Annotated in this window: 52 protein-coding genes (2 of these 52 running past the window's edge); 27 read left to right on the top strand and 25 right to left on the bottom strand. The window is 61.6% G+C overall.

The window, feature by feature from the left end; genetic code table 11:
- Both eat and exaC read right to left on the bottom strand, forming a co-directional pair.
- Positions 1-277: the 5' portion of an ethanolamine permease gene (eat, locus tag L6D74_RS19745; RefSeq protein ID WP_039771884.1), read on the bottom strand. Its footprint begins 1,094 nt before the window's first position; only the first 277 of its 1,371 coding nucleotides appear in the window; the start codon lies at positions 275-277; the stop codon falls past the left edge of the window.
- 311 nt (positions 278-588) lie between these two features.
- Positions 589-2,109, bottom strand: coding sequence for an acetaldehyde dehydrogenase ExaC (gene exaC / locus L6D74_RS19740; RefSeq protein ID WP_039771883.1), 1,521 nt, complete (start codon positions 2,107-2,109; stop codon positions 589-591).
- Between the two features lie 299 nt (positions 2,110-2,408).
- Here exaC and L6D74_RS19735 point away from each other — a divergent pair, with 299 nt between their 5' ends.
- The 4 genes from L6D74_RS19735 (at position 2,409) to L6D74_RS19720 (ending at position 6,876) form a co-directional block, all read left to right on the top strand.
- A complete protein-coding gene (locus tag L6D74_RS19735; protein WP_236190114.1) occupies positions 2,409-4,328 on the top strand; it encodes a sigma-54-dependent Fis family transcriptional regulator in 1,920 nt (639 codons plus the stop codon).
- Between the two features lie 265 nt (positions 4,329-4,593).
- The gene (mpl, locus tag L6D74_RS19730; RefSeq protein WP_007958628.1) at positions 4,594-5,943 is read left to right on the top strand and encodes a UDP-N-acetylmuramate:L-alanyl-gamma-D-glutamyl-meso-diaminopimelate ligase; all 1,350 of its coding nucleotides are present in this window, start codon (positions 4,594-4,596) and stop codon (positions 5,941-5,943) included.
- Positions 5,940-6,587 carry a flavin prenyltransferase UbiX gene (gene ubiX / locus L6D74_RS19725; protein WP_236190113.1) on the top strand — a complete coding sequence of 216 codons (648 nt, stop codon included), beginning with the start codon at positions 5,940-5,942 and terminating at the stop codon, positions 6,585-6,587. The genes mpl and ubiX overlap by 4 nt, the downstream gene beginning before the upstream one ends.
- Positions 6,580-6,876, top strand: coding sequence for a YceK/YidQ family lipoprotein (locus L6D74_RS19720; RefSeq protein ID WP_236190111.1), 297 nt, complete (start codon positions 6,580-6,582; stop codon positions 6,874-6,876). The genes ubiX and L6D74_RS19720 overlap by 8 nt, the downstream gene beginning before the upstream one ends.
- A gap of 34 nt (positions 6,877-6,910) precedes the next feature.
- Here L6D74_RS19720 and L6D74_RS19715 read toward each other — a convergent pair whose 3' ends face one another.
- From L6D74_RS19715 to L6D74_RS19705, 3 genes are all read right to left on the bottom strand, one after another.
- Positions 6,911-7,552, bottom strand: coding sequence for an oxidoreductase (locus L6D74_RS19715; protein WP_011336110.1), 642 nt, complete (start codon positions 7,550-7,552; stop codon positions 6,911-6,913).
- Positions 7,553-7,579: 27 nt separating this feature from the next.
- Positions 7,580-9,307: a C13 family peptidase gene (locus tag L6D74_RS19710; RefSeq protein WP_236190109.1), complete on the bottom strand. Its 1,728-nt coding sequence runs from the start codon at positions 9,305-9,307 to the stop codon at positions 7,580-7,582.
- Positions 9,308-9,417: 110 nt separating this feature from the next.
- Positions 9,418-9,873 carry a MaoC family dehydratase gene (locus L6D74_RS19705; protein WP_236190108.1) on the bottom strand — a complete coding sequence of 152 codons (456 nt, stop codon included), beginning with the start codon at positions 9,871-9,873 and terminating at the stop codon, positions 9,418-9,420.
- A 193-nt stretch (positions 9,874-10,066) separates the two neighbouring features.
- Between L6D74_RS19705 and L6D74_RS19700 the strand changes: the two genes are divergently transcribed.
- Genes L6D74_RS19700 through L6D74_RS19690 form a run of 3 tightly spaced genes read left to right on the top strand, consistent with a single transcriptional unit; the run spans position 10,067 to position 11,746 of the window.
- Positions 10,067-10,429: a CidA/LrgA family protein gene (locus L6D74_RS19700; RefSeq protein ID WP_007958636.1), complete on the top strand. Its 363-nt coding sequence runs from the start codon at positions 10,067-10,069 to the stop codon at positions 10,427-10,429.
- A complete protein-coding gene (locus tag L6D74_RS19695) occupies positions 10,429-11,145 on the top strand; it encodes an LrgB family protein (protein ID WP_064599683.1) in 717 nt (238 codons plus the stop codon). The genes L6D74_RS19700 and L6D74_RS19695 overlap by 1 nt, the downstream gene beginning before the upstream one ends.
- 10 nt (positions 11,146-11,155) lie before the next feature.
- A complete protein-coding gene (locus L6D74_RS19690; RefSeq protein ID WP_236190106.1) occupies positions 11,156-11,746 on the top strand; it encodes an LON peptidase substrate-binding domain-containing protein in 591 nt (196 codons plus the stop codon).
- 11 nt (positions 11,747-11,757) lie between these two features.
- Here the strand turns inward: L6D74_RS19690 and L6D74_RS19685 are convergent, their stop codons facing one another.
- The 4 genes from L6D74_RS19685 to L6D74_RS19670 all read right to left on the bottom strand — a co-directional run bounded on the left by L6D74_RS19685 (position 11,758) and on the right by L6D74_RS19670 (position 19,716).
- Complete coding sequence (locus L6D74_RS19685; protein WP_236190105.1) at positions 11,758-13,776, bottom strand: hypothetical protein; 2,019 nt, start codon at positions 13,774-13,776, stop codon at positions 11,758-11,760.
- A 46-nt stretch (positions 13,777-13,822) separates the two neighbouring features.
- Positions 13,823-17,281 carry a calcium-binding protein gene (locus L6D74_RS19680; RefSeq protein ID WP_236190104.1) on the bottom strand — a complete coding sequence of 1,153 codons (3,459 nt, stop codon included), beginning with the start codon at positions 17,279-17,281 and terminating at the stop codon, positions 13,823-13,825.
- Positions 17,282-17,649: 368 nt separating this feature from the next.
- The gene (locus tag L6D74_RS19675) at positions 17,650-18,966 is read right to left on the bottom strand and encodes a bifunctional DedA family/phosphatase PAP2 family protein (protein ID WP_064599676.1); all 1,317 of its coding nucleotides are present in this window, start codon (positions 18,964-18,966) and stop codon (positions 17,650-17,652) included.
- Between the two features lie 54 nt (positions 18,967-19,020).
- Complete coding sequence (locus tag L6D74_RS19670; RefSeq protein WP_236190103.1) at positions 19,021-19,716, bottom strand: DNA-3-methyladenine glycosylase; 696 nt, start codon at positions 19,714-19,716, stop codon at positions 19,021-19,023.
- Between the two features lie 177 nt (positions 19,717-19,893).
- Here L6D74_RS19670 and L6D74_RS19665 point away from each other — a divergent pair, with 177 nt between their 5' ends.
- From L6D74_RS19665 to L6D74_RS19605, 13 genes are all read left to right on the top strand, one after another.
- A complete protein-coding gene (locus L6D74_RS19665) occupies positions 19,894-21,165 on the top strand; it encodes a glutamate-5-semialdehyde dehydrogenase (protein WP_085648684.1) in 1,272 nt (423 codons plus the stop codon).
- Positions 21,134-21,856: a nicotinate-nucleotide adenylyltransferase gene (nadD, locus tag L6D74_RS19660; protein ID WP_064599670.1), complete on the top strand. Its 723-nt coding sequence runs from the start codon at positions 21,134-21,136 to the stop codon at positions 21,854-21,856. The genes L6D74_RS19665 and nadD overlap by 32 nt, the downstream gene beginning before the upstream one ends.
- A gap of 72 nt (positions 21,857-21,928) precedes the next feature.
- On the top strand, positions 21,929-22,423 hold the full coding sequence (gene rsfS / locus L6D74_RS19655) for a ribosome silencing factor (protein WP_064382180.1): 495 nt from the start codon (positions 21,929-21,931) through the stop codon (positions 22,421-22,423).
- A 9-nt stretch (positions 22,424-22,432) separates the two neighbouring features.
- Complete coding sequence (rlmH, locus tag L6D74_RS19650; RefSeq protein WP_009051038.1) at positions 22,433-22,900, top strand: 23S rRNA (pseudouridine(1915)-N(3))-methyltransferase RlmH; 468 nt, start codon at positions 22,433-22,435, stop codon at positions 22,898-22,900.
- Between the two features lie 9 nt (positions 22,901-22,909).
- On the top strand, positions 22,910-24,805 hold the full coding sequence (gene mrdA / locus L6D74_RS19645) for a penicillin-binding protein 2 (protein ID WP_039771860.1): 1,896 nt from the start codon (positions 22,910-22,912) through the stop codon (positions 24,803-24,805).
- A 31-nt stretch (positions 24,806-24,836) separates the two neighbouring features.
- Positions 24,837-25,940 (top strand): rod shape-determining protein RodA, encoded by a 1,104-nt coding sequence (rodA, locus tag L6D74_RS19640; protein ID WP_050761190.1) that lies wholly within the window; start codon positions 24,837-24,839, stop codon positions 25,938-25,940.
- A gap of 17 nt (positions 25,941-25,957) precedes the next feature.
- The gene (gene mltB, locus L6D74_RS19635) at positions 25,958-26,968 is read left to right on the top strand and encodes a lytic murein transglycosylase B (protein WP_085648685.1); all 1,011 of its coding nucleotides are present in this window, start codon (positions 25,958-25,960) and stop codon (positions 26,966-26,968) included.
- Positions 26,968-27,975 carry a septal ring lytic transglycosylase RlpA family protein gene (locus L6D74_RS19630; protein WP_011336096.1) on the top strand — a complete coding sequence of 336 codons (1,008 nt, stop codon included), beginning with the start codon at positions 26,968-26,970 and terminating at the stop codon, positions 27,973-27,975. The genes mltB and L6D74_RS19630 overlap by 1 nt, the downstream gene beginning before the upstream one ends.
- Positions 27,976-28,300: 325 nt before the next feature.
- On the top strand, positions 28,301-29,458 hold the full coding sequence (locus tag L6D74_RS19625) for a D-alanyl-D-alanine carboxypeptidase family protein (protein ID WP_011336095.1): 1,158 nt from the start codon (positions 28,301-28,303) through the stop codon (positions 29,456-29,458).
- Between the two features lie 84 nt (positions 29,459-29,542).
- Entirely contained in the window at positions 29,543-29,818 is a 276-nt protein-coding gene (locus L6D74_RS19620) for a DUF493 domain-containing protein (RefSeq protein WP_011336094.1), read from the top strand.
- Complete coding sequence (lipB, locus tag L6D74_RS19615) at positions 29,818-30,465, top strand: lipoyl(octanoyl) transferase LipB (protein ID WP_039771855.1); 648 nt, start codon at positions 29,818-29,820, stop codon at positions 30,463-30,465. The genes L6D74_RS19620 and lipB overlap by 1 nt, the downstream gene beginning before the upstream one ends.
- A gap of 25 nt (positions 30,466-30,490) precedes the next feature.
- Entirely contained in the window at positions 30,491-31,489 is a 999-nt protein-coding gene (gene lipA, locus L6D74_RS19610; protein ID WP_162130488.1) for a lipoyl synthase, read from the top strand.
- Positions 31,490-31,663: 174 nt separating this feature from the next.
- Positions 31,664-32,611: a S66 peptidase family protein gene (locus L6D74_RS19605; protein WP_085648686.1), complete on the top strand. Its 948-nt coding sequence runs from the start codon at positions 31,664-31,666 to the stop codon at positions 32,609-32,611.
- A 51-nt stretch (positions 32,612-32,662) separates the two neighbouring features.
- On the opposite strand, the gene L6D74_RS19600 is transcribed toward L6D74_RS19605, so the two are convergent.
- From L6D74_RS19600 to leuS, 5 genes are all read right to left on the bottom strand, one after another.
- Positions 32,663-33,985, bottom strand: coding sequence for a lytic murein transglycosylase (locus tag L6D74_RS19600; protein WP_236190102.1), 1,323 nt, complete (start codon positions 33,983-33,985; stop codon positions 32,663-32,665).
- A gap of 61 nt (positions 33,986-34,046) precedes the next feature.
- A complete protein-coding gene (gene arfA, locus L6D74_RS19595) occupies positions 34,047-34,211 on the bottom strand; it encodes an alternative ribosome rescue factor ArfA (RefSeq protein WP_007958672.1) in 165 nt (54 codons plus the stop codon).
- 140 nt (positions 34,212-34,351) lie between these two features.
- Positions 34,352-35,389, bottom strand: coding sequence for a DNA polymerase III subunit delta (gene holA / locus L6D74_RS19590; protein ID WP_039771848.1), 1,038 nt, complete (start codon positions 35,387-35,389; stop codon positions 34,352-34,354).
- 39 nt (positions 35,390-35,428) lie between these two features.
- Positions 35,429-36,034: an LPS-assembly lipoprotein LptE gene (locus L6D74_RS19585; protein WP_064599662.1), complete on the bottom strand. Its 606-nt coding sequence runs from the start codon at positions 36,032-36,034 to the stop codon at positions 35,429-35,431.
- Positions 36,035-36,121: 87 nt separating this feature from the next.
- Positions 36,122-38,728, bottom strand: coding sequence for a leucine--tRNA ligase (leuS, locus tag L6D74_RS19580; protein WP_064599659.1), 2,607 nt, complete (start codon positions 38,726-38,728; stop codon positions 36,122-36,124).
- A gap of 254 nt (positions 38,729-38,982) precedes the next feature.
- On the opposite strand from leuS, the gene L6D74_RS19575 reads away from it, so the two are divergent.
- Together L6D74_RS19575 and L6D74_RS19570 are read left to right on the top strand one after the other, a co-directional pair.
- Entirely contained in the window at positions 38,983-39,306 is a 324-nt protein-coding gene (locus tag L6D74_RS19575; RefSeq protein ID WP_039771843.1) for a hypothetical protein, read from the top strand.
- 105 nt (positions 39,307-39,411) lie between these two features.
- Positions 39,412-40,191, top strand: coding sequence for a YdcF family protein (locus L6D74_RS19570; protein WP_236190101.1), 780 nt, complete (start codon positions 39,412-39,414; stop codon positions 40,189-40,191).
- A gap of 73 nt (positions 40,192-40,264) precedes the next feature.
- Here L6D74_RS19570 and lnt read toward each other — a convergent pair whose 3' ends face one another.
- From lnt to miaB, 5 genes are all read right to left on the bottom strand, one after another.
- Positions 40,265-41,788: an apolipoprotein N-acyltransferase gene (gene lnt, locus L6D74_RS19565; protein ID WP_039771840.1), complete on the bottom strand. Its 1,524-nt coding sequence runs from the start codon at positions 41,786-41,788 to the stop codon at positions 40,265-40,267.
- Between the two features lie 14 nt (positions 41,789-41,802).
- Entirely contained in the window at positions 41,803-42,642 is an 840-nt protein-coding gene (locus L6D74_RS19560) for an HlyC/CorC family transporter (RefSeq protein ID WP_007909641.1), read from the bottom strand.
- Positions 42,643-42,647: 5 nt separating this feature from the next.
- Positions 42,648-43,142, bottom strand: coding sequence for an rRNA maturation RNase YbeY (gene ybeY, locus L6D74_RS19555; protein WP_007958682.1), 495 nt, complete (start codon positions 43,140-43,142; stop codon positions 42,648-42,650).
- Entirely contained in the window at positions 43,135-44,139 is a 1,005-nt protein-coding gene (locus L6D74_RS19550; RefSeq protein WP_064382170.1) for a PhoH family protein, read from the bottom strand. The genes ybeY and L6D74_RS19550 overlap by 8 nt, the downstream gene beginning before the upstream one ends.
- Before the next feature lie 217 nt (positions 44,140-44,356).
- Positions 44,357-45,685 (bottom strand): tRNA (N6-isopentenyl adenosine(37)-C2)-methylthiotransferase MiaB, encoded by a 1,329-nt coding sequence (gene miaB, locus L6D74_RS19545; RefSeq protein WP_236190100.1) that lies wholly within the window; start codon positions 45,683-45,685, stop codon positions 44,357-44,359.
- Between the two features lie 133 nt (positions 45,686-45,818).
- Between miaB and L6D74_RS19540 the strand changes: the two genes are divergently transcribed.
- Entirely contained in the window at positions 45,819-46,148 is a 330-nt protein-coding gene (locus tag L6D74_RS19540; protein ID WP_027617776.1) for a DUF1820 family protein, read from the top strand.
- Between the two features lie 111 nt (positions 46,149-46,259).
- On the opposite strand, the gene L6D74_RS19535 is transcribed toward L6D74_RS19540, so the two are convergent.
- The 4 genes from L6D74_RS19535 to L6D74_RS19520 form a co-directional block, all read right to left on the bottom strand.
- Positions 46,260-46,814, bottom strand: a complete 555-nt coding sequence (locus tag L6D74_RS19535; RefSeq protein ID WP_003228518.1) for a tetratricopeptide repeat protein — start codon at positions 46,812-46,814, stop codon at positions 46,260-46,262.
- Positions 46,815-47,040: 226 nt separating this feature from the next.
- Positions 47,041-48,324 (bottom strand): glutamate-1-semialdehyde 2,1-aminomutase, encoded by a 1,284-nt coding sequence (hemL, locus tag L6D74_RS19530; protein ID WP_236190099.1) that lies wholly within the window; start codon positions 48,322-48,324, stop codon positions 47,041-47,043.
- A gap of 10 nt (positions 48,325-48,334) precedes the next feature.
- Entirely contained in the window at positions 48,335-48,958 is a 624-nt protein-coding gene (gene thiE / locus L6D74_RS19525) for a thiamine phosphate synthase (RefSeq protein ID WP_236190098.1), read from the bottom strand.
- A gap of 24 nt (positions 48,959-48,982) precedes the next feature.
- A complete protein-coding gene (locus tag L6D74_RS19520) occupies positions 48,983-49,780 on the bottom strand; it encodes a hydroxymethylpyrimidine/phosphomethylpyrimidine kinase (RefSeq protein ID WP_039771996.1) in 798 nt (265 codons plus the stop codon).
- A 304-nt stretch (positions 49,781-50,084) separates the two neighbouring features.
- On the opposite strand from L6D74_RS19520, the gene L6D74_RS19515 reads away from it, so the two are divergent.
- The 4 genes from L6D74_RS19515 (at position 50,085) to L6D74_RS19500 (ending at position 56,578) form a co-directional block, all read left to right on the top strand.
- Positions 50,085-52,433, top strand: a complete 2,349-nt coding sequence (locus L6D74_RS19515; protein WP_236190096.1) for a hybrid sensor histidine kinase/response regulator — start codon at positions 50,085-50,087, stop codon at positions 52,431-52,433.
- 95 nt (positions 52,434-52,528) lie between these two features.
- Positions 52,529-54,178 (top strand): acyl-CoA dehydrogenase family protein, encoded by a 1,650-nt coding sequence (locus L6D74_RS19510; RefSeq protein ID WP_236190095.1) that lies wholly within the window; start codon positions 52,529-52,531, stop codon positions 54,176-54,178.
- A 192-nt stretch (positions 54,179-54,370) separates the two neighbouring features.
- Entirely contained in the window at positions 54,371-55,870 is a 1,500-nt protein-coding gene (gene amn, locus L6D74_RS19505) for an AMP nucleosidase (RefSeq protein WP_011336076.1), read from the top strand.
- Positions 55,871-55,942: 72 nt separating this feature from the next.
- Positions 55,943-56,578, top strand: a complete 636-nt coding sequence (locus L6D74_RS19500; RefSeq protein ID WP_085612563.1) for a pseudouridine synthase — start codon at positions 55,943-55,945, stop codon at positions 56,576-56,578.
- On the opposite strand, the gene L6D74_RS19495 is transcribed toward L6D74_RS19500, so the two are convergent.
- Positions 56,573-56,782: a DUF2788 domain-containing protein gene (locus tag L6D74_RS19495; protein ID WP_003228500.1), complete on the bottom strand. Its 210-nt coding sequence runs from the start codon at positions 56,780-56,782 to the stop codon at positions 56,573-56,575. The genes L6D74_RS19500 and L6D74_RS19495 overlap by 6 nt on opposite strands.
- A gap of 294 nt (positions 56,783-57,076) precedes the next feature.
- Positions 57,077-57,261, bottom strand: partial view of an Lrp/AsnC family transcriptional regulator gene (locus L6D74_RS19490; RefSeq protein ID WP_007909658.1) — the final stretch only. It continues 295 nt past the right edge of the window; 185 of the gene's 480 nt are visible here — the last part of the coding sequence; the start codon falls outside the window, past its right edge — the gene reads right to left on this strand; it ends in the stop codon at positions 57,077-57,079.

Here is a 57,261-nt window from a genome sequence, read left to right as displayed (position 1 = left end):
TGCCGGCGATCAATCCACCTTTTTCGCCGAACGCCCGACGGCTGTAGGCAAACGGCCCGCCCGCGTGAGGAATCGCGGTGGTCAGTTCGGTGAAACTGAAGATGAAGCAGGTGTACATGGTCGCGACCATCAGGGCCGTGACCAGGAAACCCAGGGTTCCCGCGGTGCCCCAGCCGTAACTCCAGCCGAAGTATTCGCCGGAAATCACCAGGCCGACGGCAATGCCCCAGAGGTGCAGGGTGCCGAGTGTGGGTTTGAGCTGTGTGGTGGAAGTCATAAGTCCTCTCTGTCTTTTTTATTGTTCGATCTGTTGGACTTTCAGGAGTAGCGGTTGGGTGGGTGGAGGCTGTTCACGCAGCGGCAGTGTTCACACAAATCCTGAATGACGGGTACGCAAGGCCCGTGCCAGAGCGGCCAGGCTTTGTGTTGTGTCACTTAGGACGCCTTCGCGAGCAAGTCCGCTCCCACATTGGATTTGTGCAGAATCCAATAATGTGGGCCGACGCAAGTCCCCTGTGGGAGCGGGCTTGCTCGCGAAGGCGATTGAACAGGCAACACAGAATCAAATTATCTGTGTTGCCCCGAGGTTTAGAAGAAGCCCAACGGATTGATGTCGTAGCTCACCAACAGGTTTTTGGTCTGCTGGTAGTGGTCGAGCATCATCTTGTGGGTTTCACGGCCGACGCCGGACTTCTTGTACCCGCCGAACGCGGCGTGCGCCGGGTACAGGTGGTAGCAGTTGGTCCACACACGACCGGCCTTGATGGCGCGGCCCATGCGATAGGCGCGGTTGATGTCGCGGGTCCAGAGGCCGGCGCCGAGGCCGAACTCGGTGTCGTTGGCAATCGCCAGGGCTTCGGCTTCGTCCTTGAAGGTGGTGATGCTCACCACCGGGCCGAAGATTTCTTCCTGGAACACACGCATCTTGTTGGTGCCCTTGAGCAGCGTCGGCTGGATGTAATACCCGGTCGCCAGGCTGCCCTCGAGTTTTTCCACTTTGCCGCCGGTCAGCAGTTCGGCACCTTCGCCCTTGGCGATTTCCAGGTACGACAGGATCTTGTCGAATTGCTGCTCGGACGCCTGGGCGCCGACCATGGTGTCGGTATCGAGTGGGTCGCCACGTTTGATCTGGCTGACTTTCTTCATCACCGCTTCCATGAACTGCGGATAGATCGACTCCTGAACCAGTGCGCGGGAAGGGCAGGTGCAGACTTCGCCCTGATTGAAAAACGCCAGCACCAGGCCTTCGGCGGCTTTTTCAATGAAGCTTGGCTCGGCCTGCATGATGTCTTCGAAGAAGATGTTCGGCGACTTGCCGCCCAGCTCTACGGTGGACGGAATGATGTTTTCGGCAGCGCATTTCATGATGTGCGAGCCGACCGGGGTCGAGCCGGTGAAGGCGATCTTGGCGATGCGTTTGCTGGTGGCCAGGGCTTCGCCGGCTTCTTTGCCGAACCCTTGCACCACGTTGAGCACGCCCGGCGGCAGCAGGTCGCCGATCAGTTCCAGCAGCACGCTGATGCCCAGCGGGGTTTGCTCGGCAGGTTTGAGCACCACGCAGTTGCCGGCGGCCAGGGCCGGGGCGAGTTTCCATGCGGCCATCAGGATCGGGAAGTTCCACGGGATGATCTGGCCGACCACACCCAGTGGTTCATGGATGTGATAGGCCACGGTGTTGCCATCGATCTCGGCGGCGCTGCCTTCCTGGGCGCGCAGGCACCCGGCGAAGTAGCGGAAATGGTCGGCAGCCAGCGGGATGTCGGCGTTGAGGGTTTCGCGAATGGCTTTGCCGTTGTCCCAGGTTTCGGTGATCGCCAGGGTTTCGAGGTTCTGTTCGATGCGGTCGGCGATTTTCAGCAGGATCAGCGAGCGGGCCTGGGCGGAAGTGGAACCCCAGGCATCGGCAGCGGCGTGGGCGGCGTCCAGTGCCTTGTCGATGTCTTCGGCCGTGGAGCGCGGGAATTCGGCAATCGGCTGGCCATTAACCGGCGAGGTATTGGTGAAGTACTGACCTTTGACAGGCGCGACGAACTCGCCGCCGATGTAGTTACCGTACTTGCTCTTGAACGAGACTTTGGCGCCTTCAGTACCGGGGTGAGCGTAACGCATGATGTTCTCCTTGGCTGTTGTACTTATCAGAGAGACGCGCATGAGCGCTTGCTATAAGCGTAGAGCAAAGGCCGGGCCACTGCCGTGCAGGTCAGGCAAATCAAGGCCTTGCGTGATTTCTGTCGGACAAGTGGCAAGCGCCTGTGACGGTATCGGTACAGCTTGGGTGACAGTTTGTACCGCTTCTGGCACAGCCCGTGACCGGGCGGTCTTGCCAGCATTGCAAAGACCGGTGGGCTGGAGGATGCTGGGCACCACTTCACGCATGGGCCGATGAGCCTCGGGGAGAATAATAAGAAATGCACGACAACCATTTGAGTCGCCATGCCCAACAGGTTCTCACCGTCACCCAGGGCAAGCCGCACCTGCATGGCCCCGGTGCCGACCCCTCGATTGCCCGCTCGTGGCTGCGTTGTCTTGAGGACTATCACCTCGACCCGGCCCTGACCATGGCGCCGACCGTGCTCGAACATGGTCGCGTTCTCGAAAGCCGCGAACGGCTGCAACAGGTGTTGCAGATTGCCGGCAATGAAATGAGCAGTCTGCATCAACAACTCTCCGGCGCCGGCCACGCGGTGCTGCTGACCGACGCGCGCGGGGTGATCCTGAACTGCGTCACCGCTCCCGCTGAACGCAAGATTTTCGAACGCGCCGGTCTGTGGCTGGGTTCCGACTGGAGCGAAGCCTGCGAAGGCACCAACGGTATCGGCACTTGCCTCGTTGAACGTCAGGCCCTGACGATTCATCAGGACGAACACTTTCGCGGCCGTCACACCGGCCTGACCTGCTCGGCGAGCCCGGTGTTTGACCCGCACGGCGAACTGCTGGCGGTGCTCGACGTTTCCTCGGCGCGGCATGACGTATCGCGCCAGAGCCAGTTCCACACCATGACGCTGGTCAATCTGTCGGCGAAGATGATCGAGAGCTGCTATTTCCTGCGCTGTTTCGATAATCAATGGTTGTTGCGCTTCCATCTCCAGGCCGAGTCCGTCGGGCTGTTCAGCGAAGGGCTGCTGGCGTTTGACGGGGAAGGGCGGATCAGCGCGGTCAATCAGAGCGCATTGAATTTGCTCGGGCACATTCGTGGCGGCTTGCTCAGTAAACCGGTTGAGGCGTTTTTCGATTGTTCGCTGGATGAGTTGCTCGGGCGCGCCAGCGCCAATGCCAGCGCCAGTTGGCCGCTGCGCACTCGTGACGGGCGGCATCTGTTTGCGGTGCTGCGCGGCGAAACCCGTCGGCCGCTGCCGGTAGCGCCGGTTCTCGCGCCGGTTGATGCGCCGCGTCTTGCCGGGATTTGCCTGGGGGATGCGGCGTTGCAGGCGGATTTTCGCAAGTCGCTGCGGGTATTCGAGCGTGACGTGCCGCTGCTGATCAACGGCGAAACCGGCTCCGGCAAGGAGGCATTCGCCAAGGCTGTGCATAACGCCAGCCAGCGCGCCGGCAAAGCGTTCGTCGCTCTCAACTGCGCGGCGATTCCCGAAAGCCTGATCGAGAGCGAACTGTTCGGCTATCGCGGCGGCAGTTTCACCGGTGCGCGCAAGGACGGCATGCGCGGCAAGTTGCAGCAGGCCGATGGCGGCACGCTGTTCCTCGATGAAATCGGCGACATGCCGTTGGCCTTGCAGACCCGTTTGCTGCGGGTGTTGGAGGACCGGCAAGTGGTGCCTATTGGCGGCGAGCCGGAAGCGGTCAACGTGCGGATCATCAGCGCCACTCACCGCAATCTGCTGGAGCGGGTCGACGACGGCAGTTTCCGTGAAGACCTGTATTACCGGCTCAACGGACTGGAAGTCGCGTTGCCGCCGTTGCGCGAGCGCAGTGACAAATCGCAGCTGCTGGATTTCCTGCTGGCCGAAGAGGCGGGCGGGGAAAAGATCCTGATCGAAGAACCGGCGCGCCAGGCGTTGCTGGGCTTCAACTGGCCGGGCAATGTGCGGCAGATGCGCAATGTGCTGCGCACGCTGGCGGCATTGTGCGATGAAGGGCGGATCGGGTTGGAGGATCTGCCGGCGATGTTTCGGCAGGTGCAGCCGCTGTTGGTCAAAGTCGATGAATCGTCGTCCGAACATCCATTGGAAGATGCCGAGCGGCTGGCGTTGCTCAATGCGCTGGAACACACACGCTGGCACATGACCCACACGGCGCAGCAGCTCGGCGTGAGCCGCAATACGCTTTATAGAAAGCTGCGCAAGCACGGGATCGAGCGGCGTATCAGTTAGAGCCCCCTCACCCTAACCCTCTCCCAAGGGAGAGGGAACCGACCGGTGTTTTCTCTCAAGTTGCGTCGACATAGATATCCGGTCGAACTCAGATTCTGAAAGCCATACAAATCAGCCCCCTCTCCCTCCGGGAGAGGGCTGGGGTGAGGGCAACAGTCTCCAGTCGGACCGAGATGTCGTGATCCACTCGCCCGGCTCCATCAGCTAAAGGATGCGATTTCCCCCTCCCTGCGCTAACCTGCGGCCATGTTTTACGAGGTCGACTATGCACATTCATATTCTGGGTATCTGCGGGACTTTCATGGGCTCGATGGCGGTTCTGGCCAAAGAGCTGGGCCATCATGTGACCGGCTCCGATGCCAACGTCTATCCGCCGATGAGCACCCAGCTCGAAGCTCAGGGTATTCAGCTGACCCAGGGTTACGACCCGGCGCAGCTTGATCCGGCGCCGGATCTGGTGGTGATCGGCAACGCCATGTCCCGCGGCAACCCGGCGGTGGAATATGTGCTGAACAAAGGCCTGCCGTACGTTTCCGGCCCGCAGTGGCTGGCCGACCATGTACTGCAAGGTCGCTGGGTGCTGGCGGTTGCAGGTACGCACGGCAAGACCACCACCAGCAGCATGCTCGCCTGGGTGCTGGAACATGCCGGCATGAGCCCGGGTTTCCTGATCGGCGGCGTGCCGCAGAATTTCTCGGTGTCGGCGCGTCTGGGCGGCACGCCGTTCTTCGTGATCGAAGCCGACGAGTACGACAGCGCGTTCTTCGACAAGCGCTCGAAGTTCGTCCACTACCGTCCGCGCACCGCGATCCTCAATAACCTTGAGTTCGACCACGCTGACATCTTCCCTGATCTACCGGCTATCGAACGGCAATTCCACCACTTGGTGCGCACCATCCCGAGCGAAGGGCTGGTGATTCACCCGACCACCGAACCGGCCTTGCAGCGCGTGATCGAAATGGGCTGCTGGACTCCGGTGCAAACCACCGGTGCTGGCGGTCAGTGGCAGGTCAAGTTGCTGAAAGACGACGGCTCGGCGTTCGAAGTGATGTTCGAAGGCGTATCCCAAGGCGTGGTCGAGTGGGAATTGACCGGTCAGCACAACGTTGCCAACGCCTTGGCCACTCTGGCTGCCGCGCGTCACGTCGGCGTTGTACCGTCGATGGGCATCGCCGGGTTGAGCGCGTTCAAGAGCGTGAAACGCCGGATGGAGAAAGTCGCGGAAGTGCGCGGCATCACCATCTACGATGACTTCGCCCACCACCCGACCGCGATTGCCACTACCCTTGATGGTCTGCGCAAACGTATTGGCGATGCGCCGCTGATCGCGATCATCGAGCCGCGCTCCAACTCGATGAAGCTCGGCGCCCACCGTGACGGTCTGCCGGACAGCGTGGTCGATGCCGATCAGGTGATCTGGTACGCCCCAGCCAACCTCGGCTGGGATCTGGCCGGTACCGCCGCGTTGTGCACCGTGCCGTCGATCGTCAGCGATTCGCTGGAAGGCATCATTGAGCGCGTGAAGAGCCAGGCTCAGCCCGGCACTCACGTGGTGATCATGAGCAACGGCGGCTTCGGTGGCCTGCACGGCAAACTCGCCGAGGCGCTGAAATGAACAGTCGTTTCGAGAGCAACGGCCCCGAACGCATCACGCTGGCGATGACCGGCGCGTCCGGCGCCCAGTACGGTTTGCGCCTGCTGGATTGTCTGGTGCGCGAGGATCGCGAGGTGCACTTTCTGATCTCCAAGGCCGCGCAACTGGTGATGGCCACCGAGACCGACGTGTCGTTGCCGGCCAAGCCGCAAATGATGCAGGCGTTCCTCACCGAATACACCGGCGCGGCCGCCGGGCAGATCCGCGTGTACGGCAAGGAAGACTGGATGTCGCCGGTGGCCTCGGGCTCCGGCGCTCCGGCGGCCATGGTGGTGGTGCCGTGCTCGACCGGCACCTTGTCGGCCATTGCCACCGGCGCCTGCAACAACCTGATCGAACGGGCGGCGGACGTGACGTTGAAGGAACGGCGCCAGTTGATTCTGGTGCCGCGCGAAGCGCCGTATTCGAGCATTCACCTGGAACACATGCTCAAGTTGTCGAACATGGGCGTGACCATCCTGCCAGCCTCGCCGGGCTTCTATCACCAGCCGCAGACCATCGATGACCTGATCGATTTCGTGGTGGCGCGGATTCTCAACCTGCTGGGCATCCCTCAAGACATGCTGCCGCGCTGGGGCGAACACCATCTGAGCAGCGATGAATAAGTTGCTGGCTGCTGTGCTGCTGATGGCGCTGGTGCTGCAACTGACCGGCTGCGCCACGGCGCGCACGCTCGATGCCGCCAAGCCCGGCGCGCCGGTGGTGTATTCCGGCACCCGGCTGGATCTGTATGCGATGAATGGCGGATGTTGCGCGATGGATCGATTCGGCGCCGAGGCGCCGAGTTACCCCGGTGTGGATCTGCCGGCCAGCGCACTGCTCGACACGCTGCTGTTGCCGTTGTCGTTGCTGACGGTGATCGGCGTGGGGTTCCAGGCGACTGGCGGACTCTAAAAAGATCGCAGCCAATGGCTGCGATCTTTTGTTTTTACTTGCCGAGTTTTCTCAACTCATCCGATTCGACGATCCGTACCCCGTCCTGCTCCTCCAACGCCAGCCGCCACATGGCCCGGGCCAGTTGGCAGGCTTCGATGCCGCGGTATTTGCCAGGAATCAATTTGGAGAATGGCGCGGCAAGCTGCTCGCCCAGGCGGGGCTCGCTGCGTTCGCCGAGCAACAGCGATGGCCGACAAATGGTCAGTTGCGGCCAGTCCTGCGCGCGCAACGCGTATTCCATCTCGCCTTTGACCCGGTTGTAGAAAATCGAGGATCGGCGATCGGCGCCCAGGGCACTGATCACAATCAGGTGCCGTGCGCCCATTTCCCGGGCGCGCTTGGCGAAGGCTACGACCATGTCCAGATCCACGGCGCGGAACGCTTCTTCGGAGCCGGCCTGCTTGATGGTGGTGCCGAGGCAGCAATAGGCGATGTCGACGCGACCCGCCAACTGCGGCAGGAAGGTCTGTGGGTCGCCGACCGGGTTTTCCAGATGCGGATGTTCGGCCAGTGGCCGGCGTGAGGGGGCCAGAACACGGCTGATCGTCGGCTCGTTGAGCAGACGGTCGAGCAGATGTTCACCGGTCAGACCGGTGGCTCCGGCAAGCAAGACATGCTGAGGCGTCAAGTACATAGTGTCTCTCCCTTGATACTGTTCAGCTTAGTTGCTCTTTGTCGCTCCGTCGTTCAACGCAGCACTTTGCAATGCTTTTCTCGCTTGTTGTTTACGCAGCAGTTGCCAGTGCGCCAGCACGGTTTTCGGCGCCCAGATCTGCGGTTCGGAGGCTTCGAAATTGTCCGCCAGTTCGCGCTCGGCAACGGTGGCCTTGGCCAGTTTGAAGGCTTGCTCCAGGTCGTCGGTCTGGTTCAATGCCTGGGCAAACAGGGCGTCGCCGAAGTAGGTGAAGTTGGCCTCCTCGGAGCAACCGAACGACACGCGGTCGGCGCGTGAGGCGGTCATGATCAGCGTGCGTTCGTCCTTCAGCGCCGGTATGAAACCGCCGGAATAGCACGAGGAGATGACGATGATCTTGTCGCGGTTCTTCAGCGGTGCGAGCACGGCGGCGAGTTCGTCGGCGGGCAGGTCGGCCAGTTCCATTCGCGGCTGATCGAGCACCAGCTCGTGCTCGGCGGTGCCGTGGCTGGTCAGGTAGATGAAGACCAGATCTTCCGGGCCGCTGCGTTCGGCCAGGGTTTGAGCGGCGCGCCGCAGATTTTCGCGGGTGGCCATCGGCCGGTCGCCGAGGTGGTCGCGGTGGTTGACCAGGCGAATCTGGCCAAAGGCACCGAAACGGCTGGTGAGCATGTTCGCGACGTAGTCGGATTCACGCAGGAACACGCTCTGCTTGCCATCGCCGCCGAGGGTCAGGGTGTACAGCTCAACGGCCGTGGTTGAGGCCGGTACGTTGGCCAGCGCCTCGTCAAGCAGGCGACCCTGGGCCAGCAGGCCGAGTTCGAGGGTGTCCGGCAGCAATTTGCCGTCGGCATCGCGTACCCGCTGGCCGTTGATCCAGGTGCCGCTGAGCACGCTGCCATCGGTGAGCACCAGGGTGCCGCGTCCGGAATAACTGTCGCTGTCGAATCCGCCGACGTAGAAACTGCCATCGGACAGGTTCAGGCGGCCCTGACCGCTGAAGCGCCAATCATTGAAGTAACCGATGTAGTGGCTGCCGTCGGCGCCGATCAATTCACCCTTCCCGGTCAGCGCGCCTTCCTTGAACTGCCCGAGCCAGACGTCGCCGTCGGCGTTTTCGTAGCGGCCCTTACCGTGCAGTTGATTGTTCTTGAAACCGCCGACGTAAATGTCGCCGTCGGCGCTGTTGAAGGTGCCGTTGCCTTTGAGCTGGCCATTGACGAAGTGGCCGGTGAACTGATTGCCGCTGGCATCGCCGCGCTGGCCTTCGCCATTGGGTTTGCCGTGGGCGAACTGGCCCTGATAGGAGCTGCCGTCGTCCAGCTCCAGGCGACCGAGCCCGGAGTACTGGTCGGCCTTGAATTCGCCGCGATAGGTCATCGCGTTTTCCTTGAGGGTGCCTTCGCCGTCGCGTCGGCCCAGCTTGAAACCGCCTGTGTAGCTGCCGGCGGTGGTGGTCAACGTGCCCTGGCCGTCGAACAGCCCTTGCTGGAAGTTGCCGCGATAGACCTCGCCATTGCTGCCGTGCCATTCGCCCTGGCCATGCCATTGCCCCTTGTCGAACGCCCCGGCGTACCAGCTGCCGTTGGGGTAGTCGACCCGGCCCTGGCCTTGCAGCAAGCCATCGACCAGTTCACCACGATAGCGGCCGCCGTCGGGCAGGCGCGCATCCGGCGGCAACAGCGATTCGCCGTCGCCACACGCGGCCAGCAAAAGGGTCAAGGCAAGGGGAGCAAGAGGGGCGAATGAGCGCATAGCGGGATCCGGGCAATTAGGCGACCGAGTATGCCGCAGCTATGTGACCTTATACAGCCGGCGGGGAGGAGCGGATGCGAAACAGCGTGAGCCGCTTCGCATCCACGCGCTTAAACGAAGCAGAGCGACAGCGGTTCGGCGATGTAGGCCGGTTTGTCCGAGCCTTCGATCTCCAGGATGGCGGTGGCCTTGAGCAGCCACTGGCCAGGTTTTTTCTCGGTCACTTCACCCAGATCGACCTTGAGCCGGACTTTGGAGTCGACCTTGACCGGCTGGATGAAGCGCACGCTGTCCAGGCCGTAGTTGACCACCATCTTCACGCCTTGCGGCAGAACCAGAATGTCTTCCATCAGTTTGGGGATCAGCGACAGCGACAGGAATCCGTGGGCGATGGTGCTGCCAAATGGCGTTTGCGCGGCTTTGACCGGATCGACGTGGATGAACTGATAATCCCCGGTGGCTTCGGCGAACAGGTTGATGCGCTCCTGATCGATGGTGAGCCATTCGGAACGTCCGAGTTCCTTGCCGACATAATCTTTGAGCTCTGCAACTGGAACATAGGGCATTGAGACTCTCCTTGGGTTCATCGGTTTTATAGTTTTTCAGGTGGGGGATTTGACCGCCCTGCGAACCACTGTAGATCATCATGGCGATTTGCTCAGGTCAACCGACCATGCTTTTGGCGAATGCCGATCCATAGCGCAGGCGTGCTTATAATGCCGACGACTTGCGGGTTGGAAAGTAAGACGGAGATGTCCGATGTTGCTACGTGGCCTGACCATGCTGGTGCTGTTTCAATTGCTCGGCACGGCCCTCAATCATTTGCTGTTGCCGGTGCTGCCGGGGCCGATCATCGGCCTTTTGCTGTTGCTGGTGTTCCTGATCGTGCGTGGTGAAGTCGGGGAGCCGCTGAACCTCGCAGCCGGCAGCCTGTTGCGCTATCTGCCGTTGCTGCTGGTGCCGCCGGCGGTGGGCGTGATGGTGTATGCCACAGCGATTGCCGCGGATTTCTGGGCCATCGTCGGTGCGCTGGTGGTGTCGCTGATTCTGTCGATGGCTTTCGCCGGGGTGCTGATGCAGCGTCTGGTCAAGCGTCACGCGCCGCATTCGGAGGAGTCCTGATGCTGTTCGACTGGCAAGGCGCCTGGGCCTCGGTGATTCACCATCCCCTGTTCGGCATCGGCATTACCTTGGGGGCCTATCAACTGGTGCTGGCGGCGTTCGAGAAAACCCGCTGGATCTTCCTGCAACCGGTGCTGGTCTCGATGCTGCTGGTGATCGGCGTGCTGGTCGGCTGCGGCGTGACCTACGCCGAGTACCGCAAGAGCACGGAAATCCTCAGCATTCTGCTGGGGCCGGCAACCGTGGCGCTGGCCGTGCCGCTGTATTTGAATCTGCGGCGCATCCGCCAATTGTTCTGGCCGATTTTTACTACGCTGGTGATAGGCGGCGTGGTCGCCACGGGGATGGGCGTGGCACTGGGCTGGTGGTTCGGGGCCGATCACATGATTCTGATGACCATGGCGCCCAAGTCGGTGACCTCGCCGATTGCCATGCTGGTGGCCGAGCAGATCGGCGGTGTCGCGGCGCTGGCGGCGGTGTTCGTGCTGATTACCGGGGTGATCGGTGCGATCTTCGGCCCGGCGCTGCTGACTCGCCTGGGCGTACACAGCCCCGAGGCGCGCGGCATGGCGCTGGGCATGACAGCGCACGCGGTCGGTACGTCGGTGGCGTTGCAGGAAAGCGATGAATGCGGCGCCTTCGCGGCGCTGGCGATGAGTCTGATGGGCGTGGCCACGGCGGTGTTCCTGCCGTTGGCGGTGTCGATGGTGGTGTAAGGAAATGTCTATGAGTCTGCCGCTTTTTCCGCTGAACACGGTGCTGTTTCCCGGCTGCAATCTGGATCTGCAGATCTTCGAGGCGCGCTATCTGGACATGATCGGCCGCTGCATGAAACAGGGCGGCGGGTTTGGTGTGGTATGCATCCTCGAAGGCCACGAAGTCGGAGTGGCGCCCGAAGGATTTGCGATGGTCGGGTGCGAAGCGCGGATCACCGATTTCCAGCAGCAGGACAACGGCCTGCTGGGGATTCGTGTGCAGGGCGGGCGGCGCTTTCATGTTCTGCGCACCGAGGTGCAGCGCGATCAGCTGATCGTCGCGGAGGTCGAGTGGCTGGATGAAGAGCCCGAGCAGCCTCTGCAGGACGAAGACGCTGATCTGGTGGCGCTGCTCAGGGCCCTGGCCGAGCATCCGATGGTCGAAGCGCTGAACATGGGCATCGAAGCGGCGGGGCAGCAGGCGCTGGCGAACCAGTTGGCCTACCTGCTGCCGTTTGCCGAGGAAGACAAGATCGACCTGTTGCAACTCGACGATCCGCAGCAACGCCTGGATGCGATCCAGGCGTTGCTCGACGAGTTGCAGGGTGAACTGTTCGCCTAGGACCGCCTCGGTCACTCAGGCCAGACGATATCGTTGGCGAACCACTCCTTGCCCTCGTCCAGATACAGCACGGGTTTGCCTGCCTCGGTCGCTGCGTCGATGAGCGCGTCATATTCATGCTGGTTGGCGCTGCCGGAGTGTGTGTCTTCCTCCATGCTGTTGAGATACGGCGCCTGATCAACGACATCGTCGACCTTCACCGCGCGGGTGCCGGTTGAGTCGAGCAGCCAGATCCGTTCTGTAGGGATGCCCCTCCTGGAGGCGGATATCAAGGCTTCGTTTTCGTCTTCAGGGAACCACGCCCCGCGTTCTTCGGCGCCGCCATTCAGAAACAGGTTCTCCTCCCTCAGGACCACCTCCATGTTTCGGGTATCGATGACGTATTTGAAAATGAAACTCTGGTCGTGCCGGATCGTCTCATAGTTCCGCTCGGCGTCCAGCTCGACATCGGACGTATCGGACCATTCATTGTCGGACTCTCCTGAGTCGTTGTCGGACTCGCCGGGTTTTTTTCCGGGGTACTTGTTCTTCTGATTGTTGTACCGCAAGTATTCCTTATCAGGAGCGTTCGAACCCTGTCCTGCGTACTCGTGAACCAACTTCAGGCTGACCGTGGCGCTGATCGGTTTTTCGCTCGTCGCACCGCGTTTATGGAGCATGCGTGGCAGCATTCGGCCATCGTTGTTGAACTCGAACGGTGTGCGCTCATCGGCCCTGAACAGGCCGGGAATGTCTGTTCGGTACAGGCAGTCGCTGGCGTTGCGCTTGTAGCCCAACGAGGTCAAGAAGGCGGCGAAAAAAGTCGGGCTTATGCTTTCATCAAGATCGAACATGCTTTTTTGTCGGATCGTGCCATTGCGCAATGGCAGGAGCAGCGGTTCGATTTCCTGACGCAGTGGCTCGAAACGCGTCGGGTCGTTCTCGTCGACAGAGCGCAACTTGTGTTGCTCGGCCCATTGGGGCATTTGTTGCGGATTGTCGAGCAAGTCCTTGCGCAACTGTGCGTGCTGCCCCGGCGACAGATTGTAGGCGCGCAGATGGGCTACTCGTTCGTCAGGCGTCATCTGTGGATGCAGCCATTTCAGGGCATCGCCGAGCAGATCCTTGCGCGGGTTGTCGGTTTCCAGCGGTCGCGCCCAACCGGGACGAGTGCCGTGAGTTTGGGCGTCGAGCCGAAAGCGCGAGATGGCCTGGCCGTGAAGACCGTAGGTCTGCCAGATTTCATGATCCGTCCAGTTTGTCAGGTGGGTCGGCGTGCCATTGAAGCCGGCGGGCGGCTCGTCAACCGCTACCCAATAATCCTTGGTGTCCCTGAAACCGTAATGATAGGTGACCCTCTGCGGATCAAAGGCGACTTCCTCCCTTCGATAATAACCCTGGGCATCGACCTGCACTTGCGGGTAGTGGGCCGGATTGAAATGACCCAGGCTCAGCGCCGGCAATGGCTTGGCCGGTTGAGTGGGCGGCGGGGAAAGGGTCGGGCGTTTGGCCGCCGTGGCCGCGTCGCGAGCAGCATCATCTGTAGAGGTATGTTTGTGCCGCGATGGTGTCTGCGCCTGTTGCACCGGAGTCCAGGTTGTTTCACCCGGGGTGCGCAAGATCTGCGGGCCCGGTGGCAGTTTCTTGTATAGATCCGTTATTCGATAGGCGTTCAGCGCCGTGTCGAATTCCACATGTACCGTGCCGACATCCTTGATATCGACGAACCGGCGCCCGACGACAAAACGAAAGCCGTTGTCATCGGCTGCCTGCATGTTGCGCAACAGCGCAGGGCTCAAGAGGTAAGGGGTCAGGCCGGCACGGGATTCGGTCTGAATGGCCGGCAGGTCCGAAGTCTCGACTTTGGGAGGGACGTTGGCCGCATCAGGGAGTCTGCCGGAGCTTGGAACGGGGGCTGCAGGGTCGGGCAATTCCGATGGTGGCCGGTGCAGCAATGGCAGGTCCGCGTCCGGCCGTGGCCGGCTGATGCTCGGGGCGTGCGTCGTCGAGTCGGTTCTGGTTGTGGGGGATGATGGGTTTTTGGGGCGCATGGTGTCATTCCTTGACGATTGAATTATGGATGGGTGCAGCGTTGAGTCAGTTCGGCGAGGGGGTGGTAAGCGGTGTTTCTCCAATGGTCAGCTGTTCGGGGTCGATGGGGTTCGATGCATCGTCATGCCGGGTCCAGTGTCCGGTCGACGCGTTGTAAAAGATCCGGGCCGCCGGCGCGCCGGGCAATCGGACGTTCAGGACATGAACTTCATCCCATTCCAGCAACTCACGGCTCTTGTGTTCTTGTATCAACGCTACGACTGACTGGATCGAGGCGCTGCCCGCCACGTTGACCGCATACAGACCGATCGTTTCAAACAAGGTGTTGATGCTGTAGCGGTTGCCGGAGGCGAGGATGACGTTGACGGTTTCCAGCGGTAATCCCGGGTCGCTGCTGTCGGGCAGATGCACGTGAACGCTGCCGACCTTGAGCAGGTCGTCCTTGATGGTCAGTTGATGGTCGGTGATGACTTCCTGCAGGTGTGCTGTATGAATGTTCCAGGTGGATGAGCCTGTGAGACTGGCGTCTGAGGTCGCGGTGGACAGTCGAATGGATGTGTTGCGGACGGGATACAGCTCGTAGGTCGAGGATCGGCCCTCCAGCCAGTGGTTGCTGTAATGTTCAGTGTTTCGGAAATCCACCCGCTGAGGGGTCGTCTTCAAGGTGCGTTTGTCGATGGAGGGCCTGACGAACAGGTATTGGCCCGCGCGCTGACGCAGCGATTCGCGGCTTTGCACCAGTCGATATCCCGGGTTCCTGGCGTCCTCTAGGTAAGCGGGGCGGGGGAAGTCGAGGTGGTAGGAAATGCCATCGCGCATCACCAGTGTGACAGCGTGATTCATTGTCCAGCCGGGAGCATGAAGGCCGTTACCCACGTCGGTTTTCCGGCCCGGGTTTTCAAATACGCAGTCGTGCAGCGACAGCAGGCCGCCCCGCAGGAATGTCAGGGTGAAGTGGATATTGCGGTAACCGAGCCAGGTGAAGGCTCCCGTATTCGAGACGCGGACATCATAAATGGCTCTGACTTCGTTGATTTCCGAACTGTCGTATTCGACATACAAGGTGCTGCGCCGTTGCGTTTCATTTTTTGGAGCTACAAGAATGGTGTGATGGCTTTTGCGGGACACGAAATAGAACGAGTGCGGCTTGGGTGAGATTTTATGAGGCGCGTCGTTGAGCTGAACCGGGGAGATCCTGGACACACCCGCGGTGACCACGACGACGCTCAGGGGCATGTCGCTCAGGTCCGGGGTTTCGGCTGGCCACGCAGGTTGCAGGTGGTAGCCGTCTTGTGTGATGAACGTCCATTGGTCATTTTGCAGCAGGCGTTTGTTATCGACTGTCCGGTACACCGCCTCGAGCACCAGTTGGCGCCTCCGTGAGCGAGGATCGTCATCGCGCAAGGTCTCGATCACCACGGCGTCGTCACGCAGTTGCCAGCGCTGGATGGCCTCGAGCGCTACGCCCAGGTACACCTTGCTCGGCTCCTGGCCGTCTTCGGTGATGGAAACATTGAGACTCGTTGCATCGAGAATGTAGGTGTCGCTGCCGAGACCTCCCTCGACGATGCCATGCCGGCCCCGAACAGTAATATGATCGTCTCCCGCGCCAGCCTCGACCCGGTCGTTGCCATTGGCAGCGATGGTGTCCGCCAGAGCAGAGCCCGTGACCCGGTTGGAAGCCCCGGCCAGTGTTTCGATTTTTTCAATGGCTTCGAAACGCGTATGGAGCACCGGGGCCTTCTCGGGGTCCGCTGAACGTAATCCGAGCGTGCCGTCTTGCAGGTTCACGTCATACCCGACATAGGGCGCTGCGGCAGATCCATGACTCGCAGGCTTTTCTCTGCCCTGCAGCCACAGCAGGTCGACACCTTCTCCCCCTTGTAACAGGCTGACTTGCTCGGGGGTGGTGTCGAGTCCGTCGGCGGCCGACTGAAAAAGAAAGGAGTCGTCCTTGATTCCACCGCTCAGATTTTTTGTACCGGCGCCGTAGCTGAACAGGTTCGGTTTGTCGCTTACGCCTTTGACCGTATCGGCGCCGCCACCCAGATTCCACAGCACGCCTTTGGCGGGGTCATTGATGCCCTTGCTGATGAGCGCATCATCCGCCGGCAGACCTGCACTCGCATCCCAGGTGTCATCGGTCTCTTCGATGACCGGCAGATTTTTTGTGGTGTAGGTGGATTCGCCCTCGCTCCATTGGTACTTGTACAGTCGGGTGGGCTGCAGTTTGACGTCGAAGCGGCCATTGACCACGGTGTCGACACTGTCCTTCAGTTCATGATCCAGCCAGGCAACGCTCTTGGTCTTCAAGGCCTTCGCGTAGTCGGCATGGGTCTTGGCGACGGTGAAACGCTCCATCAGCGCCTTGTCCTGCTCCTGCCCGGTGAACGCAAACCAGCCGGAACGCCAGCGCTCGTTCACGCTCAGCTCGATGTAGTCGTCGATATCGTCGACCATCCGTACCGCGCAATAGACGCGGGCGCCGATAATCATGATGGCGGCAGCGGCAATGCCCACCGGACCGGCCGCCTGGAAACCCATCAATGCTGCGCAGCCGAGGGTCAGGGACAGTACGCCGCTGAACACGCTGAGCCCGCCGGTGACGTACAGATCCTGCGCCTGTTTGCCTTGGGCCTCGGCGGCTTCACTGAAGGACTTGATGGCGGTATAGATATCAAAGGGCAACGTGAGAACACTGGCGATCAGTCCCGATCCGCGACACAGCCACTTCCCCATGGTGGTTTTGCCGAACTGCTCGAAAACCATGGCCCCTTGGCGAATCATCTGATCGCCGGTCTTGTTCAGGGCGTATTCCAGTCCCAGCGAGGTGATCTCCGCGAGTCCGCCTCCCACGTTGATAAGCAGCTCGGCGGTCTGGCCCTTTTTCATCGCATCGATGGCGCCGATGTAAGCGCTGTAAAGGCCGTACGCTTGCAGTCCGACGCCCATGCTGGTCATGCCGCGACTTTTGGCTTTGTCGACCCAGTCCGGCAACGGCCCGGCCAGCGGATCCTTGCGAATGTCCAGACGCTGCGAGGCGTTCAGCGTCTCGATGATTTTGTTCATCGCAGCGGCGGATTCGCCCGTCGGCACCTCACGCATCAGCGGTGAAGCATTCGGTGAGCGCAGTGTGACGATCTCGTACAGCAGTGGCGGGATCAGCCGGCCTTCCTGTGCATTGACCGACTTGATCCGTTGTTCGACCTGTGCCGGGTCGAATTCCAGCGCATTGACGAAAGCTTGATCGGGTTCGGAAAAGTAGGTGCCGGCGGCCGTGATGGCTTGCCCGTCGAGTCGGGCGCCCAGGGCCTGGAGTTCTTGACGGCTCACGGTCAGTTCACCAAATCTCAAGGGACCGAACAGTTCGTCCACCTGACTCAGGGTGGGTGAGGACCGGTTATGTTCTGCCACACCGGGAAGTGTCACAGCATCGTTAATGTCGGATATTTTAATTAACTCGGTAGGAATAGTTTCCGTGTCGAGTTGAAAGGGTTTTGCCAAGGCTCATACTCCGTGATGATTATCTGAGTGATTAAGCTGGCATGAATTGTTGTCGGTTAACTTGGTTTTTGTTTTTCTGTTTGTGTGGTTGCAAGAGTGCGTCTGTTTGATTGGGTGTTATGGTCTGGTCCGCTTTAGAGAGAGGCTTTAAACAGGAAGACGTTAGTTTGAACAGTGCCTGGCTGGATCTGGTTGTTTGATGTTTTAAACAAAGTTGCTATTCAAAGAGCGTGTGCTTTTTTTTGGCTGTGCAATAAAAAGGCTCAAACACTTTGTGTGCGAGAGCCTCGAAAATATAAGACACACTGTGTTCAATTGCGTATCTGCATGATTTGTCCGGTAGACGGATTCGTGATGGGCCTCCCGGCCTAGTATGAATATCGCAACAACGTATGCGGCAAATGGCGCAATACAAAAAAACCGAACAAGGCGACCAAGGCTGGCAGCACCAGCCACCAGACTTTCTGCGGCATCGCACCGAGTGGCGAACGGCGCTGGCTCAGCCATAGCCCCGCTGCGCAGACACAGGCGGCGAGCATGGCCCCGGCCAGGACATCCGTTGGCCAGTGCGCGCCCAGATACACCCGTGACAGGGCAATGGCCAGCGCCGGTATGCAGCCGAGCAACAGCCAGGTGAGGCGTAGCCGTGGCGGCTGCCCGCGTCCGGCCAGCACGGCGAGCGCCAGGAACAGCGCGAACGACCCCGAAGCGTGACCACTGGGCATGCTGTAGCTGGTAAGCGGATCAGTCAGTACTTCCGGGCGCACCCGGGCGAAGAACATTTTGGTGCCGGTGTTGGCCAGGGCCGTGACGAGCAGGGTGCCGCCCACGAAGATCGCGTGGCGCCACTGTCGGCACAGCAACAGCAACGCAGTCAGCAGGGCGCTGAACAGCAGCATGTTGCGGAATTCACCGATCAGGGTGAAAACCACCGCGACTTCATCCAGCGCCGGGCGGCGGTGTTCCTGCACCAGGGTCATGACGCCCTGATCGAGGGCGGTCAGGTACGGGTAGCCGATGAACAGGCCGATCAGGATCAACAGGCTCATGCTGCTGATCCAGAGCGTCGCCCGACGATGGCGGCGCAGGCTGCTGTTGGCGCTCAGGCCGACCATCACCGCGATGCTGCCGGCGACGATCCCGGCCTGCAGCCAGAAACCTTCCGGCAGCGGCAGGCGAATTGCCGCCCCGGTGGCCCAGCCCGGCAGCAAGTAGGCGAGGCTCCAGCCGGCGGCTGCCAGCAGACTCACGGCGGCGAAGCGCGGGAAGGGCATGTCGCACATGCCCGCGACCATCGGCAACATCGGTCGCAACGGGCCGATGAAGCGTCCGACCAGCAGGCTGGCGATACCGTAGCGCTGGAAGTAGGTTTCGGCGCCGGCCATCCATTCCGGGTGATGGCGCAACCCCGGTAAGCGCCGGATGTTCTGGTGGAAGTGGCGGCCGAGGAAATACGAAATCACATCGCCGAGAATCCCGCCGAGGAAACCCAGCAACAGGGTTTCGCTTAACGACAGTGCACCGCTGCCGGCCAGCACCGCCACGGCAAACAGCAATACCGTGCCGGGCACGATCAACCCGGCAATCGCCAGGCATTCCACGCAGGCCACGATGAACACGGCGGCGGCCAGCCACTGCGGATTGGCGGCCAGCCACCCGGTCACGCTATCGAGCCATGGGCCCATACAAACCACTCCATTTCATTGATGTCCCTGAACGGCGAGCCGCAGGGTGTGCATTCACAGCAGAAAATAATCGCGACCTTCGACCTGACCCCGGCGCAGCGGGTTCCGCGTGCACCACTGGGCATAGGCGGCATCGACGAAGCGATACATCAAGTGTTCGTCGCGGCCATGAGGAATGCCCAGGCGGGTGGTCTGAATCACGTGGGTCGGCGCGGGGCCGGTGTCTTCCACCAGCAGAATTTCATGGTCGAAGCGCTTGGCATCCCACGCCGGCACTTTCAGCCCCAGCGCCTTGCACAATAAGGTCTGTCCGGCACAGAGCTTCTGCGTGGGACGCGGGCGACCCTGAGCATCGGGATTGTTCAGCAGCATCTGCGCCAGGCTGGCCGGGCCGCTGATCTCGTCGACCCACGGATAGGCCGATTTGATCAGCACCGCATTACCGGGACCTTGGGCGCTGAAGTTCAGCGAATCGCCACCCCGGGCGTAATACATATAGATGTGGCCGCCGTCCAGAAACAAAGCCTTACGCTTTTCTGTGTAGCCGAGGGATGCGTGGCTGCCTTTTTCTTCGCAGTAATACGCTTCGGTTTCGATGATCCGGGCGCTGAGCCATAAATCGCCGACGCGGTGGCGGATGACTTTGCCGAGCAGGTCGCGGGCCAGTGTCTGGGCGTCACGGTCGAAAAAGGCGTCCGCAAGGCCGACAGGCTGGCGCGCGGAGGTGGCGCGAACGGTCAGGTTGGACATGGCAAACACTGTTTATCCAGGCGGAGGAGGTCGTGATGATAACAATTCGCGGCTTAATCCCGGCTGAACGTCGGCAAATCGCCGTCCATTTCGACCATCCGCCCGTCACCGCTGTTAGTCCCGGGACGCGGCAGCTATAATCTGCCGCTTTCCTCTTTGCCAAGACCCCAGCTGACCATGACTGAGTCCGTTCTTGACTACATGACCCGATTGGGTCGCGCCGCCCGCGAAGCCTCCCGCGTCATCGGCCGTGCCAGCACCGCGCAGAAAAACCGCGCCCTGCTGGCCGCCGCCAATGCTCTGGACGCCGCCCGCGCCGAGCTTGCGGCAGCCAATGAACAGGATCTGGCCGCCGGTCGCGCCAACGGTCTGGAGCCGGCACTGCTGGAACGTCTGGAACTGACCCCGGCACGCATCGACGGCATGATCGTCGGCCTGCGTCAGGTCGCAGCGCTGCCGGATCCGGTCGGTGCGATCCGCGACATGAGCTTCCGTCCGTCGGGCATTCAGGTCGGCAAGATGCGCGTACCGCTGGGCGTGATCGGGATCATCTACGAATCCCGTCCCAACGTGACCATCGATGCGGCGAGCCTGTGCCTTAAGTCCGGCAACGCGACGATCCTGCGCGGCGGTTCCGAAGCGATTCATTCCAACCGCGCGATTGCCGCCTGCATCCAGCGCGGTCTGGCCGAAGCCGAACTGCCGGCCGCCGTGGTGCAAGTGGTGGAAACCACCGACCGCGCCGCCGTTGGCGCGCTGATCACCATGCCCGAATACGTCGACGTGATCGTACCGCGCGGTGGCCGTGGCCTGATCGAGCGCATCAGCCGTGACGCCCGGGTGCCGGTAATCAAGCACCTGGACGGCATCTGCCACGTCTATGTCAGCGAACATGCCGACCTGGCGAAAGCCCAGCGCATCGCCTTCAACGCCAAGACCTATCGCTATGGCATCTGCGGTGCGATGGAGACCTTGCTGGTCGATCAAAGTGTTGCGAAGGATTTCCTGCCGTCGATGGCGAAGCAGTTCCGCGAAAAAGGCGTCGAACTGCGTGGTTGCGAACGCACCCGGGCGATCATCGAGGCCGTAGCGGCGACCGAAGAAGACTGGAGCACCGAGTACCTGGCGCCGATCCTGTCGATCCGCGTGGTGGATGGCCTGGATCAGGCCATCGAACACATCAACCATTTCGGCTCCCATCACACCGACTCGATCGTCAGCGAAAACCTCGCCGACACCCGCCAGTTCGTGGCTCAGGTCGACTCGGCTTCGGTGATGATCAACACCCCGACCTGCTTCGCCGACGGATTCGAATACGGATTGGGTGCCGAGATCGGCATTTCTACTGATAAGCTGCACGCCCGTGGCCCGGTGGGCCTGGAAGGACTGACCTGCGAGAAGTACATCGTGGTCGGTGATGGCCAGTTGCGCGGCCAGGCGACGGTCTGACTTGTCCGACCTCGACCTGAAAGCGCCGAAACCCGGCAAGAAGTCCCGTCCCCGGCGCATTGGCGTCCTGGGCGGGACGTTCGACCCGGTGCACATCGGCCATTTGCGTGGCGCGCTGGAAGTCGCCGAAGCGCTGGGGCTCGATGAGCTGCGCATGATGCCCAGCGCCCGGCCGCCACACCGCGATACGCCGCAGGTGTCGGCGCAGGACCGGCTGGCGATGGTTGAGTGTGCGGTGGCCGGTGTGCCGCCGCTGGTGGTGGACGCCCGCGAATTGCAGCGGGACAAGCCGTCCTGGACCATCGATACCCTGGAGTCGCTGCGTGCCGAAATGGCCGCCGAGACCCAGGTTTTTCTGCTTCTGGGCTGGGACGCATTTTGCGGCCTGCCCACTTGGCACCGCTGGGAAGAGTTGCTCCAGCATTGCCACATCCTGGTGCTACAGCGCCCGGACGCCGACAGCGAACCGCCGGATGCCTTGCGCAACCTGCTGGCAGCGCGTTCGGTGAGCGACCCGCTGGCCCTGAAGGGGCCGAGCGGACAGATTGCATTCGTCTGGCAGACACCGCTCGCGGTTTCCGCCACCCAGATCCGTCAACTGCTGGCCAGCGGTAAGTCGGTACGTTTCCTGGTGCCCGACGCGGTCCTGGCCTACATCGATGCGCACGGTCTGTACCGTGCGTCGAACTGAACAAGGCGTGCTTCACTGATACGAATCCACGTGTCGCCAAGCCGCCGAAAATATGAGCAAAACGAGTTTTATATGACTGACAAAGACCAAACCAAAGTAAAGCGCAAAGGCACATTCAAGAGCGCCCCGCTGCCAGAACCGGTCAACACCAACGAACCGCTGAAGGGCGACGAACTGGTCAAGGTGGCCGTTGCAGCCCTGGAAGACGTGAAGGCCCAGGACATCCAGATCATTGATGTGCGCGACAAGCAGAGCATCACCGACTACATGATCATCGCCACCGGTACCTCCAACCGCCAGATCAACGCGATGCTGGACAAGGTTCGCGAAGAAGTGAAAAAGCAGGGCGCCAGGCCGCTGGGCGAAGAAGGCAAGGGCGACAGCGACTGGGTGCTGCTGGACCTGGACCTGGTGATCGTGCACATGATGACTGCCTCGGCACGTCAGTTCTACGACCTGGAACGCCTGTGGGCCGGTGCCGAGCAGAGCCGTGCGGCGGACGCCAAGCACCACAGCCCGGAAAACACCCACGAGCATTTCACCAAGCTCAACAAAGACCAGCTGTAAGGGATTGCTGTGCGACTGCGACTGATCGCCGTCGGTTCACGCATGCCCAAGTGGGTGGAAGAAGGCTGGCATGAGTATGCCAAGCGTCTTCCGTCCGAGCTGGCGCTGGAACTGGTGGAAATTCCGCTCAATACCCGTGGCAAGAACGCCGACGTGGCCCGCTTCATCCGTCAGGAAGGCGAAGCCATGCTGGCCAAGGTCGGGCAGAACGAGCGGATCGTCACCCTCGAGGTTCATGGCAAGCCGTGGAGCACCGAGCAACTGGCGGTCGAACTCGATCGCTGGCGCCTGGACTCGCGCACGGTCAACTTCATGGTCGGTGGCCCGGAAGGGTTGGCGCCGGAAGTCTGTGCCCGCGCGGATCAGCGCTGGTCGTTGTCGCCGCTGACGCTGCCGCACCCGCTGGTGCGCATCCTCATCGGCGAGCAGTTGTATCGTGCCTGGACCGTGCTGTCCGGCCACCCTTACCACAAGTAATCCGCCCTCATGTCTCAGCCGATCCGCATCAAGGACCACGAAAAAGACGCCCGTCTGGTGCGTGGTCGCGTCGTGTTCGGCGCAATTGCGGTGGTGGCGCTGATTTGCGTGCTGATCGCGCGCCTGTATTACCTGCAGGTGATTCAGTACGAATATCATTCGACCCTGTCGGAAAACAATCGGGTTCACGTTCAGCCGATTCCGCCGACCCGTGGCCTGATTTTCGACCGCAACGGCGTGGTGGTGGCGGACAACCGTCCGAGCTTCAGCCTGAGCATGACCCGCGAGCGCTCCGGCGACTGGCAGCAGGTGCTCGACGTGATCGTCGAGGTGCTGGAGCTGACGCCGGAAGACCGGGTGATCTTCGAGAAGCGCATGCGTCAGGGCCGCCGGCCGTTCGAGCCGGTGCCGATCCTGTTCGAACTGACCGAAGAGCAGATCGCCCGGATCGCGGTGAACCAGTTCCGTCTGCCGGGTGTCGAGGTGGTCGCGCAGTTGGTGCGTCATTACCCGCAGGGCGCGCATTTCGCGCACTCGGTGGGTTACATGGGGCGGATCAACGAGAAAGAGCTGAAGACCCTCGATCCGGTCAACTACAGCGGCACCCACCACATCGGCAAGACCGGCATCGAGCGCTTTTACGAAGCCGAGCTGCACGGTCAGGTGGGTTACGAAGAGGTCGAGACCAACGCCCGTGGCCGCGTCCTGCGCGTGCTCAAGCGGACCGATCCGGTGCCGGGCAAGGACATTGTCCTGAGCCTGGACATCAAATTGCAGGAAGCCGCCGAGGCTGCGCTGGGCGGCCGGCGTGGCGCGGTGGTGGCGCTCGATCCGAAAACCGGCGAAGTGCTGGCGATGGTCAGTCAGCCGAGTTTCGACCCGAACCTGTTCGTCACCGGCATCAGCTTCAAGGCTTACGCCGAGCTGCGCGATTCGATCGACCGGCCGCTGTTCAACCGCGTGCTGCGCGGTCTGTACCCGCCGGGCTCGACGATCAAGCCGGCGGTGGCGATTGCCGGCCTCGATGCGGGTGTGGTGACGGCGTCGAGCCGGGTGTTCGACCCCGGTTACTACATGCTGCCCAACTACGATCACAAGTACCGCAACTGGAACCGCACCGGGGACGGCTTCGTCGACCTCGACACGGCGATCATGCGGTCCAACGACACCTACTTCTATGATCTGGCGCACAAGCTGGGCATCGACCGGTTGTCGGCCTATATGAACAAGTTCGGCATCGGCCAGAAGGTCTCGCTGGACATGTTCGAAGAATCCCCCGGCCTGATGCCGTCCCGCGAGTGGAAACGCGCGACCCGGCGTCAGGCGTGGTTCCCCGGCGAAACCCTGATTCTCGGGATCGGCCAGGGCTACATGCAATCGACCCCGCTGCAACTGGCCCAGGCCACGGCGCTGGTGGCCAACAAGGGCGTGTGGAATCGCCCGCACCTGGCCAGGACGATCGAAGGCGAGAAGCCCAAGGATGAAAATCCGATGCCGGACATCATCCTTCGCGATCCTTCGGACTGGAACAAGGTCAACCACGGCATGCAGCAGGTGATGCACGGTGCCCGTGGCACCGCGCGCAAGGCCTCGATCGGCGCGCAATACCGGATCGCCGGCAAGTCGGGTACGGCACAGGTCGTGGCGATCAAGCAAGGCGAGAAGTACGACCGCTCCAAGGTTCAGGAGCGCCACCGTGACCACGCCCTGTTCGTCGGTTTCGCGCCGGCGGATGACCCGAAAATCGTGGTGTCGGTGATGGTCGAGAACGGTGAGTCCGGTTCCGGCGTCGCGGCACCGGTGGTGCGTCAGGTCATGGATGCCTGGCTGCTGGATCAGGACGGACGGTTGAAGGCCGAATACGCCAGCCCTATCAGTGCGGAGGCTACGGCCCGTGATGAATAATTTCGATCGCATGCTCTCCAGCGAGGATGTGATGCGTCGCCGGGCGACGCTGTTGCAACGTTTGCATATCGACGGCCCGTTGCTGGTGCTGTTGTTGATCCTGGCCGCCGGCAGCCTGTTCGTGCTGTATTCGGCCAGCGGCAAGAGCTGGGACCTGTTGGCCAAACAGGCCACGTCGTTCGGCATCGGTCTGGTGTCGATGATCGTCATCGCCCAGTTCGAGCCAAGGTTCATGGCGCGCTGGGTGCCGCTCGGCTACGTGATCGGGGTGGTACTGCTGATGGTGGTGGACATCATGGGCCACAACGCCATGGGCGCGACCCGCTGGATCAACATTCCCGGGGTGATCCGCTTCCAGCCCTCGGAATTCATGAAGATCCTGATGCCGGCGACCATCGCCTGGTACTTGTCCAAACGCACGTTGCCGCCGCAGCTCAAGCATGTCGGCATCAGTCTGCTGCTGATCGGCGTGCCATTCGCCCTGATCGTGCGTCAGCCGGATCTGGGCACTTCGCTGCTGATTCTGGCCGGTGGTGCCTTCGTACTGTTCATGGGCGGTTTGCGCTGGCGTTGGATTCTCAGCGTGCTGGCGGCGGCGATTCCGGTGTCGGTGGCGATGTGGTTCTTCATCATGCACGACTACCAGAAGCAGCGAATCCTGACGTTCCTCGATCCTGAAAGCGATCCGTTGGGCACCGGTTGGAACATCATCCAGTCGAAAGCTGCCATCGGCTCCGGTGGCGTATTCGGCAAGGGCTGGCTGCTGGGCACCCAGTCGCACCTGGACTTCCTGCCGGAAAGCCACACCGACTTCATCATCGCGGTGCTCGGCGAAGAGTTCGGCCTGGTGGGCATCTGCGCACTGTTGCTCATCTATCTGTTGCTGATCGGTCGCGGCCTGGTGATTACCGCTCAGGCGCAGACGCTGTTCGGCAAATTGCTCGCCGGTGCTCTGACCATGACGTTTTTTGTTTACGTTTTCGTCAACATCGGTATGGTCAGTGGCCTGTTGCCGGTGGTGGGGGTGCCGTTGCCGTTCATTAGCTATGGCGGAACTTCGCTGGTGACGCTGCTGTCAGCGTTTGGGGTTTTGATGTCGATCCATACCCATCGCAAGTGGATCGCACAGGTTTGAATAAGGTGAAGAGTTCAATGCAAGTAATGCGTGACTGGGCGACACGATACGCACCGTGGCTCGGCCTGGTAGGCATCCTTGGCAGCGCGCAGGAAGCGTTGGCCGGCGATTACGAAGGCTCGCCCCAGGTGGCCGAATTCGTCGGTGAAATGACCCGCGACTACGGTTTCGCCGGTGAACAGCTGATGGCCGTGTTCCGCGAAGCCCAGCGCAAGCAGGCGATTCTCGACGCCATTTCCAAACCCGCCGAACGGGTCAAGCAGTGGAAAGAATACCGGCCGATGTTCATCACCGACGCGCGCATCGCCCGCGGTGTGGACTTCTGGCGCCAGCACGAGGCCACCCTGGCCCGCGCCGAGCAGGAATACGGTGTTCCAGCCCAGGTGATCGTGTCGATCATCGGCGTTGAGACCTTTTTCGGACGTAATACCGGCAATTACCGGGTGATCGATGCCTTGTCCACGCTGGGTTTCGACTATCCTCCCCGTGCCGAATTTTTCCGCAAGGAGCTGCGTGAGTTCCTGCTGCTGGCCCGGGAAGAGCAGGTCGACCCGCTGACCCTCAAGGGTTCCTATGCCGGGGCGATGGGTTTGCCGCAGTTCATGCCGAGCAGTTTTCGCGCCTACGCGGTGGATTTCGACGGCGACGGCCACATCAATATCTGGAACAACCCGGATGATGCGATCGGCAGCGTCGCCAGCTATTTCAAGCGTCACGGCTGGGTCGCCGGTGAACCGGTAGTCAGCCGCGCGGATGTCCGTGGCGAGCAGGTGGATGAAGGCCTGACCACTGGCATCGAGCCGACGAAAACCGTTGGGGAGTTGCGAGCGCTGGGCTGGTCGAGTCATGATGCGCTGCGCGATGACATGCCGGTCACCGCATTCCGCCTCGAAGGCGACAACGGCCCGGAATACTGGATGGGCCTGACGAATTTCTACGCGATCACGCGTTATAACCGCAGCGTGATGTACGCCATGGCCGTACATCAACTGTCTGAACAGCTGGTACAAGCACGGGGCGTCAAGTAATGCGGGCATTGCCTATCAATAAACCCCTGAAGCTGGTGGCCTTTGCTGCATTGGCGGTACTGGTCGCCAGTTGTTCGACCAGCCGTTCGCCGAGCCAGAAGCCGACCACCGCCGTACGTTCGCAGCCGGGCCTGGACATCAACCGGGCCCACAAGGACGGCGCGCCGTGGTGGGACGTCGATGTGTCGCGCATCCCCGATGCAACGCCAACCCTGCACACCGGCCCATACAAGGCCAACCCGTACACCGTGCTGGGCAAGACCTACTTCCCGTTGCAGGAATCCAAGACTTACGTGGCCTCCGGCACTGCGTCCTGGTACGGCACCAAGTTCCACGGTCAGAACACCGCCAACGGCGAGGTCTACGACCTGTACGGCATGAGTGCCGCCCACAAGACATTACCGCTGCCGAGTTACGTTCGGGTGACCAACCTGGACAACAACAAGAGCGTGATCCTGCGGGTCAACGACCGCGGGCCGTTCTACTCGGACCGGATCATCGACCTGTCCTACGCCGCCGCGAAAAAACTCGGTTATGCCGAAATCGGCACCGCGCGGGTCAAGGTCGAAGGCATCGACCCGCAACAATGGTGGGCCGCCAAGGGCCGTCCGGCGCCTTTGATGCTCAACGAGCCGCAAGTCGCGCAGAATAGCGCCCCGGTGATCACGGCCTCGGCCGGCACCGTCGAGCAATGGACTCCGCCGCCGCAGCAGCACGCCGCGGCCGTCGTGCCAGTCCAGCTCGATGCAAAAAAAAACGCTTCTGCACCAGCGTCTGGCCAGTATCTGCAGGTGGGCGCGTTCGCCAACCCGGACGCTGCAGAACTCCTGAGGTCGAAGCTCAGCGGGATGGTGAGCGCTCCGGTGTTCATCAGCTCGATCGTGCGCAATCAGCAGACCCTGCACCGGGTTCGCCTGGGACCGATCGGTTCGCCGGGTGAAATTGCCCAGGTGCAGAACAGCGTGCGCCTGGCCAACCTCGGTTCGCCAAGTGTGGTCACCGAGTAAACGTAGGACTTGATTGACGGTTCACCAGCGATTGGGGGGTGAACCAGGTTGTTGGCTCGTCGAAGAACAAAAGCCCGGCAAGGGTGACTGGAGTGAGCAACTGAACACGCGATGCTCGTAGGGTTTGCTCGAAAGCTCGCCGAGCGGCGATCAGGCAAGGCAAAAACAGGTGAGGAAGCGGAGTGTAGGGGACCTACATGAGCATTCCGAATCTGTTTTTAACGCAGCATGATCGTCGCGCAGGCAGGTTTCGGGCAAAGCCTGAAAGACATCTGATTAAATTTTGTCCGCCAGGACAGTTTCCATTAGCGATTTCGAGAGACGGATGAACATCACCACCTTTGCCAAACGCCTGTGTCTGCTAGTCCCGCTGCTCCTCTCGCCAGCCGCCTTCGCGGCCGAGATGATGCCGTCGCCACCACAACTGGCCGCCAAATCCTACGTGCTCATGGATGCCAACAGCGGCAACGTGCTGGTGGAAAACAACGGTGACCAGCGTCTGCCGCCGGCCAGCCTGACCAAACTGATGACCGCGTACATCGCCACGCTGGAAATCCGTCGCGGCCAGATCGGTGAAAACGACCCGGTGACCGTCAGCGAAAACGCCTGGCGCACCGGCGGTTCGCGGATGTTCATCAAGGTCGGCTCGCAGGTCACTGTCAGCGACCTGCTGCACGGCATCATCATCCAGTCCGGCAACGACGCCAGCGTCGCGGTGGCTGAACACATCGCGGGCAGCGAAGACGCCTTCGCCGACCTGATGAACAAGACCGTCGCCGATCTGGGCATGACCAATACCCACTTCATGAACCCGACCGGTCTGCCGAACCCCGAGCACTACTCGTCGGCTCACGACATGGCGATCCTGGCGCGCGCGATCATCCACGAAGATCCGGCTCACTACGCGATCTACTCGCAGAAAGAGTTCTTCTGGAACGGCATCAAACAGCCTAACCGCAACCTGCTGCTGTGGCGCGACAAGACCGTCGACGGTCTGAAAACCGGTCACACCGACGAAGCCGGCTACTGCATGGTGTCCTCGGCCGTACGTGATGGCATGCGCCTGATCGCCGTGGTGTTCGGCACCAACAGCGAAGTGGCTCGCGCCGCCGAGACCCAGAAGCTGCTGACCTACGGTTTCCGCTTCTTCGAAACCCAGACCTTCTACCAGAAGGGCACCGAACTGGCTCAGGCCCCGGTGTGGAAAGGCACTACCAGTCAAGTCAAGGCCGGCCTGGCACAAGACCTGACCATGACCCTGCCGAAAGGCCAGCTGAAGAAGCTCGCTGCCAGCATGACCATGAACCCGCAACTGACCGCGCCAATCGCCAAGGGCGACGTGATCGGTAAAGTCGAAGTGAAACTGGACGACAAGGTGGTGCACAGCGCCGACCTGATCGCCCTGGACGCTGTCGAGGAGGGTGGTATCTTCCGCCGCATGTGGGATAGCATCCGTCTATTCTTCTACGGCTTGTTCAACTGATTTGAGTTGACCTGCATGGCCCCGTTCCGATCCGGAGCGGGGCCTTGTTCGTTACCGGGCTTACGCTTACGAGGCCGTTACGCCATGACCGATACCGAAGTAAAGGCGCCAAAGATCGAATTTCCCCAGGTTGATTATCCGGTTAAGGTGATCAGCGATACGGGCGTCGGCAACAAAGACAAGATCATCGACATCGTCAAGAAACACGCCAGGATCAACGATGAGCGTGTCGACGAGCGTCAAAGCAGCAACGGCAAGTACACCACCATCCAGTTGCACATCGTCGCGACCGACCAGGATCAGCTGTACAACATCAACAGCGAACTGCGGGCTACCGGTTTCGTGCACATGGTGCTGTGATGCCGGGCACGCTGGGCTTTCGCGAGCTTGGCCAGATGGCTTACGAGCCGGTCTGGCAGGCCATGCAGCGTTTTACCAACGAGCGTGGCACCACGGCCCCGGACGAAATCTGGCTGGTGGAGCACCCGCCGGTGTTCACCCAGGGCCAGGCCGGCAAGGCCGAGCACCTGTTGCTGCCGGGAGACATTCCGGTGGTGCAGGTCGACCGCGGCGGTCAGGTGACCTACCATGGCCCAGGCCAGTTGGTAGCCTATCTGCTGCTGGATGTGCGCCGACTCGGTTTCGGCGTGCGCGATCTGGTCAGCCGCATGGAGCGCTGCCTGATCGAACTGCTGGCCAGCTACGGCGTGACCGCCGTGGCCAAGCCGGATGCTCCCGGCGTCTACGTCGACGGAGCGAAGATCGCTTCTCTGGGTTTGCGGATTCGCCACGGTTGTTCCTTTCATGGCCTGGCCCTGAACGTGGACATGAACCTGGAACCGTTTCGACGGATTAATCCCTGCGGCTATGCCGGGCTGGCGATGACCCAGCTGAGCGAGCACGCAGGATCGATTGAATTTGCCGAGGTAAGTGCCCGGCTGCGCGCGCAGCTCGTCAAACACCTCGACTATGCTGAGCAGACGACCCTGACGGGCGGAATCGACTGATATGACTACTGATGCAGTGCAAACCATGATCCCGACGCTCGACGTGACCGAGCGCCCGGCCCCGCGTCCCAAGGTTGAAGCCGGCGTCAAGCTGCGCGGCGCCGAGAAGGTTGCACGCATCCCGGTGAAGATCATTCCGACCACCGAACTGCCGAAGAAACCCGACTGGATCCGCGTGCGCATCCCGGTTTCGCCGGAAGTCGACCGCATCAAGAGCCTGCTGCGCAAACACAAGCTGCACAGCGTCTGCGAAGAGGCCTCCTGCCCGAACCTGGGCGAGTGCTTCTCCGGCGGCACCGCGACCTTCATGATCATGGGTGACATCTGCACCCGTCGTTGCCCGTTCTGCGACGTTGGCCACGGTCGTCCGAAGCCACTGGACGTCAACGAGCCGGAAAGCCTGGCCATCGCCATCGCCGATCTGAAGCTCAAGTACGTGGTAATCACCTCGGTTGACCGCGACGACCTGCGTGACGGCGGTGCCCAGCACTTCGCGGACTGCATCCGCGAAATCCGCAAACTGTCGCCGAACGTGCAGCTCGAGACCCTGGTCCCGGACTACCGTGGCCGCATGGACATCGCCCTGGAAATCACCGCGGCCGAGCCGCCGGATGTGTTCAACCACAACCTGGAAACCGTACCGCGCCTGTACAAGGCTGCGCGTCCGGGTTCGGACTACCAGTGGTCGCTGACCCTGCTGCAACGCTTCAAGCAGATGATGCCGCACATCCCGACCAAATCCGGCCTGATGCTCGGCTTGGGCGAGACCGACGACGAAGTCATCGAAGTCATGAAGCGCATGCGCGAACACGACATCGACATGCTGACCCTGGGCCAGTATCTGCAACCGTCCCGCAGCCACTTGCCGGTGCAGCGTTTCGTGCACCCGGACACCTTCGCCTGGTTCGCCGAGGAAGGTTACAAGATGGGCTTCAAGAACGTCGCGTCCGGCCCGTTGGTGCGTTCTTCGTACCACGCTGACGAGCAAGCGAAACTGGTCAAGGCCGAGCTGCTCGGTTCCTGATTCAGCGCTGAATGAAAGAATGCCCGCCGGGGTTTATCGCCCGGCGGGCATTTTTTTGCCCGGCCTACACTCGTTACTGACTTCTCCTGCAATCTGCGGCGCAGCCGAGCCTCTTCTGTTTGTCGCCGTTCCTGACTACTGTGTGAGCATGACTTCACACAGGGAGATCCATGGATGACCGTTCGACCGACCCACACCCTTTTTCCGCACAAGTCTGTGCCCGCACTGCCGTCGGAAGGGCTGATCGGCGTCATTGCGCCCGCCGGCCCCGGCACGCTGGATACCGAAAAGGCCGTTCAGTGGATGCGCGCCCGGGGTTACGGTTTACGGGTGTTCCCGGGCGTCTATGAAAAGGACGGTTATCTGGCCGGCAGCGACGAGGTGCGGCTCAACGATCTGCACGCGGCGTTCGCTGACGAAGAGGTCGATGCGATCATTTGCCTGCGCGGTGGTTACGGCACGCCAAGGTTGCTGGATCGGATCGATTACGATCTGCTGAGCCGCCATGCCAAGCCCTTCGTCGGTTACAGCGACATCACCGCACTGCACCTGGCCATCAGTCGCTACGCCGGGTTCGTGACCTTTCACGGGCCGTTGTTGAATGCCGATCTGCTGGGTGACAAGGAGCCGCCGACGGTGACCTCGTTCTTCGCCATGCTGCGCGGTCAGTTGAAGGCCGGCAGTGTACTGAGTCATCCGGCGGCTTATCCGTTGACCACCGTGGAGCCCGGCATTGCCCACGGGCGTTTGCAGGGCGGTAATCTGGCAATGATCGCCTCGACTCTTGGCACGCCTTACGAAATCGATGTCGAAGGGGTGATTCTGCTCATCGAGGACATCAACGAGCCGCTGTACCGGATCGACCGCTTGCTGACCCAGATGCGTCTGGCGGGCAAGTTGGCCAGATTGCGCGGCGTGTTGGTCGGGGACGTGGCGGGTGTGGATGTCGAGGCCTTGAACCGCTTGCTCAAGCAGACCTTTGAACCCCTGCGGATTCCGGTGCTGTCCGGCTGGCGCAGCGGGCACTGCGATCCGAACCTGACGTTGCCGCTGGGGGCGTTGGTTCGACTGGATGCGGGCAAGAAGGAGTTGATGCTGGAACAGGATGTGGTGATTCGCTGATCGAGCCGCAAAAAAAGACCGCCGCCTGAAGAGGCGGCGGTCTTTTTGTTTTTACTGGTTACGCAGGCTTTCCAGCAGCTTGTGCGTCGGATAACCATCCGCCGGCCAGCCAAATGACTGCTGCGCAGCGCGAATCGCCTTGCGCGTATTGGCACCGATGATCCCGTCGGCGGTGCCTGCGTCGTAGTTGCGCGCGGTCAGCAGGTTTTGCAGTTCGATCCGCTCGGTGCGGCTCAACGGCAGGTCGTCTTTTGGCCAGGTGCCATTGATCAGGCCGGCGCCGTTGAAGCGCTCGGACAACAGGCTGACGGCCAGTGCGTAGGACGACGAGTTGTTGTACTTGAGGATCGCCCGGAAGTTATCGAGGATCAGGAACGCCGGGCCACGGTAGCCAGCCGGCAGCAGCAGAGCAGCAGACAGTTGCTCGGAGCCGGCCGGCACCTGGCCGCCGTTCGGCAGGGTTACGCCCAATTGCCGCCATTCGGCGACGCTTTTTCGAATAGCGCCGTCAGCCAAGGTGTAGTTGAAACCGCTTGGCAGTTGCACTTCGAAGCCCCACGGCTGGCCACGCTGCCAGCCGGAGCTTTGCAGGTAGTGCGCGGTGGAGGCCAATGCGTCAGCCGGGCTGCCCCAGATGTCGCGGCGACCGTCACCGTCGAAGTCCACGGCGTGGGTGTTGTAGGTGGTCGGGATGAACTGGGTCTGGCCCATTGCACCGGCCCAGGAGCCGAGCATTTTCTCCGGCGTGATGTCGCCCTGTTGCAGGATCTGCAGCGCCGCAATCAGCTGCGCATGGGCAAAGCCCGGACGGCGACCTTCATAGGCCAGGGTCGCCAGCGAGTTGATCACCGACTTGCTGCCCTGGAACTGGCCGAAGTTGCTTTCCATGCCCCACACCGAGACCAACGCCTGACGGTCAACGCCATAACGCTGCTCGATGCTTTGCAGAATATCGGCGTACTGGCTGATCAGTGCCTGGCCTTTGCGCACGCGCAACGGCGACAGTGCGCCATCCAGGTATTCCCAGACCGGCCGGGCGAATTCCGGCTGGCTGCGGTCGGCGCGAATCACGCTGGCATCGAAGCTGACATTGGCGAAGGCACGGTCGAACAGGTCGGCACGAATGCCGGCGGCCAGGGCTTCCTTGCGGAAACCTGCCTGCCATTCGGCAAAGGTCTGGGTCGGTTGCAGGTCGAGGTTGTCACCGGACGGCACTACCGGCGGGATGACCGCTGGGGCTGTGGCAACGGGGACGGTCTGAAGCGGTTGAGCGTCAGCGGCGGTGGGTTTTTCCGCGCAGGCGACGAGCAATACGAAGCTGGAGGCAGCGATCAGTTGGCGAAAGGGCCAACGACGGGAAAGACTGAGGGGCATGCACGGGTCCAGGGAATACGAATCAGGTGCAGACCTTAACATGAGGAAGGGGTGCTGCGCTTCAAGCGGCCAGAAAGTAAGAAGCCTCCCAGCTGTCAGACTGGAAGGCTTCGCGGCGGTAGCTGCCTTTACCCTTGGTTGGTCGTTCCTGACGGCTGCGGAACAGGGGTTGGGCGACGATGGATTTGGCCTTGTTGTGGCCATGTTTCGATGGCTTTTTGCTCATGATGATTCTCTCGATTGAGTGAGGTTTTGCGCGGCAGATAATCTGCCGATCTAGAGCGTCTGTCTATAGGACCGACGGCGGGATGTTCTGTAGGAAATGGACTCGGTAAAAAACGGGATCGCAGCGCGCGATCCCGGAATTCATTCGGCAGGCAATGTCAGGCGCTGACCGGCCATCAGCAGCGCCAACCGGCTCAGGCTCATCCACGGCGAGCCGGCCGCCTGGCCCTTGATTTGTGCATCGATGCGCTGGGCTTCGAGCAGCAACTGTGCCCAGCGTTGCGCCGAGTAGCGTTGCAGGGCCTTGCTCATCAGCGGTTTTCGCTTGTCCCAGACCGGCGGCTTGGCCTGACTGAAGCACTTGTCCAGCGGCGTGCCCTGGCTGTATTGCAACGAGATGTTGGCCAGCAGCCGTAACTCCCGAGCCAGGGCCCAGAGGATCACCGGCGGCTCGACCCCTTCACCGCGCAGCCCTTCGAGCATGCGCAGGGCGTGGGCCGGTTCGCCGTTGAGCACTGCATCGGTCAGGCCGAACACGTCGAAACGCGCACTGTCGGCCACGGCCGCCTGTACGGTTTCGATGGTGATCTGTCCGCCCTCGGCCATCAGCTTGAGCTTTTCGATCTCTTGCGCAGCGGCCAGCAGGTTGCCTTCGACCCGCGCTGCAATCAGCTCGACCGCGTCCTGGCTGGCCGACAAGCCGGCCTGGGACAGGCGCTGACGAATCCAGCTCGGCAGCTGGTTGGCGTCCACCGGCCAGATCTGCACGAACTGGGTCTGCTGACCCTCGACCAGCGCCTTGCCCCACTTGGTCTTCTGCGCGCTGCCGTCGAGCTTCGGCAGGCTGATCAGCAGCACCGTGTCTTCAGCCGGGCGCGAGCAATATTCGATCAGCGCGGCGGCGCCCTTGTCACCGGGCTTGCCCGAAGGCAGGCGCAGTTCCAGCAGGCGTTTTTCGGCGAACAGCGACATGCTGGCGCCGGCCTGGAGCAATGTCCCCCAATCGAAATTGGCGTCGGCGGCAAAGACCTGGCGTTCATCGAATCCTTGCTGGCGGGCAGCGGAGCGGATGGCGTCGGCGGCTTCCTGACACAGCAGCGGGTCATCGCCGCTGATGATGTAGACCGGCGCAAGAGCGCCTTGCAGGTGTTTGCCGAGTTGGGCGGGAGCGAGCTTCATAAGAGAGGGCGAACGGGGCGCCTGAGCGCCCCGAACGTCTTACTGCTGCGGCAGTTCGAGCGGCGACTGGCGCGGGGTTTCCGCTTCAGCCTTCTGTGCCGCTTCGAGGGCGTCGGCTTCTGCCTTGGCCCGTGCGTTGGCGGTTTGCTGCAGAGCGTCCAGCTGTGCCGGTGTCAGCTGTTGCAGACGCAGCATCATGCGCTGTACCAGTTCGCGTTGTGTTTCACGGCGGGCATCGTTGGCTTCCTGGTCGGAACCCACGAGGTTGTTGCCGTCGTGGATGAACACTTTCTGCACTTCAAGCTTGTCGCTCTTGAGCAACAGATCCTTTTCGCCGCGGATATCGTAGGTCAGCACGGTGCTCACCTGATATTCGCCAGTACGACCGGCGCCCGCGTAGCTGAGGATGCGCTGGCTTTCCTGCTCATCGGACAGGTAAAGCTTGTACGGCGCACCGGAAACGACCTTGACGCCGCTGGCCTCCAGCACCTGACGCAGTTGCGTCACGGTTTCGCCGTAGGCGTTTCGGGCGCTCAGATCAAGCTCCTTGATCGAAAGTTCGTTGGTGCCGGTACCACGCAGCTGGAAACCGCAGGCGCTCAACAGGACGGCGAGGCCCATCACCAGCAGATTGCGTTTGATCATTGTGTTGCTCCCCTTGAAACCATGTGGGCCGACTCTGTGGCCCGAAAGGTTTTACTGGGCGTCAGGCACACCTGACGCCCGATCCAATTAGCTGGCGACGATATTGACCAGTTTCCCGGGCACTACGATCACTTTGCGAATCGTCAGGCCGTCAACGAAACGCAGTACGTTCTCGTTGGCACGGGCTGCCGCTTCGACTTCTTCACGGGTCGCGGCGGCCGGCATTTCGATCTGGCCACGCAGCTTGCCGTTGACCTGGATCACCAGGGTCAGGCTGTCCTGAACGAGTGCGCTTTCATCCACCACTGGCCAGCCGGCGTCGATCACAGGGTCGGCGTGGCCCAGTTGATTCCACAGTTCGTGGCAAATGTGCGGGGTGATCGGAGCCAGCAACAGCGTAACGGCTTCCAGACCTTCCTGAACCAGTGCGCGATCCTGTTCGGTGGATTGTGCTGCTTTTTCCAGCACGTTCATCAGCGTCATCACCTGGGCGATGGCGGTGTTGAATTTGTGATTCTGGCCGACGTCATGGCTGGCCTGCTTGATCGCCTGGTGGATCGCGCGACGAACGGCTTTCTGCTCGTCGTTCAGGCCGGCGATGTCCAGTTTGCCCGGCAGGCCCTGAGTGACGTGGGCCTGAGCCAGACGCCAGACGCGCTTGAGGAAGCGGTGCGAACCTTCAACGCCGGAGTCGGACCACGCGGCGCTCATGTCGGGCGGCGAGGCAAACATCATGAACAGGCGGCAGGTGTCCGCGCCGAACTGGTCGATCATCGATTGAGGGTCGACGCCGTTGTTCTTCGACTTGGCCATTTTCTCGGTGCCGCCGATTTCCACCGGCAGACCGTCGGTTTTCAGTCTGGCGCTGGTGACGTTGCCCTTGCCGTCGCGTTCGAGATCGACGTCCGCCGGGTTGAACCAGGTGTAGGCGCCGTTGGCTTCGCGGCGATAGTAAGTCTCGGCAATCACCATGCCTTGAGTCAGCAGGTTCTTGAACGGCTCGTTGGAGCTCACCAGGCCTTCGTCGCGCATCAGCTTGTGGAAGAAACGCGCGTACAGCAGGTGAAGAATGGCGTGTTCAATACCACCGATGTACTGATCCACCGGCAACCAGTGGTCGGCCGCGGATTTTTCCACCAGACCGCCTTCGAAGTGCGGCGAGGCGTAACGGGCGTAGTACCAGGACGACTCGACGAAGGTGTCCATGGTGTCGGTTTCACGCTTGGCAGGCTGACCGCATTTCGGGCAGGTGCACTCGTAGAACTCGGGCATGCGTGCCAGCGGCGAACCGGCGCCGTCCGGCACCACGTCTTCCGGCAGGACGACCGGCAGTTGATCTTCCGGCACCGGCACGTCGCCGCAGGCATCGCAGTGGATGATCGGGATCGGGCAGCCCCAGTAGCGCTGACGGCTGATGCCCCAGTCGCGCAGGCGGAACTGGGTGCGCGAGGCGCCGAGGTTTTTCTTGATCAGGGCGACTTCCATGGCGTCGAACGCGCCAGCGAAGTCCAGACCGTCGAATTCGCCGGAGTTGATCAGCGTGCCGTGCTCGCCGTAGGCGTCTTGCCATGGCGCCGGGTTGGTTTCACCGGAGCTGGTGCGCACCACGGATTTGACCGGCAGGTTGTACTTGTGGGCGAATTCGAAATCGCGCTCGTCGTGCGCCGGCACAGCCATGACCGCGCCGTCGCCGTAGTGCATTAGTACATAGTTGGCGACCCACACCGGCAGTTTTTCGCCGGTCAGCGGGTGCTCGACGAACAGACCGGTCGGCAGGCCTTTCTTCTCTTGAGTGGCGACGTCGGCTTCGGCGACGCTGCCGCCCTTGCATTCGGCGATGAACGCTTGCAGCTCAGGGTTGTTCTTCGCGGCGAGAGCGGCCAGGTGGTGCTCGGCGGCCACGGCAACATAAGTTGCGCCCATCAGGGTGTCCGGACGGGTGGTGAAGACTTTCAGGGTGCCGGTTTCGCCGATCGAGTCGACGTTGTACGGGAACTGCACTTCCATCCCGCGCGACTTGCCGATCCAGTTGCGCTGCATGGTCTTGACCTGCTCAGGCCAGCCGGTCAGTTCGTCGAGGCTCTCCAGCAGCTCATCCGCGTAGGCGGTGATCTTGAAGTAGTACATCGGGATTTCGCGCTTTTCGATCAGCGCGCCGGAACGCCAGCCGCGACCGTCGATCACCTGTTCGTTGGCCAGAACGGTCTGGTCGATCGGGTCCCAGTTCACGGTGCCATTCTTGCGGTAGATCACGCCTTTTTCGAACAGGCGAGTGAACAGCCATTGTTCCCAGCGGTAGTAATCCGGTTTGCAGGTGGTGACTTCCCGCGACCAGTCGACCGCCAGGCCCAGGCTGCGCAGCTGGGATTTCATGTAGGCGATGTTTTCGTAGGTCCACTTGGCCGGGGCCACGTTGTTCTTCATCGCGGCGTTTTCCGCCGGCATGCCGAAGGCGTCCCAACCCATCGGTTGCAGAACGTTCTTGCCGAGCATGCGCTGGTAGCGGGAGATCACGTCGCCGATGGTGTAGTTGCGCACGTGCCCCATGTGTAGCTTGCCGCTGGGGTAAGGGAACATCGACAGGCAGTAGTAGGTTTCCTTGCCTGGCTGTTCACTGACTTCAAAGGACTTTTGCTCGTCCCAGAACGATTGGGCGGCGGCTTCGATTTCACGGGGCTGATATTGTTCGTGCATGGCTACTTTTGTACTGGATAGGGGTGGCCTAATCCTCTTCAATGCGACGTCCCGGGCATGTCGGACGAGCTGGAAGTGGAGTTACAGGAAGCGCCGTAGCATACATGACCGCGCTTGGCCTAGGGAAACCCTGATTGCAGCCGTTTGACCGGCCGAAATCGCGGCGAGGGCCGTTGGTCGCGGCACGCAGCCGGTTTGTGCAGCGAAGCTAAGCTCTAACTGGGGAGTGAGTCTTATCTTCAATGAGGTGAGGGATGGTGGAGTCACAGCAAAAAAACGTTACCAAACCCGAGTTGTACGAGCGGTTGATCGATCGTCTGGGGATGGCCCTGGACGCGGCAAAAACCGCTGGAAGGCTGCGCGACGAGCGCCCCCTGGAGCTGGAATTGCGTGGCTTGAGTCCCGCCGAGTTCAAACTGGTCAAGGCCTATCTGGATCGCAGTGAGCGTGAAACCCACGGATACCTGTCACAAGCAGTGAAACAGCTCGATGCTGCCCATTCGGCCAAGGTCATCTGGCTCAAGGACAAGGCACCCGGCAGAGACGCCGTCAAAGTGCGGACTCTGCAGGCCAAGTAAACGCATGGCAGGTCAAAAAGCGGATCTTTTTCAACGGGATCCGACCCTACTGGTTGTCGCGCTGTATCAACCCACTTAGGCTTCGGGCATCTCTGGAGATGCTCGATGCCTTTTCGTTATTTCATTAAACAACTTCTATTGCCGCCAGGCCTTCTCTTGTTGCTGCTACTCGTCGCCTGGTGGTTGCGACGTTCGCGGCCGCGACTGGCCGGGCTGTGTTTCGCCCTGGGTTTTGGTGGCTTCTTGCTGATGAGTCTGCCGGTGGTCGTGCAATGGGGCGCCAAAGCCCTGGAGCGCGAGCCGCCGCTGGCCCGGGAAGCATGGAAAAGCCTGGCGCAGCGCGCCGATGCGATTGTGGTGCTGGGCTCCGGCCGCGAGCGCGGCGATCTGGCCTGGGGTGAAGATCAACCGACCGGTGTCGGGCTGGAGCGCCAACGTTATGCGGCGCGACTGGCCAAGGCGTCCGGGCTGCCGATTCTGACCAGCGGCGGCCTGCATTACGGTACGCCGCCGACCGAGGCGAAGCTGATGGCGGATTCGCTGCGCGATGACTTCGGCGTGACCGTGCGCTGGCAGGAGGGAGAGAGCCGCACTACGTGGGAGAACGCCGAATTCAGCGCCAAAATGCTGTTGCCGGAAGGCGTCAAACGCATCGTGCTGGTCACCCAGGCCTGGCATATGCCGCGAGCGGTGTGGAGTTATCAACAGGCCGGGTTCGAGGTCGTGCCGGCGCCGGTTGGTTTCCTCGGCACGGACAATGCGCGACCGTTCGGCGGCTGGCTGCCGGAGTTCAAGTCGATCTGGCAGAGCGGGCAGTTGATGAACGAGGCGGTGGGGCAGATCGGCTATTCGCTGTTCTACCGAGGGAATGGCGGCACCGATTGATGCGTTGTCGTTGATGGTGCCTTCGCGAGCAAGCCCGCTCCCACAGTGGTCACCTGTGGGAGCGGGCGATTTCTCAGAGCGTCTTGGACATCCGGTTGGTCATCAGCGCCCAGCCGAACAGCACCACACACAGGATGATCAGCGGCCACGAGCGCCATTGCAGATACGGCGTCAGGTTGTGCATCGGCACCACTTCGCCGTAGAGCACGCCCTGCTCGAACTGCGGAATTCGCTCGGTGATCTGGCCAAACGGGTTGATCAGCCCGGTCACGCCGTTGTTGGTCGCGCGAATCATCCAGCGTCCGGCTTCAAGCGCGCGCATCTGCGCCATTTGCAGGTGTTGCAGCGGGCCGATCGACGTACCGAACCAGGTGTCGTTGCTGATCGTCAGCAGCAGATCGCTGCGTGCCGCCAGGCCTGCGGCGAATTCCGGATACACCACTTCGTAGCAGATGAACGGCGCGATCTGGTAGCCCTTCGCTTGCAACAGCGCCTGATCGGCAGGGCCGCGGGCGAAGTCGGACATCGGCAGGTCGAAGAACGCGATCAGCCCGCGCAGGATGTCCTGCAACGGTACGTATTCGCCGAACGGCACCAGTTTCTGCTTCAGATAAGTGCCATCGCCTTCGCCGACTACGGTGATGCCGTTGAAGAAGCGTTTTTCGTGACGGACCATTTCGCGGATAGGCACGCCGGTGATCAGCGCCGATTTACGCTCGGCGGCGAAGTTGCCCATCATGGTCAGGTAGCCCTCGGCGGACTCCTTGAGCACCGGCACGGCGGTTTCCGGCCAGATCAAAAGATCCACCGGTTTGGAGCGGAAACTCAGATCGCGGTACAGCGCCAGTTGCGCATTGAGTTCGGCCGGGTCCCATTTCATGCTTTGCGCGACGTTCCCCTGGATGGCGGCAACGGTCAGCGGCGCGCCGGCCGGGCTGGTCCAGGCATGGCCCTTGAGCGCAATGCCCGCCGCCCACGGCCCGATCAGCAATACCAGGCCGGCAGCGATGAAGGCTTTGCGGCGGGTTTGCAGCAGGCGCGGTGCGTTGTAGATCAGTGCAGCGGTCAGTGCGAGGACGAACGACACCAGCCACATGCCGCCCACCGGCGCGAGTCCGGCCAACGGGCCATCGAGCTGGCTGTAACCGGAATACAGCCACGGAAAACCGGTGAGGAACCAGCCGCGGAAAGCTTCCTGGCCTACCCATAGCGCCGCAAATGCAAGGGCGTCGGCCACCGGCGCTTCGTTACGCCGCAACCAGCGCGCCCAGAGCCAGGCGGGCAGGGCGAAGAACCAGGCAATGGCCGCCGTGAAGATCAGCATCAGGAAACCGGCCAGCAGCACCGAGGCTCCGCCGAAGTGGTGGATGCTGTAATAGATCCAGCTGGTGCCGGCGCCGAACAGGCCGAAACCGAAGCACCAGCCACGACCCAGTGCCTGACGCGGGCTCAGCTCGCGCAGGCCGGCGTAGAACAGGCCGACCGCCAGCAAGGCCAGCGGCCAGAGATCGAACGGTGCCAGAGCGAAGGTGGTGATTGCACCGGCCGCCACGGCCAGCAGGTTACCGGGCCAGCCGGGGCGGGTTGTCCAGCGCATTTCAGTCCTTAAATTTACCGGGCGATTGGCGTGAGTCGCAGCAAGTGAATCCGACGGCTGTCGGCGTTCAGGATGCGGAAGCGATAGGCGCCGATTTCAGTGATTTCGTTGCGTTTTGGCAAGTGCCCGAACGCGCTCATCACCAGCCCGCCGACGGTGTCGAACTCGTCGTCGGAGAATTCGCTGTCGAAGAACTCGTTGAAGTTTTCGATCGGCGTCAGGGCCTTGATCAGGAAATCACCGCTGGGCAGCGGCTTGATGTAGCTGTCTTCTTCGACGTCGTGTTCGTCTTCGATGTCGCCGACGATCTGCTCGAGCACGTCTTCGATGGTCACCAGACCGGCCACACCGCCGTATTCGTCGATCACGATGGCCATGTGGTTGTGGTTGGCGCGGAATTCGCGCAGCAACACGTTCAGGCGCTTGGACTCCGGCACGAAGGTGGCCGGGCGCAGCAGGTCCTTGATGTTGAAGCTGTCGCCGTTCTCCTTGAGGATCAGTGGCAGCAGATCCTTGGCCAGCAGCACGCCCATCACGTCGTCATGGCTTTCGCCGATGACCGGGTAGCGCGAGTGGGCCGAGTCGACCACGGCGGGGAGGAATTCGCGGGGTGTCTGGGTCGCCTTGATGCTGATCATCTGCGAGCGCGGCACCATGATGTCGCGAACCTGCAGGTCAGCCACCTGGATGGCGCCTTCGACGATGGCCAGCGCTTCGCTGTCCAGCAGTTTGTTCTGATGTGCATCGCGCAGCAGCTCCAGCAGCTCCTGGCGGTTCTTCGGCTCGTGGGCAAAAGCCTGGGTCAGTTTACCCAGCCATGACTTTTGCCCGTTGCTCGATCGATCTTCGCTCATAGCGATTACTCTGAATCCTTTGTTGTAACAGTAGGGGATGTTTCGGTTTCGTCGTCCGCGTACGGATCGGGATAACCCAATTCGGCAAGCAACTCGCGTTCCAGTGCTTCCATTTCCTCGGCTTCCTCGTCATCTATATGGTCGTAACCCAGCAGATGCAAGCAGCCGTGAATGACCAGATGTGCCCAGTGGGCCTTTAGTTCCTTGCCCTGTTCGGCGGCTTCGCGCTCGACCACGGCCACGCAGATCACCAGATCGCCCAGCAGCGGGATGTCGAGAAACTCGTCGGGCACTTCGGCGGGAAAGGACAGCACGTTGGTCGCGTAATCCTTGTGCCGCCAGGTGTGGTTCAGTTCGCGGCCTTCTTCCTCGTCGACCAGACGAATGGTCATTTCCGAGTCGGCGGTGCGCTGACGCAAGGCCAGTTCGCACCATTGGCGGAACTCGGCTTCAGTCGGCGCAGACGCTTCGGTCGCGATTTGCAGGTCAAGCTCAAGCATCGTGGCGAGTGTCCTTTGGCGCTTCGTCGGCCAAGCGCGTCTCGAAGCGCTCGTAGGCTTCGACGATGCGTTGCACCAACGGGTGGCGCACCACGTCTTTGGGCTGGAAGTGCGTGAAGCTGATACCCGGCACATCTTTCAGAACTTCGATGACGTGATGAAGTCCGGATTTGGTGCCGCGTGGCAGGTCGACCTGGGTGATGTCGCCGGTAATCACGGCAGTGGAGCCGAAACCGATCCGGGTCAGGAACATCTTCATCTGCTCGACGGTGGTGTTCTGGCTCTCATCGAGAATGATGAAGCTGTTGTTCAGCGTGCGACCGCGCATGTAGGCCAGTGGCGCGACTTCGATCACCTGACGCTCGATCAGCTTGGCCACGTATTCGAAGCCGAGCATCTCGTACAGCGCGTCGTAGAGCGGGCGCAGGTACGGGTCGATCTTTTGCGACAGGTCGCCGGGCAGGAAACCGAGTTTTTCACCCGCTTCGACCGCCGGACGCACCAGCAGGATGCGACGGATCTGTTCACGCTCCAGCGCATCCACCGCGCAGGCGACAGCCAGATAGGTCTTGCCGGTACCGGCCGGGCCGATGCCGAAGTTGATGTCGTTGCCGAGGATTTCCTTCACGTAGCGCAGCTGATTCAAGCCGCGTGGGCGAATCATGCCTTTCTTGGTGCGCAGGGCGACGGAGGCTTCGGCGGGGGCGGGGTTGTCCAGTTGCTCGACGGCCGATTCCTGGAGGAACAGGTGAACCGTATCCGGCGACAGCTCTGAACCCTTGGTTTCCCGGTACAGGCGGCGAATCAGGTTTTCCGCGGAAGTGGTGTGCTTGGGCTCGCCGATCAGCTCGAACTGATTACCGCGGTTGCGGATCTCGATGGCCAGGCGCTGTTCGATCAGCCGCAGGTGCTCGTCGAACTGCCCGCACAGATTGGCGAAGCGGCGAGCCTCAAAGGGCTCGAGAATGAAACGATGTGGTTCGATGGGTGCGTTCAAGGTCGTATTTAGCCGCCCTGGGGCAATTAGGATGAATTGAAGGATAACGCCAGCGGCGTGGGTGCGAAAGCTCTTAAATGGATGAGCCTGTTCTCAAGATCCAGGCCGGTCCATTGTGGGAGCGAGCCTGCTCGCGATGGCCACGCCACGGTTGACTTGGTAAACCGCGTCATCGTTCATCGCGAGCAGGCTCGCTCCCACAGTTGAACAAAGGGTGTTACTGGATCAGCGAGCCGCGCAGCGAGTGCGGTTGCGCCGCGTCGATGTGCACGTCGGCGAATTGGCCGATCAGGGTCGGATTATCGCAGCGGAAGTTGACGATACGGTTATTCTCGGTGCGCCCTTGCAGTTCGCCCGGGTCTTTCTTCGAATAATCGGTCACCAGGATCCGCTGGATCGAACCGACCATTTGTCGGCTGATCTCGAACCCTTGCTGATTCAAACGCTGCTGCAAGGCGTTCAGGCGTTCTTTCTTCAGTTCTTCCGGGGTGTCGTCGGCCAGATCGGCGGCCGGGGTGCCCGGGCGCTGGCTGTAGACGAACGAGTAGGAAAAGTCGAAACCGACGTCGGCAATCAGCTTCATGGTCTGTTCGAAGTCTTTCTCGGTTTCCCCCGGGAAGCCGACGATGAAGTCCGAGCTGATGCAGATCCCCGGTACGGCGGCGCGCAATTTGCGCAGCTTGGATTTGTACTCCAGCGCCGTGTGGTTGCGCTTCATCGCGGCCAGGATCCGGTCCGAACCCGACTGCACCGGCAAGTGCAGGTGCTTGACCAGTTCCGGCACTTCGGCGTGGGCCTGGATCAGGCTGTCGGAGAACTCCAGCGGGTGCGAAGTGGTGTAGCGTATGCGGTCGATGCCGTCGACCGCCGCGACCACACGGATCAATTCCGCCAGATCCGCCAGGCGACCGTCGTGGGTCAGCCCGCGATAGCCGTTGACGTTCTGCCCCAGCAGGGTCACTTCACGCACGCCGTTTTCGGCCAGGTGGATGATCTCGGCGATCACGTCGTCGAACGGGCGGCTGACTTCTTCGCCGCGGGTGTAAGGCACCACGCAGAACGTGCAGTACTTGCTGCAGCCTTCCATCACCGACACGTAGGCGCTGGGGCCGTCGATGCGCGGCTCGGGCAGGTGGTCGAATTTTTCGATTTCCGGGAACGAGACGTCGACTTGCGGCAGCTTGCTGATGCGCGCGGCGTCGATCATTTCCGGCAGGCGGTGCAGGGTCTGCGGGCCGAACACCACGTCGACGTACGGGGCGCGATCACGGATCGCCGCGCCCTCCTGGCTGGCCACGCAACCGCCGACGGCGATCACCATGTCCGGGTTCGCCAGTTTCAGTTCGCGCCAGCGGCCGAGCTGGGAGTACACCCGGTCCTGGGCGCGTTCGCGGATCGAGCAGGTGTTGAGCAGAATCACGTCGGCATCTTCGGCGCGCGCCGTGACTTCCAGGGCCTGGTGTTCGCCCAGCAGATCGACCATGCGCGAGCTGTCGTACTCGTTCATCTGGCAACCGTGGGTTTCGATGTAAAGCTTCTTGGCCATGGAATAGGGTCGTCACGTGGTTCAAAGAACCGCGCATTATAGGGAACATGTCCCCAGGTTCCTACCGCTGCGCGTCCGGTGGCTATGCTATAGTTCGCGCCCTCATTTTTTACCCCGATGCTGTCTGCCCGCCATGACCAAACGCGAAGCTCCAATCTACAAGGTGATTTTCCTCAACCAGGGCCAGGTGTTCGAAATGTACGCCAAGCAGATCTATCAAAGTGATCTGTGGGGCTTCCTGGAAGTGGAAGAGTTCGTCTTTGGCGAGCGCACGCAAGTGGTCGTCGACCCGAGCGAAGAAAAGCTCAAGGCGCAGTTCGAAGGTGTGGTGCGCAGCTTTGTGCCGATGCACTCGATCGTGCGTATTGACGAGGTCGAGCGACTGGGAACGCCGAAGATCAGCGAAGCCCGTGGCGGCGTTGGTAACGTGATGCCGTTTCCGATGCCGATGCCTGAGAAGTAAACCGTAAGACCGAGTCGCCTCATTCGCGAGCAAGCCCGCTCCCACAGGGGAATGCAATCCAATGTGGGAGCGGGCTTGCTCGCGAAGAGGCCAGAAAAATCTATAGAGAAATCAGGGAAGGGGCGAGAACGGCGTACGCCCGTCGGCGCTTTGCAGTTCCATCAGGTATTTACGGAAAATTTGCCCGAGCACCTGGGTCGCGGTTTCGAGATCTTCGCGGGACATTTTTTCGGAGACTTCGTCGGCGGTGTCCAGTGCATCTTCTGCGCCGTTGACCGCCGCCATCTTCAGCACAATGTACGCCTGAATGTTGTTGGCCTGCACGCCTTCGCCGTGGAAGAACATGGTGCCGAGCTTGAACTGCGCCTGGGCATGGCCCTGCAGCGAGGCCTTTTCGAAATAGCTCAGGGCTTGATTGAGGTCGCGCGGCGCATTCTTGCCGTCGTAGTAGAACTCACCCAACTCGTATTGCGCTTGCGCATCCCCTTCATCCGCTGCCTTTTGGCAGGCGGCGAGGGCCTGCGTGACATCTTGCGGCTGAGTATTGAGGGTGCAGCGACCCATCGCCGGGATCAACAACGAGTTGCCGCCTGCTTGTGCATGTGCGAGCAGCGGCTGAAGGAGCAACAGGCAGCCCAAGGCAAGGGTGCGGCCGGTGCGGTTCATGGGAATCGACTTACCTCTGAAGGGCGCGCGGACCCGTCGAGGGATCCAATAAGCGCGCATTATGAAATAAGCAGGGCCATCCTTACAAAGTCTTTACTCGATTTTCTGCTGCGCGGGAAATATATCGCCCACTTTATGGGAGATTTTTGGCAGGCGTGTCGGAAAAGGCGTGCAGATGTAGGAGAACGCTGACGCTGGCAATGGCCAACGTCAGCGGCGGGGCGTTTTACTTCAACTTGGCGAAGGCGCGTTCGGCGGCGTCAAGGGTCAGTTTCAGCTCGGCTTCGCCATGGGCGATCGAGGTGAAACCGGCTTCGAAGGCGCTCGGTGCCAGGTACACGCCACCTTCCAGCATCAGGTGGAAGAAGCGGCCGAACAGCGCTGCATCGCTGGCCATCACGTCTTCAAACGTAACAATGTCGTCGGCACCGCTGAAGTACAGACCGAACATGCCGCCCGCCTGGGTGGTCACGAACGGAATGCCGGCGGCATCGGCGCGCTGTTGCAGGCCGTCGAGCAGGCGCGTGGTGTAGTCGGTCAGTTCGGCGTGGAAGCCCGGACGGCTGATCAGGCGCAGGGTGGTCAGGCCGGCGGCCATCGCCAGCGGGTTACCCGACAGGGTGCCCGCCTGATAGACCGGGCCCAGCGGTGCGATGCGTTCCATGATCGAGCGTTTGCCGCCGAAACAGCCGACCGGCATGCCGCCACCGATGATTTTGCCGAAGGTGGTCAGGTCCGGGGTTACGCCGTAGTAGGCCTGGGCACCGCCGAGGGCGACGCGGAAACCGGTCATCACTTCGTCGAAAATCAGCACCACGCCGTGCTTATCGCACAGGCTGCGCAGGCCTTCGAGGAAACCCGGCGCCGGCGGTACGCAGTTCATGTTGCCGGCCACTGGCTCGACGATGATGCACGCCACGTCCTTACCGACTTCGGCGAGCATTTTTTCAACCGCGTCGATGTCGTTGAACGGCAGGGTCAGGGTGTGTTTGGCGAACGCCGCCGGCACTCCGGCCGAGCTTGGTACGCCTTGGGTCAGTGCGCCAGAGCCGGCCTTGACCAGCAGGCTGTCGGAGTGACCGTGGTAGCAGCCTTCGAACTTGATGATGCTGTCGCGGCCGGTGAAGCCACGGGCCAGACGGATCGCGCTCATGGTCGCTTCGGTGCCGGAGCTGACCATGCGCACCATCTCCATCGACGGCACCAGCGAGCAGACCAGGTCGGCCATCTCGGTTTCCATCGCGGTCGGCGCGCCGTAGGACAGGCCGTGCTGCAACTGGTTACGCACTGCGTCCAGCACGTCCGGGTGGCTGTGGCCGAGGATCATCGGGCCCCAGGAGCCGACGTAATCCACATAACGCTTGTCGTCTTCGTCAGTGACGTAGGCGCCTTCGGCGTGCTTGAAGAACAGCGGCGTGCCGCCAACGCTCTTGAACGCGCGCACCGGCGAGTTCACGCCACCGGGAATGTGTTTCTGGGCGTTGGCAAACAGGGTTTCGGAACGAGACATGATCGGGCTCTCAGACTTTTAATAATTCATTGAAGGCGCGGGCGCGGCGGGTCACTTCGGCGCTGCTGTCGGCGCCGAACAGGCCATGGACCACGGCCAGCAGATCGACACCGTGGGCCACCAATGGCGCAGCGTTGTCGAGGGTGATGCCGCCGATCGCGCAGATCGGCAGGTGCAGGGTGCGCTTGGCTTCGTCGAGCAGATCGAGGCTGCAACTCGGTGCACCGGGTTTGGTGTTGGAATTGAAGAACCGACCGAAGGCGACATAACTCGCGCCTTCCCTGGCGGCCTGTTCGGCCAGTTCCAGCTGTGCGTGGCAGGTCGAACCGATGATCGCCTTGGAGCCGAGCAGGGCGCGGGTCGGCGACAGCGGGCCGTCGGTCTGGCCCAGGTGCACGCCGACGTTCAGGCGCGCGGCCAGTTCGGCGTCATCGTTGATGATCAATTGCGTCTTGTAGCGCTCGCACAGATCGCGCAGGGCTTGGGCCTCACGCAGACGGCGGGCCTCGTCGCTGCTCTTGTCGCGGTATTGCAGCAGGGTGACGCCGCCTTCCAGCGCCGCCTCCACGTAGGACAGAAACTTGCCGGCCAGCAACTGGCTGTCGGTGATGGCATACAGGCCACGTAGTTTCATCGCGCAGACCTCAGGCTCGGAACATCAGGAACAGAAATCCAGCGGCAGACGACGCGGCACGAACTGGCCTTTGCCCAGCTGTTCGGCATCGCGCAGGGTGCGCCAGGTGTAATCCAGCGCAGTACGCACGGCGCTGGCAAGGTTTTCGCCCAGTGCCAGGCGGCCGGCGAGGGTGCTGGCCAGGGTGCAGCCGGAACCGTGATAGCTGCCGGGCAGGCGCTGGCACTTGAAGGTTTCGCGCAGCCCATCACGGCTGTACAGGCGGTTGTGGATTTCAGTTTCGTCGCCGTGACCGCCGGTGATCAGCAGGTTCTTGATGAACGGCAGAAGTTTTTCAGCGCACTCGTCTGCGGTGCCTTCCGGCAGTTCGGCAAGAATCCGGGCTTCGGGAAGGTTGGGGGTGGCGATGATCGACAGCGGCAGCAGGCGTTCGCGCATGGCGTAGCCGACTTCGTCCTTGCCCAGGCGTCCGCCGCCGCCGGCACGCAGCACCGGGTCGCAGACCACTGGCAAGTGCGGGTGCGCCTGAAGCAGTTCGACGACGGTGTCGACCATTTCCAGGGAACCGAGCATGCCCAGTTTCACCGCCGCGACTTCGGAGTCGTTGAGCACGGCATTGGCCTGGGCCAGTACCCACTCACGGTCGAGGACGCGAAAGTCGGTGACGTTGACGGTGTCTTGCACGGTCAGGGCGGTGACGGCCGGAGCCGCATGGCAACCCTGAGCGAGCAGGGCTTCGATATCTGCCTGCAGGCCGGCGCCACCACTGGGGTCGTGGCCGGAGAGACAGAGGACAACGGGGCGTGAGCTGTAGATATTCATGGTGCGCGAGCTTACCACCAAACCTGTTTTGCGGGTGTTGTGGCGCAGTGCGCGGCCGATAACACGGGTAGCGAGATCCACAGCGCTTGCCACAATCTGACCGAGTCAACAGCTCTAGCCCGGTGTTTTGCTCTGGAACGCCCGTTCTAGAGCCTTTGTGGGAAAAATTTCCATGGTGCTCAATGGCCATCAACGGCTATGCTAGAGTGGATCCAAACCAATAACAGGTAATACCGGTTTTACGTCATCTCAAAGGGAATGGGGGGCTTCCTGACACAACCGGCCAAGCCACGCTGGGGCTTCAATGCGCTATTTGTTGATGTTGCTGTTCTGCTTGCCCCTCCTGGCAAGCGCCGTCGAGTTCGACGAGTTCACCCAGAGCCTCCCGCTGGGTCGATCCCTGCAAGTGTTCGAAGACCCGAGCGGTCAGGCGAGCATTGCCGACGTCCGCGCGCAAGCCGCCGCCGGAAACTTCAAACCCCATGACAAAGCCACGCTCAATGCCGGTTATTCGCGCTCGGCGTTCTGGCTGAAGATCGACCTGCATTACCGCCCGACCAACCCGTCGGCACAACGCAGTTGGCTGCTGGAACTGGCGTATCCACCGCTCGACCATCTCGACCTGTATCTGCCCGATGCGGCCGGCGACTACCGTCTGGTGCGGCAGACCGGGGACGCCTTGCCGTTCGCCAGTCGAGAGATCCGCCAGAACAATTACCTGTTCGACCTGGCGTTCAAGCCGGATCAGCAACGAACCGTTTACCTGCGGTTGTCCAGCGAAGGCTCGATTCAGGCGCCGGTGACGTTGTGGTCGAGCACTGCGTACCTCGAAGACCAGCCGGTGCGCCTGTACGTGCTGGGGATCATTTATGGCGTGCTGCTGGGGATGCTGGTCTACAACCTGTTCATCTACCTCAGCGTGCGCGACACCAGTTACCTCTATTACATCTTCTATATCGCCTCGTTCGGCCTTTATCAGCTGTCGGTCAACGGCGCGGCGGTCGAGTATTTCTGGCCGGACAACCCATGGTGGGCCAACGCCGCCACGCCGTTCTTCATCGGATGTGCGGGGTTGTTCGGCAGCCAGTTCGCCCGCAGTTTCCTGCAGACGAAGAACCACAGCCGTTGGCTCGATCGTCTGCTGATCGCCTTGATTGTTTTTGGTGCCGTGGTGATCGGTCTGTCGTTGATGACCAGTTATGGCCTGGCCCTGCGTCTGGCGACGACCCTGGCACTGACCTTCACCGTGGTGATCTTCGCCGCCGGGATCCTCGCCTGGTGGCGCGGTCTGCGGGTGGCGCGCTATTTCATCATTGCCTGGTCGGCGTTCCTGATCGGCGGCATCGTCAACACCATGATGGTGCTGGGCCTGCTGCCGAATGTGTTCCTGACCATGTACGCCAGCCAGATCGGTTCGGCCATCGAAGTGGCGCTGCTGTCACTGGCGCTGGCCGACCGCATCAACGCCATGCGCGAACAACAGGCGCAGACCCTGTTCGACGCCGGCCAGAAACTTGAAGTGCTGAACCAGCAATTGGCCCACAGCAACAAGCTCAAGGACGAATTCCTCGCGACCCTGACCCACGAACTGCGCACGCCGATGAACGGGGTGATCGGTTCGCTGGAGCTGATGCAGACCGTCGAGCTCGATCCGGAACTGGAGCAATACCAGCAGACCGCCGCCGGTTCGGCGCGGGACATGATGCGCATGGTCAACGGCATCCTGACCCTGACCGAATTGCAGGCCGGCAAGCTCAAGGCCACGCCGGGCAGTTTCAGCCTGCGCGGGGTGGTCGAGGCGTTGCGGATTCAGTTCGATGGCAACGCCTCGAGCAAGTCGCTGGACTTCAAGGTCGATGTGCTGCCGACCCTGCCGGATCGCCTGCATGGCGACAGCGCCAAACTCGCGCAATGCCTGGAATGCCTGCTGGACAACGCGATCAAGTTCACCCGCGTCGGCGGCCTCGCCTTGCGGGTCACCGGCAAACCGTCGACGGACAATCGCCTGGCACTGTCCTTCGCGGTGATCGACACCGGCATCGGTTTTACCGATCTGGGCGAGGCGACGATGTATCAGCGGTTCTTCCAGCTCGACGGTTCGATGACCCGCGAATATGGCGGGCTGGGCGTCGGTCTGGCGATCTGCCGTCAATTGGTGGAATTGCTCGGTGGCAAGCTCACACACCGCTCCGAACCGGGGAGTGGCAGCCGCTTTCAACTGGATGTCGAGTTTGAGTTGCCGGAAGTGGAAGCTGTGCCCGCGTTCAGCCGCGACACCGTGCGTGCGCCGCAGGATTGCACCGTGCTGCTGGTGGACGACAACAGCGTCAACCAACTGGTGATGCGAGGCATGTTGCTCAAGCTCGGTTTCCGCGTACGCACCGCCGACCACGGCGCGGCGGCGCTCGACTGCTTGCAGCGCGAGCGTTTCGATGCCGTGCTGATCGATTGCCAGTTGCCGCCGCTGGATGGAGCATCGCTGTGTTGCCAGATTCGTGACCTGCCGGGATGCGCTCATCTACCGGTGTTCATGATCGCGCTGGGGGCGGATCGCGAGCATTGCGCGTCGGGTGGTTCGATCGATTACCTGAGCAAACCGGTGAAATTCGAGGATCTGCAGGTTGCGATGCAGCGGCGGGTGTTGAGTTGCTGATAGGGTGAAAGCGCCGGCATTTAGGCCGATATGACACTTTGATCGGTTCCGGGGCGGTGCTTAACTGAAGCTCTGGCCGATCAAGGAGCCCCGTCATGAACCTGCATCAGTTCGCCGAAACCCACGAAGTCACCAACCAGCCACCGTCGCTGGACGGCACCAACCTGTACCGCATCGACCTGCCATTGCAGGAGTGGTCGCGGCGGTTCGGCGCCGGTTGGGCCGAGTCGCGGATCGACGCTTACGGCGCCTTGGCCGGCGGCCCATTGATGGAGGCCGGGTTCCTCGCCAATCAAAACAAACCGGTGTTCGCCAGCCATGACCGCTACGGTCATCGCATCGATCTGGTGGAATTTCACCCGGCCTATCACGAGCTGATGCGCACCGCTATCGAACATGGCTTGACCTCGCTGCCCTGGGCTCATCCACAGGATGGCGCCCATGTCGCCCGCGCCTCCATGACCTACCTGCACAGCCAGGCCGAAGCCGGCAGTGGCTGCCCGCTGACCATGACCTTCGCCAGTGTGCCGGCGATGCGTTTGCAGCCGAATCTGGCCGAACAGTGGCTGCCGAAAATCCTTGCCACCGAATACGACCCGCGCAATGTCGGCATGGCCCACAAGGCTGGCGTGACCATCGGCATGGCGATGACCGAGAAGCAGGGCGGCACCGACGTCCGTGCCAACACCACCAAGGCTTATCCAGTCGGCGCCAGTGGCCCGGGCCAGGCTTATGAACTGGTGGGGCACAAGTGGTTCTGTTCGGCGCCGATGTGTGATGCGTTCCTGACGCTGGCGCAGACCGACAAGGGCCTGAGCTGTTTCCTGCTGCCGCGCCATCGTCCGGACGACACGCGCAACCAGTTCTACATCCAGCGCCTGAAAAACAAACTCGGCAACCAGTCCAACGCTTCCAGCGAAGTGGAGTTCCGTGGTGCGCTGGCGTGGATGGTCGGCGAGGAAGGACGCGGGGTGCCGACCATCATCGAGATGGTGGCCATGACCCGTTTCGACTGCATGGTCGGCTCCAGTTCGCTGATGCGTCAGGCGATGACCCAGGCCAGTCATCACTGCGCCCATCGCAAGGTCGGCGGCAAACTGCTCAGCGAACAACCGCTGATGCAGAACGTGCTGGCCGATCTGGCGCTGGAAAGCGAAGCCGCGCTGGCTCTGAGCCTGCGCATGGGCAAGGCGCTGGATCATCTGGACGACGGCCATGAAGCGCAGTTTGCCCGACTGGTGACTGCGGTGGGCAAGTACTGGATCTGCAAACGTGCGCCGGGGATGATCAACGAAGCCGCCGAGTGTATGGGCGGCGCCGGGTATGTCGAAGACAGCATTCTGCCGCGTCTGTACCGCGAAGCGCCGGTGAACTCGACGTGGGAAGGCTCCGGGAACGTGCAATGCCTCGACGTGCTGCGCGCCTTGTCGAAAGAGCCGGGCGTGCTCGATGTGTTGTTCAGTGAGTTGGGCGATGGCCATGGCGACAAGCGACTGGCCGCGCACATCCAGCAATTGCAGGCGCAGTTCAAGGACACCAGTGACATTCAGTACCGCGCTCGGCAATTGACCGAAGACATCGCTTTGGGACTGCAAGCCAAGCTGCTGCTGGAGGCCGGGAATTCGGCGGTCAGCGATGCTTTTATCGCCAGTCGCCTGAGCGGTGGCGGTCGGGCCTACGGCGCGTTGCCGCGTGGGCTGGATGTCGAGGCCATCGTCGCTCGCTCGACACCGCAGGGTTTCTGAAGCAAATCTCCCACACACTGCAAAACTCTGTGGGAGCTGGCTTGCCAGCGATGACGGCCTGTCAGTCAAAATCGATGTTGAATGTGATGGCCTCATCGCGGGCAAGCCCGCTCCCACAGGGATCTTCATTGTTTGAAAGATTAGGGTGAACCCACAACGCCACTGTTTCCGTGACGCCACGATGCAGGCAAGATGAAGCTCTGCAAGTCAGAACACAGGAAGCTGATCGTGACCGAAGCGTTTATTGTCGTTCAAACCGCCGAACAGGCCGTGGATCGTCTGGCCGAGCTGCATGAGCGGGCCACCACGGCGCTGAACTCGGCGCTCAAGCGTTATCTCAAGGATCGCGTCGAGCCCGACGCCGAGCAACGTGCCCTGTTCCGTTATCCCGAACTGCGTCTGACCTACCACTGCCAGGGTGAAGTCCCGCAGACCACCCGCGCCTACGCCAAGGTGCAGTTGCCGGGCACCTACAGCGTGACCGTTACCCATCCGAAGGCGTTTCGCAAATACCTGCTCGAGCAACTCACGCCGCTGATGCACGACTTCACCGTGACTGTCGAAGTCGGAGTCAGCGGGCAGAACATTCCGTACCCGTACGTGGTCGAGCAGGGCGATGAACTGGCCGGCTCCGGTGTCACTGCCGCCGTGCTGGCGCGAGTGTTCCCGAGTACCGACCTGTCCGCCGCCACCGATGGCATCGCCGATGGCCTCTACGACTGGGAAAACACCGATCCGCTGCCGCTGGCGCTGTTCGATGCAGCCCGCGTTGATTTCTCGCTGCGTCGTCTGGTGCACTACACCGGCAGCGACTGGCGCCATGTGCAGCCGTGGATCCTGCTGACCAACTACCATCGTTATGTCGACCAGTTCATCGTTCATGGCCTGGAGCAACTGCGCCGCGACCCGCGTTTCGTACGCATGGTGTTGCCGGGCAACGTGATCATCGAAAAAGGCATGGACCACGGCGAAGCCTCGGCGATTGCGGCCGGCGTGGTCTGGCACCGCTACCAGATGCCGGCCTATCACCTGATCGCCAGCGATGGCCACGGCGTGACCTTGGTGAACATCGGCGTCGGCCCGTCCAACGCCAAGAACATCACCGACCACCTGGCCGTGCTGCGTCCGCATTGCTGGCTGATGATCGGTCACTGCGGCGGCCTGCGTCAGTCGCAGACCATCGGCGACTACGTGCTGGCCCACGCTTATATGCGTCGCGACGGGATCCTCGACCGCGTGGTGCCGCCGAACATTCCGATTCCGGCGCTGGCCGAAGTGCAGCTGGCGTTGCAGCAAGCGGCAGCCAACATCACCGGCGAGAAGGGTGAAGAGCTGAAGAAGCGCCTGCGCACCGGCACCGTGCTGACCTACGACGACCGTAACTGGGAGTTGCGCTGGGCCCAGGAGCGACCGCTGATCAACCTGTCCCGCGCCGTGGCGGTGGACATGGAAAGCGGCACCATCGCCGCCCAGGGTTATCGCCTGCGAGTGCCGTACGGCACGTTGCTGTGCGTTTCGGACAAGCCGCTGCACAGTGAGATCAAGCTGCCGGGTTCGGCCAACGCGTTTTACGAACGTGCGGTCAGTCAGCACTTGAAGATCGGCATTGAAGCGGTGGATCTGCTGCGCACCGAACTCAACTCGCTGCACTCGCGCAAACTGCGCAGTTTCGACGAACCGCCGTTCCGCTAACGGTTAGTCGTGGTCATTTGGCGGTCGGGGCACTAGCATTGTCAGCCCTGATCGCCAAATGCCTGTGCACTTATGTCCCGTCCCCAACGTCCGCCTTCCCGCCGCCCCGGCGCGAAGCCAGCTTCTTCAGCCCCGCGCCGTGTCGCCAAGGCACCGCCCGCTGAGCCGAAGCTGATCCTGTTCAACAAACCGTTCGATGTGCTGACGCAATTCAGTGACGGTGAAGGGCGGGCGACGCTCAAGGATTACATCGACATTCCGGGCATCTACCCGGCCGGACGGCTGGACCGCGACAGCGAGGGTTTGCTGCTGCTGACCAACGACGGCCAGTTGCAGGCGCGGATCGCCGACCCCAAGCACAAGCTGGCGAAAACCTATTGGGTGCAGGTCGAAGGCGTGCCGACGGCCGAGCAGTTGCAGCGCCTGCGTGACGGCGTCGAGCTGAATGACGGCATGACCTTGCCCGCGCAAGCGCGACAACTGGATGAGCCCGAACTGTGGCCGCGCAATCCGCCGGTACGCTTTCGCGCAACGATTCCGACAACCTGGCTGGAGCTGGTGATTCGCGAAGGGCGCAACCGCCAGGTGCGGCGGATGACGGCGGCGGTGGGGCTGCCGACGTTGCGGCTGGTGCGGGTCAGGATTGGTGACTGGACGATCGAAGGGCTCGATCAGGGCCAGTGGAAAGAAGTGCCGGCGCGCTTATAAGGCGCCGGACTCGATCAGGCCGATCACCACGCTCTTGATGATGAACGCGGCCACGCCCAGGCCCAGCACGAAGAACAGAATGAACGAGCCGAAGCGCCCGGCCTTGGACTTCTTCGCCAGATCCCAGACGATGAAACCCATGAAAATGATCAGGATGCTGACAAGGCCAGTCATCATCCACTCTTCAAATACTGCTGGATCCATCGGGTTCTCCGGCACGCACGGGGCTAAAAGGGCGCGGCGAGTATACGCCAAGGGGGGCGGGGTGGCATTGATCTGGGTCTGATCCGACGACTGGCCCTCACCCTAACCCTCTCCCGGGGGGAGAGGGGACTGACCGAGGTGTCTGGCGTCATACATCGACCTGAAATTTCCAGTCGATTATGGATTCACAGCAGGGCGTTCAGGTCGGCGTACTTCTCGAGCAACCCACCGTCGGCCCCCTCTCCCTACGGGAGAGGGCTGGGCGGGCGGCGTTCCGATGAGGGCAGCTCTTGATCAGCTACGCAGATGCGTGAGAGGCAATTCGGTGCTATTGAGCACCTGATTCAGCACAAAACTCGAGCGCACGCTGGTCACGCCTTCGATGCGGGTCAGATGCCCCAGCAGCAGCTTCTGATAGTGATCCATGTCCGGCACCACCACTTTCAGCTGATAGTCGGCATCCACCCCGGTCACCAGGC

It is taken from the genome of Pseudomonas pharyngis (assembly GCF_021602345.1).
Taxonomy (GTDB): domain Bacteria; phylum Pseudomonadota; class Gammaproteobacteria; order Pseudomonadales; family Pseudomonadaceae; genus Aquipseudomonas; species Aquipseudomonas pharyngis.
Note: the sequence above shows the minus strand (reverse complement) of the source record. Positions and strands in the feature narration are given on the sequence as shown.

Coding starts and splice junctions, on each gene's coding strand:
- L6D74_RS19675 (WP_064599676.1), bottom strand. CDS start 18,966: ATGGGCCCATGGCTCGATAGCGTGACCGGGTGGCTGGCCGCCAATCCG.
- hemL (WP_236190099.1), bottom strand. CDS start 48,324: ATGTCTCGTTCCGAAACCCTGTTTGCCAACGCCCAGAAACACATTCCC.
- arfA (WP_007958672.1), bottom strand. CDS start 34,211: ATGAGCAAAAAGCCATCGAAACATGGCCACAACAAGGCCAAATCCATC.
- nadD (WP_064599670.1), top strand. CDS start 21,134: ATGGCCAGTTGCGCGGCCAGGCGACGGTCTGACTTGTCCGACCTCGAC.
- L6D74_RS19735 (WP_236190114.1), top strand. CDS start 2,409: ATGCACGACAACCATTTGAGTCGCCATGCCCAACAGGTTCTCACCGTC.
- holA (WP_039771848.1), bottom strand. CDS start 35,389: ATGAAGCTCGCTCCCGCCCAACTCGGCAAACACCTGCAAGGCGCTCTT.
- L6D74_RS19685 (WP_236190105.1), bottom strand. CDS start 13,776: ATGCGCCCCAAAAACCCATCATCCCCCACAACCAGAACCGACTCGACG.
- L6D74_RS19695 (WP_064599683.1), top strand. CDS start 10,429: ATGCTGTTCGACTGGCAAGGCGCCTGGGCCTCGGTGATTCACCATCCC.
- mltB (WP_085648685.1), top strand. CDS start 25,958: ATGCAAGTAATGCGTGACTGGGCGACACGATACGCACCGTGGCTCGGC.
- miaB (WP_236190100.1), bottom strand. CDS start 45,685: ATGGCCAAGAAGCTTTACATCGAAACCCACGGTTGCCAGATGAACGAG.
- L6D74_RS19540 (WP_027617776.1), top strand. CDS start 45,819: ATGACCAAACGCGAAGCTCCAATCTACAAGGTGATTTTCCTCAACCAG.
- amn (WP_011336076.1), top strand. CDS start 54,371: ATGAAGCTCTGCAAGTCAGAACACAGGAAGCTGATCGTGACCGAAGCG.
- L6D74_RS19665 (WP_085648684.1), top strand. CDS start 19,894: ATGACTGAGTCCGTTCTTGACTACATGACCCGATTGGGTCGCGCCGCC.
- thiE (WP_236190098.1), bottom strand. CDS start 48,958: ATGAAACTACGTGGCCTGTATGCCATCACCGACAGCCAGTTGCTGGCC.
- L6D74_RS19630 (WP_011336096.1), top strand. CDS start 26,968: ATGCGGGCATTGCCTATCAATAAACCCCTGAAGCTGGTGGCCTTTGCT.
- L6D74_RS19720 (WP_236190111.1), top strand. CDS start 6,580: ATGAATAAGTTGCTGGCTGCTGTGCTGCTGATGGCGCTGGTGCTGCAA.
- ubiX (WP_236190113.1), top strand. CDS start 5,940: ATGAACAGTCGTTTCGAGAGCAACGGCCCCGAACGCATCACGCTGGCG.
- leuS (WP_064599659.1), bottom strand. CDS start 38,728: ATGCACGAACAATATCAGCCCCGTGAAATCGAAGCCGCCGCCCAATCG.
- lnt (WP_039771840.1), bottom strand. CDS start 41,788: ATGCGCTGGACAACCCGCCCCGGCTGGCCCGGTAACCTGCTGGCCGTG.
- rodA (WP_050761190.1), top strand. CDS start 24,837: ATGCGTCGCCGGGCGACGCTGTTGCAACGTTTGCATATCGACGGCCCG.
- mrdA (WP_039771860.1), top strand. CDS start 22,910: ATGTCTCAGCCGATCCGCATCAAGGACCACGAAAAAGACGCCCGTCTG.
- rsfS (WP_064382180.1), top strand. CDS start 21,929: ATGACTGACAAAGACCAAACCAAAGTAAAGCGCAAAGGCACATTCAAG.
- L6D74_RS19510 (WP_236190095.1), top strand. CDS start 52,529: ATGAACCTGCATCAGTTCGCCGAAACCCACGAAGTCACCAACCAGCCA.
- L6D74_RS19495 (WP_003228500.1), bottom strand. CDS start 56,782: ATGGATCCAGCAGTATTTGAAGAGTGGATGATGACTGGCCTTGTCAGC.
- mpl (WP_007958628.1), top strand. CDS start 4,594: ATGCACATTCATATTCTGGGTATCTGCGGGACTTTCATGGGCTCGATG.
- L6D74_RS19705 (WP_236190108.1), bottom strand. CDS start 9,873: ATGCCCTATGTTCCAGTTGCAGAGCTCAAAGATTATGTCGGCAAGGAA.
- lipB (WP_039771855.1), top strand. CDS start 29,818: ATGCCGGGCACGCTGGGCTTTCGCGAGCTTGGCCAGATGGCTTACGAG.
- L6D74_RS19715 (WP_011336110.1), bottom strand. CDS start 7,552: ATGTACTTGACGCCTCAGCATGTCTTGCTTGCCGGAGCCACCGGTCTG.
- L6D74_RS19535 (WP_003228518.1), bottom strand. CDS start 46,814: ATGAACCGCACCGGCCGCACCCTTGCCTTGGGCTGCCTGTTGCTCCTT.
- L6D74_RS19625 (WP_011336095.1), top strand. CDS start 28,301: ATGAACATCACCACCTTTGCCAAACGCCTGTGTCTGCTAGTCCCGCTG.
- L6D74_RS19515 (WP_236190096.1), top strand. CDS start 50,085: ATGCGCTATTTGTTGATGTTGCTGTTCTGCTTGCCCCTCCTGGCAAGC.
- L6D74_RS19570 (WP_236190101.1), top strand. CDS start 39,412: ATGCCTTTTCGTTATTTCATTAAACAACTTCTATTGCCGCCAGGCCTT.
- L6D74_RS19690 (WP_236190106.1), top strand. CDS start 11,156: ATGAGTCTGCCGCTTTTTCCGCTGAACACGGTGCTGTTTCCCGGCTGC.
- L6D74_RS19520 (WP_039771996.1), bottom strand. CDS start 49,780: ATGAATATCTACAGCTCACGCCCCGTTGTCCTCTGTCTCTCCGGCCAC.
- L6D74_RS19600 (WP_236190102.1), bottom strand. CDS start 33,985: ATGCCCCTCAGTCTTTCCCGTCGTTGGCCCTTTCGCCAACTGATCGCT.
- L6D74_RS19620 (WP_011336094.1), top strand. CDS start 29,543: ATGACCGATACCGAAGTAAAGGCGCCAAAGATCGAATTTCCCCAGGTT.
- L6D74_RS19575 (WP_039771843.1), top strand. CDS start 38,983: ATGGTGGAGTCACAGCAAAAAAACGTTACCAAACCCGAGTTGTACGAG.
- exaC (WP_039771883.1), bottom strand. CDS start 2,109: ATGCGTTACGCTCACCCCGGTACTGAAGGCGCCAAAGTCTCGTTCAAG.
- L6D74_RS19500 (WP_085612563.1), top strand. CDS start 55,943: ATGTCCCGTCCCCAACGTCCGCCTTCCCGCCGCCCCGGCGCGAAGCCA.
- L6D74_RS19605 (WP_085648686.1), top strand. CDS start 31,664: ATGACCGTTCGACCGACCCACACCCTTTTTCCGCACAAGTCTGTGCCC.
- L6D74_RS19710 (WP_236190109.1), bottom strand. CDS start 9,307: ATGCGCTCATTCGCCCCTCTTGCTCCCCTTGCCTTGACCCTTTTGCTG.
- L6D74_RS19700 (WP_007958636.1), top strand. CDS start 10,067: ATGTTGCTACGTGGCCTGACCATGCTGGTGCTGTTTCAATTGCTCGGC.
- L6D74_RS19560 (WP_007909641.1), bottom strand. CDS start 42,642: ATGAGCGAAGATCGATCGAGCAACGGGCAAAAGTCATGGCTGGGTAAA.
- ybeY (WP_007958682.1), bottom strand. CDS start 43,142: ATGCTTGAGCTTGACCTGCAAATCGCGACCGAAGCGTCTGCGCCGACT.
- L6D74_RS19585 (WP_064599662.1), bottom strand. CDS start 36,034: ATGATCAAACGCAATCTGCTGGTGATGGGCCTCGCCGTCCTGTTGAGC.
- L6D74_RS19670 (WP_236190103.1), bottom strand. CDS start 19,716: ATGTCCAACCTGACCGTTCGCGCCACCTCCGCGCGCCAGCCTGTCGGC.
- lipA (WP_162130488.1), top strand. CDS start 30,491: ATGATCCCGACGCTCGACGTGACCGAGCGCCCGGCCCCGCGTCCCAAG.